At 63.2% G+C, this 56126-nt stretch carries 55 protein-coding genes and 1 pseudogene (1 of these 56 running past the window's edge); 41 read left to right on the forward strand and 15 right to left on the reverse strand.

The annotated features are described in order from the left end of the window. The 10 genes and pseudogenes from tdh to IB272_RS31445 form a co-directional block, all read left to right on the forward strand. A pseudogene (tdh, locus tag IB272_RS31400) lies at positions 1 to 290 on the forward strand (L-threonine 3-dehydrogenase); the annotation flags it as partial. Positions 291 to 418: 128 nt separating this feature from the next. Next, entirely contained in the window at positions 419 to 1414 is a 996-nt protein-coding gene (locus IB272_RS31405) for a LysR family transcriptional regulator (protein WP_192445734.1), read from the forward strand. A 63-nt stretch (positions 1415 to 1477) separates the two neighbouring features. Beyond that, positions 1478 to 2578 carry an extracellular solute-binding protein gene (locus IB272_RS31410; RefSeq protein WP_051659598.1) on the forward strand — a complete coding sequence of 367 codons (1101 nt, stop codon included), beginning with the start codon at positions 1478 to 1480 and terminating at the stop codon, positions 2576 to 2578. Positions 2579 to 2656: 78 nt separating this feature from the next. Further along, positions 2657 to 3637, forward strand: coding sequence for an ABC transporter permease (locus IB272_RS31415; RefSeq protein ID WP_051659597.1), 981 nt, complete (start codon positions 2657 to 2659; stop codon positions 3635 to 3637). A gap of 9 nt (positions 3638 to 3646) precedes the next feature. Continuing rightward, positions 3647 to 4438, forward strand: a complete 792-nt coding sequence (locus tag IB272_RS31420) for an ABC transporter permease (protein ID WP_060584577.1) — start codon at positions 3647 to 3649, stop codon at positions 4436 to 4438. A gap of 5 nt (positions 4439 to 4443) precedes the next feature. Continuing rightward, positions 4444 to 5514: an ABC transporter ATP-binding protein gene (locus tag IB272_RS31425; protein WP_090301919.1), complete on the forward strand. Its 1071-nt coding sequence runs from the start codon at positions 4444 to 4446 to the stop codon at positions 5512 to 5514. 13 nt (positions 5515 to 5527) lie between these two features. Next, positions 5528 to 6997 carry an NAD(P)/FAD-dependent oxidoreductase gene (locus IB272_RS31430; RefSeq protein WP_192445735.1) on the forward strand — a complete coding sequence of 490 codons (1470 nt, stop codon included), beginning with the start codon at positions 5528 to 5530 and terminating at the stop codon, positions 6995 to 6997. Between the two features lie 31 nt (positions 6998 to 7028). Next, entirely contained in the window at positions 7029 to 7529 is a 501-nt protein-coding gene (locus tag IB272_RS31435; RefSeq protein ID WP_060520885.1) for a hypothetical protein, read from the forward strand. Between the two features lies 1 nt (position 7530). Next, positions 7531 to 8109, forward strand: a complete 579-nt coding sequence (locus IB272_RS31440) for a peroxidase-related enzyme (protein ID WP_060609974.1) — start codon at positions 7531 to 7533, stop codon at positions 8107 to 8109. Further along, a complete protein-coding gene (locus IB272_RS31445) occupies positions 8110 to 9456 on the forward strand; it encodes an MATE family efflux transporter (protein WP_255381128.1) in 1347 nt (448 codons plus the stop codon). 18 nt (positions 9457 to 9474) lie between these two features. On the opposite strand, the gene IB272_RS31450 is transcribed toward IB272_RS31445, so the two are convergent. Beyond that, positions 9475 to 10713, reverse strand: a complete 1239-nt coding sequence (locus tag IB272_RS31450) for an FAD-dependent oxidoreductase (RefSeq protein ID WP_192445736.1) — start codon at positions 10711 to 10713, stop codon at positions 9475 to 9477. A 24-nt stretch (positions 10714 to 10737) separates the two neighbouring features. Further along, a complete protein-coding gene (locus IB272_RS31455; RefSeq protein WP_060584571.1) occupies positions 10738 to 11562 on the reverse strand; it encodes a M55 family metallopeptidase in 825 nt (274 codons plus the stop codon). 111 nt (positions 11563 to 11673) lie between these two features. Here IB272_RS31455 and IB272_RS31460 point away from each other — a divergent pair, with 111 nt between their 5' ends. The 9 genes from IB272_RS31460 to IB272_RS31500 all read left to right on the forward strand — a co-directional run bounded on the left by IB272_RS31460 (position 11674) and on the right by IB272_RS31500 (position 22563). Next, the gene (locus tag IB272_RS31460; protein WP_060584569.1) at positions 11674 to 13131 is read left to right on the forward strand and encodes a M81 family metallopeptidase; all 1458 of its coding nucleotides are present in this window, start codon (positions 11674 to 11676) and stop codon (positions 13129 to 13131) included. Positions 13132 to 13307: 176 nt separating this feature from the next. Next, a complete protein-coding gene (locus IB272_RS31465) occupies positions 13308 to 13940 on the forward strand; it encodes an XRE family transcriptional regulator (RefSeq protein WP_060584582.1) in 633 nt (210 codons plus the stop codon). A 123-nt stretch (positions 13941 to 14063) separates the two neighbouring features. Then, a complete protein-coding gene (locus IB272_RS31470) occupies positions 14064 to 15605 on the forward strand; it encodes an ABC transporter substrate-binding protein (RefSeq protein WP_034801826.1) in 1542 nt (513 codons plus the stop codon). A gap of 131 nt (positions 15606 to 15736) precedes the next feature. Beyond that, positions 15737 to 16750, forward strand: coding sequence for an ABC transporter permease (locus IB272_RS31475; protein WP_034801824.1), 1014 nt, complete (start codon positions 15737 to 15739; stop codon positions 16748 to 16750). 2 nt (positions 16751 to 16752) lie between these two features. Further along, entirely contained in the window at positions 16753 to 17661 is a 909-nt protein-coding gene (ddpC, locus tag IB272_RS31480) for a D,D-dipeptide ABC transporter permease (RefSeq protein ID WP_060520890.1), read from the forward strand. Beyond that, the gene (locus tag IB272_RS31485; RefSeq protein ID WP_082584699.1) at positions 17658 to 18683 is read left to right on the forward strand and encodes an ABC transporter ATP-binding protein; all 1026 of its coding nucleotides are present in this window, start codon (positions 17658 to 17660) and stop codon (positions 18681 to 18683) included. Before ddpC ends, IB272_RS31485 begins: the two co-directional genes overlap by 4 nt. Further along, positions 18680 to 19672 carry an oligopeptide/dipeptide ABC transporter ATP-binding protein gene (locus IB272_RS31490; RefSeq protein WP_060644737.1) on the forward strand — a complete coding sequence of 331 codons (993 nt, stop codon included), beginning with the start codon at positions 18680 to 18682 and terminating at the stop codon, positions 19670 to 19672. Before IB272_RS31485 ends, IB272_RS31490 begins: the two co-directional genes overlap by 4 nt. 389 nt (positions 19673 to 20061) lie before the next feature. After that, positions 20062 to 20886 (forward strand): creatininase family protein, encoded by an 825-nt coding sequence (locus tag IB272_RS31495; RefSeq protein WP_034801818.1) that lies wholly within the window; start codon positions 20062 to 20064, stop codon positions 20884 to 20886. Positions 20887 to 21000: 114 nt separating this feature from the next. Continuing rightward, positions 21001 to 22563 carry an ABC transporter substrate-binding protein gene (locus tag IB272_RS31500; protein ID WP_060520901.1) on the forward strand — a complete coding sequence of 521 codons (1563 nt, stop codon included), beginning with the start codon at positions 21001 to 21003 and terminating at the stop codon, positions 22561 to 22563. Between the two features lie 361 nt (positions 22564 to 22924). Here IB272_RS31500 and IB272_RS31505 read toward each other — a convergent pair whose 3' ends face one another. Both IB272_RS31505 and IB272_RS31510 read right to left on the reverse strand, forming a co-directional pair. Beyond that, a complete protein-coding gene (locus tag IB272_RS31505; RefSeq protein ID WP_060520891.1) occupies positions 22925 to 23536 on the reverse strand; it encodes an outer membrane protein in 612 nt (203 codons plus the stop codon). A gap of 97 nt (positions 23537 to 23633) precedes the next feature. Continuing rightward, a complete protein-coding gene (locus IB272_RS31510) occupies positions 23634 to 24680 on the reverse strand; it encodes an ATP-binding protein (protein WP_060520892.1) in 1047 nt (348 codons plus the stop codon). 506 nt (positions 24681 to 25186) lie between these two features. Between IB272_RS31510 and IB272_RS31515 the strand changes: the two genes are divergently transcribed. The 6 genes from IB272_RS31515 (at position 25187) to IB272_RS31540 (ending at position 32484) form a co-directional block, all read left to right on the forward strand. Then, positions 25187 to 26023, forward strand: a complete 837-nt coding sequence (locus IB272_RS31515) for a MurR/RpiR family transcriptional regulator (RefSeq protein ID WP_063891251.1) — start codon at positions 25187 to 25189, stop codon at positions 26021 to 26023. Positions 26024 to 26153: 130 nt separating this feature from the next. Next, on the forward strand, positions 26154 to 27275 hold the full coding sequence (locus tag IB272_RS31520) for an ABC transporter substrate-binding protein (protein WP_060529786.1): 1122 nt from the start codon (positions 26154 to 26156) through the stop codon (positions 27273 to 27275). Positions 27276 to 27337: 62 nt separating this feature from the next. Next, entirely contained in the window at positions 27338 to 29083 is a 1746-nt protein-coding gene (locus IB272_RS31525) for an iron ABC transporter permease (protein ID WP_192445737.1), read from the forward strand. Beyond that, complete coding sequence (locus IB272_RS31530; RefSeq protein WP_060520903.1) at positions 29080 to 30180, forward strand: ABC transporter ATP-binding protein; 1101 nt, start codon at positions 29080 to 29082, stop codon at positions 30178 to 30180. Before IB272_RS31525 ends, IB272_RS31530 begins: the two co-directional genes overlap by 4 nt. Then, a complete protein-coding gene (locus IB272_RS31535) occupies positions 30177 to 30782 on the forward strand; it encodes a histidine phosphatase family protein (RefSeq protein WP_034801808.1) in 606 nt (201 codons plus the stop codon). The genes IB272_RS31530 and IB272_RS31535 overlap by 4 nt, the downstream gene beginning before the upstream one ends. 22 nt (positions 30783 to 30804) lie before the next feature. Further along, positions 30805 to 32484, forward strand: a complete 1680-nt coding sequence (locus IB272_RS31540) for a Na/Pi cotransporter family protein (RefSeq protein ID WP_192445738.1) — start codon at positions 30805 to 30807, stop codon at positions 32482 to 32484. Between the two features lie 32 nt (positions 32485 to 32516). On the opposite strand, the gene pcaQ is transcribed toward IB272_RS31540, so the two are convergent. After that, complete coding sequence (pcaQ, locus tag IB272_RS31545) at positions 32517 to 33443, reverse strand: pca operon transcription factor PcaQ (protein ID WP_034801846.1); 927 nt, start codon at positions 33441 to 33443, stop codon at positions 32517 to 32519. A 93-nt stretch (positions 33444 to 33536) separates the two neighbouring features. Between pcaQ and pcaD the strand changes: the two genes are divergently transcribed. From pcaD to IB272_RS31570, 5 genes are all read left to right on the forward strand, one after another. Beyond that, positions 33537 to 34349, forward strand: a complete 813-nt coding sequence (gene pcaD / locus IB272_RS31550) for a 3-oxoadipate enol-lactonase (protein WP_192445739.1) — start codon at positions 33537 to 33539, stop codon at positions 34347 to 34349. After that, a complete protein-coding gene (gene pcaC, locus IB272_RS31555; RefSeq protein WP_060609944.1) occupies positions 34342 to 34746 on the forward strand; it encodes a 4-carboxymuconolactone decarboxylase in 405 nt (134 codons plus the stop codon). The genes pcaD and pcaC overlap by 8 nt, the downstream gene beginning before the upstream one ends. 12 nt (positions 34747 to 34758) lie before the next feature. After that, positions 34759 to 35508, forward strand: coding sequence for a protocatechuate 3,4-dioxygenase subunit beta (gene pcaH / locus IB272_RS31560; protein ID WP_060609941.1), 750 nt, complete (start codon positions 34759 to 34761; stop codon positions 35506 to 35508). Next, positions 35508 to 36122, forward strand: a complete 615-nt coding sequence (gene pcaG / locus IB272_RS31565) for a protocatechuate 3,4-dioxygenase subunit alpha (RefSeq protein WP_060584555.1) — start codon at positions 35508 to 35510, stop codon at positions 36120 to 36122. The genes pcaH and pcaG overlap by 1 nt, the downstream gene beginning before the upstream one ends. Before the next feature lie 105 nt (positions 36123 to 36227). Further along, entirely contained in the window at positions 36228 to 37283 is a 1056-nt protein-coding gene (locus tag IB272_RS31570; protein WP_192445740.1) for a 3-carboxy-cis,cis-muconate cycloisomerase, read from the forward strand. Between the two features lie 21 nt (positions 37284 to 37304). On the opposite strand, the gene IB272_RS31575 is transcribed toward IB272_RS31570, so the two are convergent. After that, positions 37305 to 38042, reverse strand: a complete 738-nt coding sequence (locus IB272_RS31575) for a FadR/GntR family transcriptional regulator (RefSeq protein ID WP_060529792.1) — start codon at positions 38040 to 38042, stop codon at positions 37305 to 37307. Between the two features lie 108 nt (positions 38043 to 38150). Continuing rightward, complete coding sequence (locus tag IB272_RS31580; RefSeq protein ID WP_060520899.1) at positions 38151 to 38939, reverse strand: NAD(P)-dependent oxidoreductase; 789 nt, start codon at positions 38937 to 38939, stop codon at positions 38151 to 38153. 298 nt (positions 38940 to 39237) lie between these two features. Between IB272_RS31580 and kdgD the strand changes: the two genes are divergently transcribed. The 6 genes from kdgD (at position 39238) to IB272_RS31610 (ending at position 45159) form a co-directional block, all read left to right on the forward strand. After that, complete coding sequence (gene kdgD / locus IB272_RS31585) at positions 39238 to 40149, forward strand: 5-dehydro-4-deoxyglucarate dehydratase (RefSeq protein ID WP_113554898.1); 912 nt, start codon at positions 39238 to 39240, stop codon at positions 40147 to 40149. A gap of 20 nt (positions 40150 to 40169) precedes the next feature. Further along, a complete protein-coding gene (locus IB272_RS31590; protein WP_192445741.1) occupies positions 40170 to 41312 on the forward strand; it encodes a mandelate racemase/muconate lactonizing enzyme family protein in 1143 nt (380 codons plus the stop codon). Continuing rightward, positions 41309 to 42181, forward strand: coding sequence for an amidohydrolase family protein (locus IB272_RS31595; RefSeq protein ID WP_234798783.1), 873 nt, complete (start codon positions 41309 to 41311; stop codon positions 42179 to 42181). The genes IB272_RS31590 and IB272_RS31595 overlap by 4 nt, the downstream gene beginning before the upstream one ends. Positions 42182 to 42299: 118 nt before the next feature. Further along, entirely contained in the window at positions 42300 to 43277 is a 978-nt protein-coding gene (locus IB272_RS31600) for a TRAP transporter substrate-binding protein (RefSeq protein WP_060520509.1), read from the forward strand. Positions 43278 to 43356: 79 nt separating this feature from the next. Beyond that, positions 43357 to 43878, forward strand: coding sequence for a TRAP transporter small permease (locus tag IB272_RS31605; protein WP_034800060.1), 522 nt, complete (start codon positions 43357 to 43359; stop codon positions 43876 to 43878). Further along, positions 43879 to 45159: a TRAP transporter large permease gene (locus IB272_RS31610; protein ID WP_034800061.1), complete on the forward strand. Its 1281-nt coding sequence runs from the start codon at positions 43879 to 43881 to the stop codon at positions 45157 to 45159. Positions 45160 to 45223: 64 nt separating this feature from the next. Here the strand turns inward: IB272_RS31610 and IB272_RS31615 are convergent, their stop codons facing one another. The 3 genes from IB272_RS31615 to IB272_RS31625 all read right to left on the reverse strand — a co-directional run bounded on the left by IB272_RS31615 (position 45224) and on the right by IB272_RS31625 (position 46934). Further along, the gene (locus IB272_RS31615; protein ID WP_034800062.1) at positions 45224 to 45556 is read right to left on the reverse strand and encodes a tetratricopeptide repeat protein; all 333 of its coding nucleotides are present in this window, start codon (positions 45554 to 45556) and stop codon (positions 45224 to 45226) included. Between the two features lie 25 nt (positions 45557 to 45581). Further along, positions 45582 to 46175 carry a flavin reductase family protein gene (locus IB272_RS31620; protein ID WP_063891223.1) on the reverse strand — a complete coding sequence of 198 codons (594 nt, stop codon included), beginning with the start codon at positions 46173 to 46175 and terminating at the stop codon, positions 45582 to 45584. Between the two features lie 150 nt (positions 46176 to 46325). After that, the gene (locus tag IB272_RS31625) at positions 46326 to 46934 is read right to left on the reverse strand and encodes a superoxide dismutase (protein WP_060520511.1); all 609 of its coding nucleotides are present in this window, start codon (positions 46932 to 46934) and stop codon (positions 46326 to 46328) included. Positions 46935 to 47098: 164 nt separating this feature from the next. Between IB272_RS31625 and IB272_RS31630 the strand changes: the two genes are divergently transcribed. Then, a complete protein-coding gene (locus IB272_RS31630) occupies positions 47099 to 47710 on the forward strand; it encodes a metalloregulator ArsR/SmtB family transcription factor (RefSeq protein WP_034800063.1) in 612 nt (203 codons plus the stop codon). A 61-nt stretch (positions 47711 to 47771) separates the two neighbouring features. Here IB272_RS31630 and IB272_RS31635 read toward each other — a convergent pair whose 3' ends face one another. The 5 genes from IB272_RS31635 to IB272_RS31655 all read right to left on the reverse strand — a co-directional run bounded on the left by IB272_RS31635 (position 47772) and on the right by IB272_RS31655 (position 50845). Further along, positions 47772 to 48539, reverse strand: coding sequence for a 3-hydroxyacyl-CoA dehydrogenase (locus IB272_RS31635; RefSeq protein ID WP_060644755.1), 768 nt, complete (start codon positions 48537 to 48539; stop codon positions 47772 to 47774). A gap of 104 nt (positions 48540 to 48643) precedes the next feature. After that, positions 48644 to 48964: a FliM/FliN family flagellar motor switch protein gene (locus IB272_RS31640; RefSeq protein ID WP_051659531.1), complete on the reverse strand. Its 321-nt coding sequence runs from the start codon at positions 48962 to 48964 to the stop codon at positions 48644 to 48646. Positions 48965 to 49119: 155 nt separating this feature from the next. Beyond that, positions 49120 to 49476, reverse strand: coding sequence for a hypothetical protein (locus tag IB272_RS31645; RefSeq protein WP_143034323.1), 357 nt, complete (start codon positions 49474 to 49476; stop codon positions 49120 to 49122). Positions 49477 to 49781: 305 nt separating this feature from the next. After that, positions 49782 to 50045: a hypothetical protein gene (locus tag IB272_RS31650; RefSeq protein WP_192445742.1), complete on the reverse strand. Its 264-nt coding sequence runs from the start codon at positions 50043 to 50045 to the stop codon at positions 49782 to 49784. Further along, positions 50042 to 50845, reverse strand: a complete 804-nt coding sequence (locus IB272_RS31655; RefSeq protein WP_113080690.1) for a DUF899 domain-containing protein — start codon at positions 50843 to 50845, stop codon at positions 50042 to 50044. The genes IB272_RS31650 and IB272_RS31655 overlap by 4 nt, the downstream gene beginning before the upstream one ends. Before the next feature lie 245 nt (positions 50846 to 51090). On the opposite strand from IB272_RS31655, the gene IB272_RS31660 reads away from it, so the two are divergent. From IB272_RS31660 to IB272_RS31675, 4 genes are all read left to right on the forward strand, one after another. Next, positions 51091 to 52935, forward strand: a complete 1845-nt coding sequence (locus IB272_RS31660; RefSeq protein ID WP_060520512.1) for a phospholipase D-like domain-containing protein — start codon at positions 51091 to 51093, stop codon at positions 52933 to 52935. Positions 52936 to 53230: 295 nt separating this feature from the next. Next, positions 53231 to 54403, forward strand: a complete 1173-nt coding sequence (locus IB272_RS31665) for an ABC transporter substrate-binding protein (protein WP_034800069.1) — start codon at positions 53231 to 53233, stop codon at positions 54401 to 54403. A gap of 175 nt (positions 54404 to 54578) precedes the next feature. Beyond that, a complete protein-coding gene (locus IB272_RS31670) occupies positions 54579 to 55445 on the forward strand; it encodes a branched-chain amino acid ABC transporter permease (RefSeq protein ID WP_034800070.1) in 867 nt (288 codons plus the stop codon). Positions 55446 to 55447: 2 nt separating this feature from the next. Beyond that, positions 55448 to 56126, forward strand: the 5' portion of a protein-coding gene (locus tag IB272_RS31675; protein ID WP_034800115.1) for a branched-chain amino acid ABC transporter permease. 320 nt of this gene lie beyond the right edge of the window; only the first 679 of its 999 coding nucleotides appear in the window; the start codon lies at positions 55448 to 55450; the stop codon falls past the right edge of the window.

Genomic DNA, 56126 nt, shown 5'->3' on the forward strand with positions numbered 1-56126 from the left:
CCTTCCGCGACATGATCGACAAGATGAACAATGGCGGCAAGATCGCCATCCTCGGCATCGCACCGGCCGGCTTCGAGATCGACTGGAACAAGGTGATCTTCAAGATGCTCAACCTCAAGGGCATCTATGGCCGCGAGATGTTCGAGACCTGGTACAAGATGATCGCCTTCGTGCAGGGCGGGCTCGACCTTGCCCCCGTCATCACCCACCGCATCAAGATCGACGAGTTCCGCGACGGCTTTCAGGCCATGCGCTCCGGCAATTCCGGAAAGGTCGTCATGGACTGGTAAGGCCGCAAGAGCGGGCCTGATCCGGCCCGGTCGAGCCCACCCGAGAAAAATTGTCTTTTGTCACTAGAACTAAGAATGCGTTTTATGCACTATTGATCGTCCACCATGCAGGGAGCGCATGATAGCCGATGGAAGTACGCGATCTCGAGGCCTTTCTCGCCGTTATGTCGACGGGCAGCATCACAGGTGCCGCCCGCCTGCTCGACCGCTCGCAGTCGCAGGTGACGCGCCTGATCCAGGACCTGGAGACGTCGCTCGGCTTTGCGCTGTTCGAGCGGAATGGCCCGAGGATCGCGCCGACCGACAAGGGCATTGCCTTCCATGAGGATGCCGAGCGTTTCGTCAGCGGCATCGGGCACCTGCGCAATCGCGCCAAGGCAATCGCCGGCAAGGAACCCGAGCCGATCGAGATCGCCGCAACGCCGGCCTTTGCCAGCGGCATCATCCCGATCGCACTTGCCGAACTGCCGGAGCATCTGCTGCCCCACACGATCAATCTGCGCAGCATGCCGGCCGAGGCCGCCGTGCAGTCGGTGTTTGCGCGGACGGCGGATTTCTGCGTGACGTCGCTGCCGGCCGATCAGCCCGGCCTGGACGTTCAGGGTTTTTTCGAAGGGCGCTGCGTCGCCGCGGTTGCGCCGCACGATCCGCTGGCTGCGAAAGACGTGATCTCGATCGCCGATCTGGCCGGGCGCACGCTGGTCACCATGTCCAATCCGTTTCGGCTGCGCCATAGCGTTGATGAAGTGCTCAATGCGGCCGGCGTGCGGCCCAATCGCATTATCGCGACCAACGCGGCCAATAACGCCGTGCAGGTCGCATCGCTCGGCCTTGGCGTGGCGATCATCGAGCCGGCGACGGCCTACGGTCTGCAATCGGCGCCCATCGTCATTCGGCCTCTCGATGTCGAGATCCCCTTCCTATGGGCGATCCTGTCAGCCGGCTCGCGCCCGCTCTCGGCCGGCGTTCGGGAACTCATTCAACGGATAGCGCGGATCGCTTCGGAGCGGATGCCGGATCTGACAGTGCATGATCCCAGGCAGATGGCGCGTATCGCCGAAAGGAGCTTTGCCGGCAGGAACGCCGGCAATGGTGCGCTGCCGGACAACCCGGCGGCGAAATAAAGGGGAGCAAAAAGCTCTGAACGCCCACACGAGAATTGAGCCTGCCAAAATGAGGAGAACGAGATGAACAATTTTGATGTCACCCGCCGATCGGCAATGAAGCTGTTGGCGGCCGGCGCCGGTGTGCTCGCAGCGCCTTCGATCATCCGCCCGGCCTTCGCACAGAGCAAGGTCGTCAACATCACGACCTATGACAAGTTCGTACCGCAGTCCTTCATCGATCAGTTCCAGAAGGATACCGGCATCGAGGTGCGAATCCGGCTGACCGACGACCAGGGAAAGCAGTACAACCTTTTGACCGCCGAAGGGGCTGCACCTTCCACCGACATTGTCACCGTGACCGGCCATCGCCTGTCGCAGTTCATGAAATCGAACCTGCTCTCGTCGCTCGACACCACGCGGCTGAAGAACTGGGGCAAGCTTGCAGCCGCCTACAAGGGCGCGCCGCAACTGACCGTCGACGGCAAGACCTTCGGCGTGCCGCTGCTTGCCGGCTTCGAGGGCCTGGTGCGCAACACCGAATACGCCAAGGCTTCCGACAGCTGGGCGATCATGTTCGATGACGAGAACAAGAACCTGACGTCCTATATCGTCAGCGACTTCCTCTCGATCGTCATGCGCTACCAGGGCAACGACGGCGACTACGTCACCTATGGTGACAAGCCCGAAGTCGCACAGGCCGCAACGAACCAGGCCCGCGATTTCCTCATCCAGCACAAGGACAAGGTGCGCAAGTACTACGATGCCGGCTCCGAGCTGCAGCAGATGTTGGTCAACGAGGACATCTACCTGGCGCAGGCCTGGTCCGGTCCGGCCGCCAAGCTCATCATGGACGGCCATCCGATCGAGATCTCGGTGCCGAAGGAAGGGACCTTCGGCTTCCTCTATTCGTTCAACATCGTCAACAACGCGCCGAACGCGGACGCGGCCTACACCTTCCTCGACGCCATCCTGTCGTCGCCGGAGATTGGTGCTGCGATGACCCGCCAGTCCGGCTTCTCGTCGGCCTTCGACGGCGTCGACAAGGTGCTGGACGAGAAGGAGCGTGCCGCGCTGTCGCTGCCGCCCGAGCAGGTCGAACGCATCCAGTTCTTCAGCTCCGTCAACCGCGACATGAAGAACGAGATGATCGACAAGGCAACGGCCGAGATCAAGTCGGCCTGACCTATCAAAATCCGGGCGATCGGCTGAGGCCGGTCGCCCGTCATAAAATGGACTCTTCCAGAGCCGGGAACAAAGACAATGCTGGATACGACAACACAACCGCCATCCGTCGGTTTGTCGACGGTGCCGCGCTATGCCGGATGGATCGGCAAGGCGGCACGTTCGGGGCTTTATCGCCATACGATCGGCCTGCTCGTCGAAAGCCGGCGCGTGCGTCTCGCCGTGCTGGCAGGCGTGCCGCTTTTCTGGATCGCTATGTTGCATATCGGGCCGATCCTGCAGATGGCCAATATCAGCCTTCTTGCCAACTATCCGCCGCAGCCGGACAAGAGCAGCGAATACACGCTGGCCAACTACGCGCTGTTCTTCTCCGATCGGCTCTATTTCCTGCCCTTTGTCCGCAGCCTGATCTTTGCCGCCGTGGTCACGATCTCGACACTGGTGATCGTCTATCCCGTGGCCTACTACGTCGCAAAGATTGTGCAGCCGAAGAACCGGATGCGGGCCCTGTTGCTGCTGCTCATCCCCTTCTGGGCCGGTGAGCTGATCCGCACCTTCTCGGTCATCATGCTGCTCGCCAACCGCGGGGCGCTGAACGTGCTCTTGCGGGAATTCGGCTTCATCGACCGGCCGATCCCGATGCTCTACACCTTCTTTTCGCTGAGCTTCGGCGTCATCTATCTGCTGGCGCTCTACATGCTCCTGCCGCTCTATTCGGCGATCGAGAAGATCCCGACGCCGCTGATCCAAGCGGCAGCCGATCTCGGCGCCGGACCCTTTCAGCGGTTCCGCCGGGTCATCCTGCCACTCTCCAAGGACGGCATCGTCTCTGGGTGCAGCCTCGTCTATCTGACCGCCGTCGGTGTCTTCGCAGCACCGCTGCTGCTTGGCGGCCCGAATTCAGTGATTTTCCCTGAAGTTATCGCGACGCTGTTTCACGGCTCAAACGACAAATGGCCGGAAGGTGCTGCCTTCTCGATGATCATGCTTGTCGTGTCCTTGACGACCGTCGGGCTCTTCATGCGGGTCGTCGGCGGTCGCTCCGTCCGGCTGATGTGAGGGCGAACGATGCGAACCTATTTCAACGACCTTCCGAAAACCGCGCTCGGTGCTTCCTACTGGATCTTTGCCGTCTATCTGGTCCTGCCGCTGGCGCTGATGACGGCGATGAGCTTCAAGGACGCGAACTTTATCGCCTTCCCGATCGGCAACTGGACGCTGTCCTGGTACGGCAAGGTGATCCAGGACAAGCAGTTCCTCGAAGCCTCGCTCTATTCGATCGGCATTGCGCTCGCGACCACCGTTTCGGCGACGATCATCGGCGTCTGGATCGCACTTCTCGTTTCGGCGGAAAACATCTGGGGCAAGGCAGTGATCTTCGCGCTCGCCTGTCTTCCGGCCGTGGTGCCGGGGCTGATCAACGCGATCTCGATGCGCATCTTCATCCGCGCCGTCGACATTCCGACCGGAACCTTCGCGATCATCCTTGCGCATACGGTTCATGCCGTGCCCTTCGTCGTCATCATGGTTCTGACCCGGCTGCGGTCGATGCCGGCCAATCTGGTGGATGCGGCGCGCGATCTCGGCGCCGATCCCTTCATCGCCTTCCTGCGCGTCACCATCCCCTATCTGATGCCGGCGCTCTTCGGCGGCATGATCTTCTGCGTGTTGACCAGCATCGACGACTTCGTCCGCACCTTCTTCCTCGGCGGCTACCAGCCGACCCTGCCCATGCTGATCTTCGCCAAGGTGCAAGGTGGTATGTCGCCGGAAATCAACGCCATGGCGACCATCGTGCTCGTCGTCACCACCGCCATCGGCCTTTATGCCGAGCATTTCACCCGCCGATCGAGGAGCTGACGCAAATGCAGCCTGTCGTCCATTTCAAGAACGTCAACAAGTCCTATGGGGCGCTGACCGCCGTCGATGATCTCGATCTTGCGATCGCGCCCGGCCAGTTCGTCACGCTGCTTGGCCCATCCGGCTGCGGCAAGTCGACGACGCTGCGCATGCTCGGTGGCTTCGACAGCCCGACGTCGGGGGAAATCTACCTCGAGGGCAAGCCGATCTCGCACCTGCCGCCGAACAAGCGCAACGTCAACATCGTCTTCCAGGACTACGCGCTCTTTCCGCATTTGACGGTCGGCCGCAACATCGCCTTCGGCCTGGAATTGAAGGGCATGGAGAGCGCCGCGATCCACAAACGGGTCAGCGATCTCCTCGCCCTCGTCTCCCTGCAGGACCACGCCGAACGCATGCCGGCACAGCTTTCCGGCGGACAGCGCCAGCGCGTGGCGCTGATGCGGGCGCTGGCTCCGGATCCGAACGTGCTGCTCCTCGACGAGCCGCTGTCGGCGCTCGACGCGAAGCTGCGCCAGCAGATGCAGATCGAGCTGAAGTCGATCCAAAAGAAGACCGGCAAGACCTTCATCTTCGTCACCCACGACCAGGAGGAAGCGCTCACCATGTCCGACGTCATCGTCGTGATGAACAAGGGCAGGATCGAGCAGATGGGAGGACCGGACGAGCTCTACGCCCGGCCACGCAGCCGCTTCGTTGCAAACTTTATCGGCCAGAGCAATTTCCTCGAAGGCACCGTTGCTTCGGTCTCCGGCGAGATCGCTGCCGTCGAGTGGCGCGGCAACATCGTGCATGCGGATGTGAACGGCACCTCGCCGATACCGGGAGACCATGCCACCGTAGCGCTGCGACCGGAGGCGGTTTTCTGCCTGTCGCGCAAGCCGGAAGACCGGCCGTCGCTCAAAGGGCGCATCGATCAGCGCGTCTTCAAGGGGGCTCACACGTCGCTGACCGTCAAGCTCGACAACGGTAGCACGCTCGAGGCGCAGATCGATCCGGTGGCGCTTTCGCATATCGAAGGGGACGACGTCTGGGTGGGGTGGCGCGACCGCGATGCCGTTCTGCTGGCGAAGTGAAGGGAGATCGGGGATGACCGACAATCAAAAGCAGCAACGGCTGGCCGCGCTCAATGCGCGGGTAAGGCAGGACCTGAGCTACCTCAACTATCCGCCGGCCAACTGGTCGAAGCCGGTGACGACTGCGGCGGGCGATGACGTCAGCGATGTGGTCGTGATCGGCGGCGGCATGTGCGGGCTCGTTGCCTGGCATGCCTTGACGCGTGCCGGTATTGCCAATCTGCGCATCGTCGACCGCGCGCCGAAGGGTTTCGAGGGCCCTTGGGTCACCTATGCGCGCATGGAGACGCTGCGCTCGCCGAAGATCCTTCTCGGCCCGGCACTGGGCGTTGCGTCACTCAGCTTCCGCGCCTGGTTCACGGCGCTTCATGGTGAAGCGGAATGGGAGGAGCTGTTTCGCATCCCGCGGCCGATGTGGATGGATTACCTGCGCTGGTATCGCGATGTCATGGACATTCCGGTCGAAAACGACACCCACGTCACCCGCGTCGTGCCGCGCCCCGATGGACTGCTGGAACTTGAAATCGCCGGCGGCGCAAAACCTGCGATCATCACCCGCAAGCTGGTGATGGCGACGGGCCGCGATGGGCTCGGCGAGCCGACCATTCCGGACTTCGTCAAGAACATTGAGCGGCACAAGTCCTGGGCGCACTCGGCCGACGAGATCGACTTCGATCGCCTGAAGGGCAAGCGGGTCGTCGTCATCGGTGTCGGTGCTTCGGCGGTCGACAATGCTGCCGAGGCGTTGGAGCAAGGGGCAGGGGAGGTGCGGCTTCTCGCCCGCCGCAAGGAAATGCCGACGGTCAACAAACTGATGGGTATCGGCTCTTATGGTGTGACCGCAGGCTTTGCCGAGATCTCGCCGGAATGGCGTTGGCGGCTGATGGATTATGCGGCCAAGCAGCAGACGCCGGCGCCGCACAATTCGACGCTGCGCGTCAGCCGGCACCCGAACGCTCACTTCCACTTCGACTGCGGCATCCGGTCGATGAGGGAAGAGGGCGGCGAGGTCGTTATCACCACCACCGGCGGGCGCATCTTCCGCACCGACTTCGTCATCCTCGGCACTGGGTTCTCGATCGATCCGCTGAGCCGCAGCGAGCTTGCCCCCTATCAGGACCAGATCGCCTGCTGGGATGACCGCTACGCGCCGCCACCGGGCGAAGAGAACCCCGGGCTCGGGCGCTTCCCCTGGCTGAACGGAGACTTCTCCTTCACCGAGAAGGAGCCGGGAACAGCCCCCTGGCTGAAGGACATCCACTGCTTCAACTACGGCGCCTCCGTCAGCGTCGGCAAGGTCAGCGGCGACATTCCGGCCATCAGCGAGGGTGCGCTCTGGTTGGCGCGCGGGGTCGCGGCCTCGCTCTTCATTCGGGACGTCGACTACCATTGGGAAGCGCTAATCGCCTACGAAAAGCCGGAGCTCGACGGGACCGAATGGTTGGATGCCGACGCGCCGACGCCGGCGCAGAAGACGGCCTGACCCTCCCGCGTTTCAGATGACAGGAAAACCAATGACCTCTCCATCGACAACTGACGTAATTGACACGGTGCTCGGGCTCGATCGCTTTCCCGACCTGCAGGCGCTGCGCGAACAGCGGGCGAAGCTGAAGCAGTTGAGCCAGACGAGCTATCAGGCTGCCCTTCGCCCTGCCGATCCGCGCAACTTCTCCTATGCGCTCCGAGCAGCCCTTGCTGCGCGCATGGCGGCACTCTGGAAGTCGCAGGAGCTCTCCGCGCATTTCCGGGCGCTGCTCGAACGCGAGGACGAGGGCTCCGCGTTGGCGTCGATTGCCGATCCTGGCAACGGCATCGAAGACCCCCGCCTTCAGGCGATCCTCGCCCATGTCGATCTCGTCACGCTTTCGCCGAAGGAGGCGACGCGCACCAACATCGAAAAGCTCGCCGCCGCAGGTCTCGACGACCGGGACATCGTCACGCTCGCCGGCCTGATCGCCTTCGTGAACTATCAGGTGCTGGTTACGGCCGGCCTCAAGATGCTGAGGGACAACTGAGATGTCGCAAGCCGTGCACGAATTCACCGTCGAAGCGCTCGACTGGAAGCCCTATGTCAAGCCGGTCGATGTCGAGACCGCCACACCCGAACAGCTCGACGCGCTGAAGATCACGCCGTCCAACAGGAAGATTTCGGACTATGTGCTGGTTCTCGCCAACGAGCCGGAAACCCTGAAGGAGCGCACGCCGCTCTTCAACGACATCATGTATAGCGAGGGCGGGCTGTCGCGCGGTGGCCGGGAGATCGGCGCGCTTGCCGCATCCTTCGTCAACCGCTGCATCTATTGCGCCTCGGTTCATGCGGCGCGCTACATCCAGCTCGAAAAGCGGCCGGAGGTGGTCGACGAGATCTATGGCAGCGGCCTTGACGCGAACCTGCCGGAATTCGAGCAGGCGCTGTTCAATTTCGGCGTCGACCTGACGGCGCATCCCGACAATGTCGGCGCCTACCAGTTCTACCACCTGCGCGAGATCGGCCTCGACGACCTGCAGATCCTCGACCTTATCCACGCGGTTGCAATCTTCGGCTGGGCCAATCGGCTGATGCATACGCTCGGCGAACCACACCGGCTGGATTGAGTGAAACACGCTTCCGATCACGCTGCGGTCACGGTCCGTCCCTTCGACATCGCGCATCGCGACGTGCTTCGCATCGCGTTGCCGATGATGATCGCCTATCTGTCGAGCCCGCTTGTCGGGCTCGTCGCAACCGGCGTCATCGGCCAGTTGCGCGACGAGACCCTGATCGGCGGCGTGGCGCTTTCGACCGTCATCTTCGACGTCATCTTCGTCACCTTCAACTTCCTGCGCGGGGCGACCACGGGCTTTACGGCCCAGGCGCTCGGCGCCGGTGACCGGCGTGAAGAGCAGCGCATGCTCGCAAGCGGCCTCATCATCGCGATCGTGGCGGGGCTGGCACTGCTTTTGCTTCAAAAGCCGATCGGCGCGCTTGGCCTTGCCGCCATGGGCGCGGAAGGCAAGGTCGCCGAAGCGGCCGCCACCTATTTCGCCTGGCGGGTCTGGTCGGCGCCCTTCGTCCTCTTCAATTTCGTGGTTTTCGGCTGGATCATCGGGCGTGGCGATGCGCTCTGGGGCATGATCCTGCAAACCTTGCTCAATGCGCTGAACGCCGGCTTGAGCGTGCACTGGGTCCTCGGTCTCGGCTGGGGTGTGGCGGGCGTTGCTGCCGCCTCTCTCGTTGCCGAGGCCGTCACGGCACTGGCGGGGCTCTACCTCATCTGGGCAAAGACCGACCGGAGCGCGTGGAACCTGCCGGATCTGACGGCGTTCCGTCGCGCCTTTTCGGTCAATGGCGACATGATGATCCGCTCCTTCGCGCTTCTGATCGGGCTTTCCTTCTTCACCCGCCAAAGCGGCATGCTCGGCATCGAAGTCCTTGCGGCCAATACGATCCTGCTGCGCTTCTATTTCTTCGGCGTCGCCTTTCTCGACGGGGTGGCAACGGCGGCGGAGCAACTGGCCGGACGAGCCGTCGGCGCGCGCTACCGGCCGGCGTTCGACCGTGCTGTTGGTTTGACCACGGTATGGGGCTTCGTCTTTGCCGGGCTCGTCGCGTTCTGTCTCTTTGTGGCCGGCGACTGGGTGATCGGCATCACCGCCCCGTCGGAAAGCGTGTCAGCACTCGCACACGCGTACCTGCCCTATGTCGCCGCCCTTCCGATCTTCGGTATCGTCGCCTTCCAGATGGATGGCGTCTATATCGGCGCCACCTGGTCGCGGCAGATGCGAAATCTGATGGTCGCCTCGCTGGTGATCTACTTTGCCGCCTGGGCGATCCTGCAGCCGGTCTTCGGCAATGACGGACTGTGGATCGCGCTGATCCTGTTCCAAAGCGCCCGCAGCGTCGCCTTCCGGCTCATGCTGCCGCGGCTGGCCGACCGCACATTTTCGACCGTGCGCCAATGACCGGGCCCTGACGTTCGGCTATGCCCAGTCTCGGCTCGACGGCAACAGGGGCAGGGCCAGCGGATTGTTGCGATTCCCGGCAACCTGCTCGGCCAGGAGAAGTGCTGTCGTCGGCCCCAGGGTGAAGCCCTGGTGCCCATGGCCGAAATGGAACCACAGGCCCTTGTGACGACTGGGCCCGACGACGGGAAGCATGTCGGGCATGCAGGGACGGGTACCCGACCATGGCGCTGCTTCGATGGGGTCGCGGAGTGCAAAGAGCGTTCGTGCGGCGTTGACGGCGTGTCGTATCTGTCGGGATGCCGGGGCGGTGCCGAGCGGCGCCAGGTGCGCGCCGGTCAAAACCCGCCACCCCGCGTTCATCGGGGCGATCAAGGCGGAGCTGTCGATGTCCAGCATCGAAATGCGTGGGCCTTCCTTGCCGCCAAAGTGCCAGTGGTAGCCGCGCTTGAACACCATGGGGACACGATAGCCAAACCGCGCCAAAAGCATCGGCGACCACGGCCCCAGGGCGACGACCGCGTTTTCAGCCGTGAGATTGCCACGCTCCGACAGGACCCGCCAGCCCGCGCCGGTCTGCTGCAGGGACATGGCATCGCCCTGGGCGACCTTGCCGCCGCGGGCGACGAAGAGCGCGGCGTAGCGCGAGACCAGGTCGCCCGGATCACGGCAGGTCCAGGGTGAGGTCCAATGGACTGCGCCCGCCAGCCGGCTTTTGAGCGCAGGCTCGCTTGCCGCAAGCTCGTCGGAGGTAAGCACGTCCGACGGCACACCGTATTCCCGTTTCAGACGCTCGGCGGTCGCGACAGCCGCATCGAGCTTTCCTGGCGAACGGTAGACCGCGCGCCAGCCCTCGCGAACGATCAGGTCGCCGGCATTGGCGGGTTCGATGAAGCGCGCATGATCGCCGCTCGCCCGCAGCGCCAGCTTCGAGTAGGCCGCGACGGCTCTCGCATAAGTCGCCGGCGCCGATTGCGTGAAATAGCGCCAGAGCGGTCCGGCCAGCCGCGGCATGTCGCCGAGCCGCCAGTCCGTATCGTTGCCGCGCTTCAATCCGACCCTGACGATCTCGGCAAGCGAGCGAGGAAAAGCATAGGGTTCGACGGCCTCGGTCTGGATGATGCCGGCATTGCCGTAGCTGGTTTCCCGGCCCGGTGCCTTGCGGTCGATAAGCACCACCTGGTGCCCGGTTTCCTGCAAAGCTAGCGCTGTGGAGACGCCGACCATGCCGGCGCCGAGGACGATAGAGGTGGTCATGGATTGGTTCCGCGGAAATGCTCGTCAGAAGGTGAGGCGGGAATTGTAGCCGACCACGAATTGGATGAAACGCGAGACGTCGACCATGTCGTCGCCCGGGTAGCGGATCGTGTACCCGTCGGTGCGTTCGACGCCCTTGAGATAGGAAAGATATTCGGCCGGAAGGCGGTTGCGGAAGACGATCTCAAGGACGGGGTTCTCCAACTTGAACGGCTTTGCCGAACCGGCCCTCGACAATGCCTTCTTGACGCCCTCGCGGATGCGGCGATGGGCGACGGCGGGCGTCAATGTGATCGCCGATTGCGTGCTGTAGACTTGCTTGACCGGCACCGTCACGATGTCGCCGATCCGCTCCTTGATTTCGTCGAGGGCAACGTTGTCACCGGATGCGAGCAGCACCGGTACGCCAAAATGTCCGGCGATGGCGGCGTTGATGCCGGCCTCCGGCATGACGGTGCCGTTGATCCGCACTTCGGCAAAGGCGGTGCCGCCGATCGTGTGCGACAGCACGCCGCCCTTGTGGCTTGCGCCGGCATGGTAGCCGAGAAGCATCGCGCCGACGAAGGAACCGAGTTCGACGCCCTGCATCATCATCAGCGGCCGCGGCCAGCTGCGCACGACCTGTACGTAGTCGGGCAGGCGGTCGATCAGGATGCTCTCGCCATTTCCATGGGAATCGCTGAGGATGACCTCCTCGACGCCTTCCTCGTACGCAGCTTCGCAGGCGTGAACCACGGTGTCCGTCATCCAGCGCCGGGCGTTCTCGTACTCGAAACCTTCGGGCATCAACTGGTCGCGGCTCACGACCCCGACGATCCCTTCGATGTCAGCGGAAATATAGATGCGCATTCCTGCCTCCCCGGTCAGCCGCGCAAGGGCGCGGATAATGCATTTGACTTTCCGACGATAAACATAGTTTTATGATTAGAAAATATCTTTCTTGATAGGCGAGAGGCGAAAATGAAACTTTTCATCGCGGGGCTGGATACGGAGACCAACACCTTTTCGCCCATGCAGACCGGCATCGAGGCCTTCCGAGAGAACCTGATCGCCTATGGCGATGCCACCGGCAAGCCGCTCAACTGCTGCTCTTCGCAAATGTTCGTCTGGCGCAATGCCGCGCAAGAAAAAGGCTGGGATGTGGTGGAGAGCTTGTGCGCCGTGGCCGAGCCCGGCGGCAGGACGACGCGAGCGGTCTATGAGAGTTTCCGCGCCACCATTCTCGACGATCTCAAGGCCGCGATGCCCGTTGACGCCGTGATGCTTGCTCTGCACGGAGCCTGTGTGGCCGACGGCTACGACGATGTCGAAGGCGATCTGCTTGCGCATGTCCGGCAGGTGGTCGGGCCGGATGTGCCGGTCGCAGCCGAACTCGACCTGCACTGCCATATCACCGAACGCATGCTGGCCAATGCGACCATGATCGCCACCTACAAGGAATATCCGCACACCGACATCGAAGAGGTTGCGGAACAACTGTTCCGGTTGATGGAGCGCACACTTGCGGGCGATGTGAAGCCGGCCATGGGCATGCATGATTGCCGCATGATCAACACCTTCCACCCGCATCGCGCGCCCTTGCGTGGCATCGTTGACCGCATGAAGGCGATGGAAGGGCAGGACGGTGTGCTCTCGGTCTCCTTCGGTCACGGCTTCCCCTGGGGCGATGTCGAGGATGTCGGTGCCAAGATGCTTGTTGTGACCGACAACGATCCGGAAAAAGCCGTGCGTGTCGCCCGGTCCTTCGCTCGCGAGATATTCGAGGCGCGTGAACAGATGCGGGGAGACTATCTCGGGATCGACGCGGCGCTGGACCGGGCCGTTGCCGCGACAAGCGGTCCGATCGTGCTTGCCGATGTTTCGGACAATGCCGGCGGAGGCGCGCCTGGAGACTCGACCTTCATCCTGCGTCGTATCATCGAGCGCGGCATCGAAGACGTGGCCTCCTGCCTCTATTGGGATCCGATTGCGGTTCGCATGTGCCGCGAGGCGGGGGAAGGGGCCACTTTGGCACTGAGGATCGGCGGAAAGGTCGGGCCTGCATCCGGCGACCCGCTCGACCTGACGGTGACGGTCAGGCGCGTCGCGTCCGGCATCACCCAGCGCTTCGGGCCGACGCCGCTTGCCATCGGCGATGCCGTGTGGGTTTCTGCCGGCAGCATCGACATCGTGCTCAACACCGTTCGCACCCAGACCTTCCATCCGGAATGCATGACGGCATTGGGGCTTGACCCGGCGCAGAAGAAAATCGTCGTGGTGAAATCCAGCAACCACTTCCGTGCCGGCTTCGAACCGATCGCGCGTGACATTCTTTACGTCAGTGCGCCAGGCGCCTTGCAGCCGACTTTCGAGGATCTGGCTTTCACCAAGCTGAAGCGCCCCTATTGGCCAAGGGTCGCCAACCCGTTTGCGGATTAGGCGGGCTTCGAAACGCTGCAAGTGGTTGTGGGGCAGGGATTGCCGTCAACACGATGTTGCTTTCGGCCACGTATTATAGGAAATGGTTTTCCTATCATGCCAATCGGATTCTGTGTTGCGGGCGGGCGAGAACCGGCGAGCACTTCGATGGCGGCAGGCAAATGGAGACGCCAACGATGACCGACGCGAAATCCAGCCTCGGCGAGATCCTCAAGGATATTCGCAACCGCAACCGCTGGACCTTGGCCGAAGTCAGCTCCATGACCGGGCTTGCGGTCTCGACCCTTTCCAAGGTCGAGAACAACCAGATGCAGCTCACCTACGACCGCTTGATCCAGCTTGCCCAGGGCCTGAAGGTCGACATCGTCGAGCTTTTCGGGACCATGACGGGCGCGGAAGACGTCCCCAACATGATGGGGCGGCGCACCTATACCAAATCCGGCGACGGGCGGGAGATCGTCACGCAGAACTACGACTATCTCTATGTTTGCACGGAGATTTCCAAGAAATCGATGGTCCCGATCCTGGCGATGGCGCGGGCGCGCACGCTCGAGGAGTTCGGACCGCTGATCCGCCACAAGGGCGAGGAATTCTTCTACGTCCTCGACGGTGAATTGGAACTTCACACCGAGATCTACGCGCCCCTTCGGCTGAAGAAGGGTGATTCCTGCTACTTCGACGCCATGATGGGACACGCCTATTTGAGCGTCAGCGAGGAGCCGGCGCAGATATTATGCGTTTGCTCGACCCCGGAAACCGAATTGGTCTCCACGCTGGCAAACGCGCAGACGATCAAGCTCAAAAACTGATCGAAACTAAAAAACAAATACGATAAGAAAAAATATTGCACTTAGGAAAATCGTTTCCTAGTCTAGGACTGCGGTGGGTGCCGGGAGGGCATCGCACGCCGCGGTTCTGGGGAGGACGACGAGATGAACGGTTCCAAGTGGAAATCGATCGGCATTGCATTGCTTCTGGCATCGACGCCGCTTTCCGGCGCGATTGCTGCGCAGGACGTGCTGGTGCTGGCGCGCGCGGAAGATCCGCCGACAGCCGATCCAGGCATTGAGATCAGCAACAGCGGCTACACGCTCACTTATGCCGCCTATGAAAGGCTCGTCGCCTACAAGGGCGCCTCGACGGAAGTCGGGCCGGAACTCGCCGAAAGCTGGACTGCCGACGATGCCGGTCTCGTCTGGACCTTCAAGATTGCGGCCGGCCACAAGTTTGATGACGGCTCGCCGGTCGATGCCGCGGCCGTCAAGTTCAGCTTCGACCGGCTGATGAAGCTGAAGGCTGGCCCCTCCGACGCGTTCCCGGTCTTGAAGGAGGTCGAGGTCGTCGACCCGCAAACCGTAAAGTTTCACCTGACCGCGCCGTTTGCGCCGTTCATTTCAACGCTTGCCGTCTCCGGCGCTGCGATCATCAATCCCAAGGTCATGGAGCATGAGAAGGACGGCGACATGGCGAAGGCCTGGCTCGCCGAGCATACGGCCGGCAGCGGTCCCTATCGCATCGCTTCCTGGGAGCGCAACCAGAGCATCGTGCTCGACAGCAACGAACATTATGCAGGCGCCAAGCCGGCGCTGAAACAGGTCGTGCTCCGCATCGTCGGCGACGTGTCGGCGCGTCGCCTTCAACTGACCAACGGCGATGCCGACATCATCGAACAGATCCCGCTCGATCAGGCCGAAGCGCTGCAGAAGGATGCCTCCGTCGTCGTCGAGAGCAATCCGAGCATGTATGTGAACTACATCTACATGAACAATCGCCAGCCGCCGCTCGACGACGCCAAGGTGCGTCAGGCGATCTCCTATGCGGTCGACTACCAGGGCATCATCGACGGCATCATGCTCGGTCAGGCCAAGCAGATGCGCGGCGCCGTGCCGAGCGGCATGTGGGGCCATGATCCGCAGGGTTTCCAGTACAGCTACGACATCGAGAAGGCCAAGGCGTTGCTTGCCGAATCCGGCAAGGGCGACATCCATTTGACCTATACCTTCTCTCAGGCCGATCCTGCCTGGGAACCGGTCGGTCTGGCGCTGCAAGCCTCTCTCGCAGAAATCGGCGTCAAGCTCGATCTGCAGGCGGTCGCCGACACGACGAAGCGCGAGTTGGTCGCCAACGGCAAGTTCGACATGGCGCCCGGCGCCTGGACGCCTGATTTCGCCGACCCCTACATGTTCATGAACTACTGGTTCGACGCCGGTAAGATGGGCGGTCCGGGCAACCGTTCCTTCTACAACAACAGCAAGGTGACGGGTCTCGTCCAAGAGGCAGCTTCGATCGTCGACGAAGCAAAGCGCAAGGCTCTCTACATCGAGGCGCAGAAGCTTTCGACTGACGACGCGCCGTATCTCTACATCATGGAGAAGAACGACATCTTCGCCCGCCGCGCCGCGGTGAAGGGCTATGTCTACAATCCGATGCTGATCCAGGTCTACAACTTCGGAACGATGTCGAAGACGGAGTGAGGAGGAACGGTCAAGCTTCGCTTGGCCGACCGCATTCCACGGAACGCCTGCCGCCGGCCCCTGGCCGTGGCGGCAGGGTTCTTCGTTTCCCAAGCTAGGCCGGGGTTCCCCTGCCGGAAGGGCTGACGTCCATGGCAATCACCCGCATCATTCTTCCGCGTCTGATCCTCTTGCTTTTCGTCGTGCTGGGGGTCGCGGTCATCACCTTCACGATCTCGCATCTCATTCCCGGTGATCCGGCGCGCATGATCGCGGGCGACAGGGCAAGCGCCGAGACGCTTGAAAATGTCAGGCGCAATCTCGGTCTCGACCGGCCGGTCGTCGAACAATTCACCATCTATATCGGCAATCTGCTTCAGGGCGATCTCGGCACGTCGCTCAGGACCAATCGCCCCGTCGCGGCCGATATCCGCACCTTCCTGCCGGCGACGCTGGAGCTCGGCGTGGTCGCGCTTTTCATCGCGATCTGTCTCGGCGTGCCGCTTGGTGTGCTCTCGGCCGTCTACAAGGATGGTCCAATTGATCAGGTGGCACGAACGGTCTCGGTCTGCGGCATCTCGATGCCAGTCTTCTGGTTCGGCCTAATCCTGATCTACGTCTTCTATGCGAAATTCCAGATCCTGCCCGGCAGCGGGCGCCTGGCCATGGGTATTGCGACACCCGAGCGCATCACAGGCTTCCTGCTGATCGACTCGCTGCTGCAGGGCCGTTTCGACGCATTCCGCAGCGCCCTTTACCACATCATCCTGCCGGGCTTCGTGCTCGCCTTTGCCAATATGGGCGTGATCACGCGCCAGATCCGCGCCTCGATGCTCGACGTGCTGCAGGAAGATTACATCCGGACAGCACGCGCCAGTGGCCTGCGCAAGGGCATGATCATCTTCAACTATGCGCTCAGAAACGCGCTCATCCCGTCGATCACGCTGCTCGGGCTGGCGCTCGGCGATCTGCTCTATGGCGCGGTGCTGACGGAGACGATCTTCGCCTGGCCGGGCATGGGCACCTATGTTGTGACCTCGATCCAGACCCTCGATTTCCCCGCCATCATGGGTTTCACCATCGTCGCATCCATCGGCTACGTGCTGATCAACCTCCTGGTCGATCTCGCCTACATGCTCGCCGACCCGCAGATCAGGGAGGTCTGATCATGTCCGCCGTCATGCCGACAGAGCCTGCCGCGTCGAATGCAGCAATGCGCAGGACCAAGTCCTTTTCCGAGCGGCTGCGCTATTTCTGGTACCTCAGCCGCCGCAGCCCGCTGACGTTGGTCGGCGTCGCGATCATCCTGCTTGTCCTCGTGATGATCGTCGCCGCACCCGTGATCGCGCCCTACAATCCGGACAAGGTGTCGCTGACGGCGCGCCTGTTGCCACCGAGTGCGGCGCACTGGTTCGGCACCGACGAGGTCGGCCGCGACCTGTTCTCGCGCGTGATCTTTGGGGCAAGGGCTTCCTGCGGCGCCGCCTTCATGATCGTCCTGATCTCGATGTCGGTCGGGGTGCTGATCGGCTGCTTCTCGGGCGTCGTCGGCGGTCGGGTCGATACCGCCATCATGCGGCTGATGGATGTCGTGCTGGCCCTGCCGGCGCTGGTGCTCGCCATGGCGCTGGCCGCGGCTCTTGGCCCAAGCCTGTTCAATTCGATGCTGGCGGTCGCGATCGTACGCATCCCCGCCTATGTGCGCCTCGCCCGCGGCCAGACGCTGTCGTTGCGCGAGCAGGTCTTCGTCAAGGCGTCGCGCACCTTTGGCGCCTCGCCGTTCTACATCCTGCGCTGGCATATCCTGCCAAACGCCATGTCGCCGATCATCGTCCAGGCGACCCTCGATCTCGGCGGCGTCGTGCTGATTGCAGCCGCCCTCAGCTTCATCGGCCTCGGCGCGCAGCCGCCGACCGCCGAATGGGGCGCGCTCGTCAGCAGCGGCCGCAGCTACATGCTCGACCAATGGTGGTACGCGACCTTCCCGGGCCTGGCGATCCTGATCACGGCCATGGGGTGCAATCTCGTCGGCGACGGCATACGCGATATGCTCGACCCGCGCTTGAGGGGCAGATGATGACGATGGGAACGGCAGAACCACGCGGCCAGGCGCTGGCCATCAACAATCTCTCGCTGGAGTTTCCAACCTTCAGCGGCGCCGTCAAAGCGCTCGACGATGTCACGATCAGCGTCGGCAAGGCCGAGATTGTCGGTATTGTCGGCGAATCCGGCTGCGGCAAGTCGGTGACGACGATGGCGGCAACGGGGCTCCTGCCCAAGGGACGCTACCGCATCACCGGTGGCACCGTCAGGCTCTTTGGCCACAGCACGCTTTCCATGGACGACAATCAGTTGCAGGACCTGCGCGGCAAGGTGGTCTCGACCATCTTCCAGGAACCGATGAACGCGCTGAACCCGACGATCCGTATCGGCAAGCAGCTGACCGACGTCATCATGCGCCACGAGGAAATAGGTCTCGCCGAGGCAAGGCGCGTGGCGCGGGACATTCTTGCCGACATGCTGATCGGCGAACCAGAGCGGGTCATGAACCTCTATCCGTTCGAACTCTCCGGCGGCATGCGGCAGCGGGTGCTGATCGCCATGGCGTTTTCCTGCAACCCCGGCCTGATCATCGCCGACGAACCGACGACTGCACTCGATGTTACCGTGCAGGCGGTGATCCTGCGGTTGATCCAGAACCGGGCGCGCCGGACAGGCACGTCAGTCATCTTCATCTCGCACAATGTCGCCGTCGTCTCGCAGCTCTGCGATCGGCTCTACGTGATGTATGCCGGGCGGATCGTCGAGCACGGCGCGACGCGGACGGTCCTTGAAACGCCGCAGCATCCCTATACCCAGGCGCTGTTGCGCTGCCTGCCGGAGCGGGTCGCGCCGAAGCAGGAACTCGAAGCGATCCCTGGTGCTGTGCCGAACCTTCTCCACCCACCGGCGGGTTGCTACTTCCAGCCGCGATGCAAGGAAGCAGTCGAACAATGTCGAACCCAGTCTCCGCAACTGGTGGGGGCCAGCGGCCAGCAGGTCGCCTGCTGGCGTCGCGGTGCGGCGACCGAACTCGTAGAGCAGGGAGGCAGGCAATGACCGAAGGCGTTGGTACGATAGCGCGGCCGGTGCTCGAGGTTTCCGACCTTCATGTCCGCTTCCCGGCCTCCCGCAACTGGTTGGGGCGGCCCACGTCTTATGTGCATGCGGTCAATGGCGTGACCCTTGAGGTCGGCGCCGGCAAGAGCCTCGGCATCGTCGGCGAGTCAGGCTGCGGCAAGAGCACGCTCGCCCAGGCGATCATCGGGCTTGCGCCTTTTGAACAGGGCAGGGTGGCGATCGACGGCGAGGATTTTCAGAAGGCTCAGGGCAAACAAAAGCGCGCCTTGCGGCAGAAGATGCAGATCGTCTTTCAGGATCCGCAATCCTCGCTCGACCGGCGCCTGCCGGTTTGGCGGCTGATCAGCGAGCCGCTGCACATTCGCGGTGGGCACAGCAGGGCCGAACTGCATGAGAAGGCCGAGGAACTGGCCGTCGCCGTCGGGCTCCGTCCGGAACACCTCGATCGCCTGCCGCACGAGTTTTCAGGCGGCCAGCGCCAGCGCATCGCCATTGCCCGCGCGATCAGCACGGACCCGGAGCTGCTGGTGCTGGACGAGCCGACATCGGCGCTCGACGTCTCGGTGCAGGCGCAGATCATCAATCTGCTCTTGAAGCTGCAGCGGGAGCGCGGGCTCACCTATCTCCTGATTTCGCACGACGTCGCGCTGGTGCGCCATTTCTGCGACGACGTCGCGGTGATGTATCTCGGCCAGATCGTCGAATCCGGCCCGGCCGACGAAGTGTTGCGCAATCCCCGCCATCCCTACACGCAGACGCTTCTGGCGGCGGCGCCGAGCTTCGAAAGCCCGCTGCCGGATATTGCGCAGGTGCGTGCGGGCGAGCTTCCCAACAACCGCCATCTGCCGGACGGCTGCTTCTACAAGCAGAGGTGCGACCGGATCGGCGGCGGCTGCGAGGCGGGCCAGGTGCTGCGGCGCCTGAGCGAGAGCGCCCGCCATGTCAGGTGTCACCTGGCGCAGACGTGAAAGCGCAGACGACACGCCAGATCCGCGCCCGCCGGCCCAACCGCCGGAACGGCGCGGTGCGGCCTGTGCCATTTGATGCGCAATTCCGATAGTTTGAGAAATATAATTTTCTTATAGGAAAAATAATTTGATTGATATTTCCGACTGTGCAAATTTGTAGCCGCCGCCATCGGGCGGCGCTTGCCAATCGGGACCGCCTTTTCGCGATCCCGCCGCTTGCCGGAGATGAGATTGACTGACCCAACGCTGCTCGACGCCTTTCGTCAGCCTGCGGCAATCGGATGGGCGCGCGGTGACCCTGCGGGTCGATGCCCGCGGACGCCAGACGGCGCGTGTCGCCGGCGAGGCGGCGAACAGAATTTGCTTTGATGACATGAAAGAGGCCTGACATGACCAAGGAAGTTGAATGGGCGCGCATGACCGCGCCGAGCCTGCGCGAAATTGCGGGCAAACCGGGGGCGCTTGCAATCCTGCCGATCGGCTCGCTGGAGCAGCACGGCCCGCACCTGCCCGTCATCACCGACACCGCGAGCGCATCGGCAGCCGCGATCCGCGCTGCCCGGCTGGTGGCCGATGACATTCCGGTCGCCGTCCTTCCGGGTTTGTGGACTGGCATGAGCGAACATCACCTGCCCTTCGGCGGCACGATCACGCTCGATTACGATACGCTGAGCCGCGTCCTCCGCTGCATCGTCCGATCGCTGAAGACGCTCGGCTTCCAGCGCCTGTTCATTGTCAATGGTCACGGCGGCAACATGGATCCGCTGGCGGTCGCCGTGCGCGAACTGGCGGTCGAGTTCGCCATGCCGATCGTCGCGACGACGCCGTGGATGCTCGCGACGGAGGAGGCATCAAAGATCTTCGAAGTCGACACCGGCGCCCACCATGCCTGCGAAGGTGAGGCCTCTGTCATGCTGGCGATCGTGCCGGACGCGGTAAAGACCGAGATGTTCGGTCAGGCTTTCGGTAACCAGCAGCACCCGGTCGACGTCCCGGCGGACGTGTCGCGCTTCTATTCCTTCTCCGAGCGCGCGCCGGTTACCGGTACCTGGGGCGATCCGCGCAGCGCAACGGCTGCAAAGGGCGAGCGTTTCCTCGATCTTCAGGCGAGCGAACTGGTGAAGCTGATCCGCAACGACGTGCTCTGGACCACGCCGGATCCGGTCTGGACCCCCGGCCGCGGGCTCGGCACCACGGCCGGCAGGGCCGAATGATCCTTCCGGCGCCATCCGCCGGCACTCGCATTCCATTCCTTTAGGGAGGACAGACCAATGAACGTGAAATTCGCGCGGACGCGCAACACCCTTGTAACGCTCTTCGCTGCCACCATGCTTTCAGGCGCCGCGCTGACGCCGGCCATGGCAAAGACGCTCGTCTATTGCTCGGAAGGCGCGCCGGAGGGCTTCGACGCGGCACTGTACTCGGCTAACAGCACCTGGGACGCGTCGGCCGAGACGGTCTATGACCGCCTCACAGAATTCGAGCCCGGCACCACCAATGTCGTCCCGGGCCTTGCCGAAAGCTGGACCATTTCCGCCGACAATCTCGAATACACGTTGAAACTGCGCGCGGGCGTGAAGTTCCAGACGACGGACGATTTCACGCCGACGCGTGATTTCAATGCAGACGACGTGCTCTTCACCTTCAACCGCCAGATGGACAAGGACGATCCGTGGCATAGCTATTTCGCCGGCGCGAACTGGGAAATGTTCAACGCGATGGAGATGCCGGCGGCGATCAAGGAGATCGTCAAGGTCGATGACAGGACCGTCAAGTTCGTACTGAACCAGCCGGATGCGTCACTGCCGTCGAAGCTCGCGCTGAACTTCGGCTCGATCGTGTCGAAGGAATATGCCGACAAGCTGGCGGCAGACGGGCGGCGCGAGGACCTCGATCGCAAGCCGGTCGGCACCGGACCGTTCCGCTTTGTCGATTACCAGCAGGACGCGGCGATCCGTTTTGCCGCCAATGCCGACTATTGGGATGGCGCGCCGAAGATCGACAATCTCATCTTCGCGATCACCACCGACCCGACCACCCGCATGCAGAAGCTTCAGGCGGGCGAATGCCACATCGCTCCGTATCCGGCACCGGCCGATATCGCCAAGCTAAAGGCAAATCCGGACCTCAACGTCATGGAGCAACCGGGCCTCAACGTTTCCTATCTGGCGATGAACACCCTGGTGGCGCCATTCGACAAGCTGGAGGTGCGCCGCGCCATCAACATGGCGATCGACCGCAAGGCGATCGTCGAGTCCGTCTATCAGGGCATGGGCCAGATGGCCAAGAGCGTCCTGCCGCCGACGATGTGGGGCTATAACGGCGGGATCGAGGGCTATGGCTACGATCCCGAAGCGGCCAAGAAGGTTCTCGACGAGGCCGGCGTCAAGGATCTGAAGATGAAGATCTGGGCAATGCCCGTCAGCCGCCCCTATATGCCGAATGCCCGCCGCGCCGCGGAACTGATGCAGGCGGATCTTGCCAAGGTCGGCATCGGTGTCGAGATCGTCTCCTACGAATGGGGCGAATACCTCAAGAAGTCGCGGGACAAAGCGCGCGACGGCGCCATCATCCTCGGCGGCACGAGCGACAATGGCGACCCCGACAACCTGCTCAGCTACTTCTTCAGCTGCTCAGGCGTCGGTGGCAGCAACAATGCCAACTGGTGCTACAAGCCGCTGGATGAGATCTTCCAGAAGGCCCGCGCCAGCTCGGACCAGGGCGAGCGGACGAAGCTCTACGAAGAGGCCCAGGCGATCATCAGCGATCAGGCGCCCTGGGTTCCGATCGCACATTCCACCGTCGTGCTGCCGATGTCGAAAAAGGTGAAGAACTACGTGATGGAGCCTCTGGGCTCGCATCGCTTCGACAAGGTCGACATCGAGGAGTAACTCACCCGATCCGGGCTGGGCGCGAGCTCGATTTTCTCGCGTGACTTAGGCGGGCGTTCGTCCCGTCCCGCCCGAGGCGCTGGAGATTTCACTCTCCAGTGGTCCCCGGGGGCGGGTGAACGACCGCGACAATGCCCGGCTGGCGGCGGCCAACGGCAGGGCGTTGATCGGCCTGTTCCAGTGACTACATCTTGCAACTCCCCAGTGTGGAGCGCAGCGGATAAAGAGCCGTGCGCCCTGTACGGAACCGCGGAATACCCGAAGCGAGGAAGTCTGCGCCTGCCGAGGCGCCGCCGGTTGGTGAAGTGTTGCTGCTCGCCCGACCGGTGCTAGGGGGACAGTAGAACCGGGCGTGTCGAGATCAGAAGCGGAAGTTCAGGCCCGTCTTGATCGCGTGATTGACCAGATTGTTCGAGCCCTTCACGCCACCGATCGTGGAGTCCACGCCGTTGAAGCGGGTCTGGGTATATTCGACCTTGCCGGAGATGTTTTCGGTAAATCCCATCTCTGCGCCCGCACCATAGGTCCAGCCCGTGTGCCAGCGATCGCGTGAGGTTACGGTGCCCTTGCCCTCGAAGCGGGCGGTGGTGACGCCCACCGTGCCGTAAAGCAACACGTTGTCGAGTGCGTAGCCCGCCTTGGCCCTGGCCGTACCGCTCCAGGTCTGCTGCAAGGCGCCGCCTTTGCCAACCTGGTACTGTAAGCCGCCGGCGCGCGCCGCCTCGATCTCACCACCGACCACGAAATCGCCGAACTGTTGATTGTAGCCGACCTGGACGCCGCCGTTGATCTTGTTCTTGCTGCCCTTCTGGTTCGAGGAGCCGGTGCCGATGTGGCCGCCCGCATAGGCCCCCGTCCAACGATCCACATTGGCAAAGTCGACGCCCGAATTGTTGAAATCAGCGGCCTGTGCGGTCGAAGCGGCTGCGGCAACGTTGAGAGCAAGCGCGGCCGTCTTGAAGTTGAGTGTCATCGATCGTTTCCTTTATTGTCGCGGACCGGTCCGGCCCGTTCAATGCGATCGGTTTGCCTCATCTGCTTGCAGGTTCCACGCAGAGTTCATCCGGTTTTCATGGAGAGAGTACGCTTTGCGAGCCTCTGCTCCCGCAGTCTGTCGGCAAGGCGATTTCGAAGGTCATGCCGCCGAACTCGTTTCGCTTCGCGCTGGCCGAACCTCCATGGGCCTCGGCGATCGCGCGAACCACCGACAGGCCGAGACCGCTGCCGCCGCTCGCCCGGGATCGGGAGTCATCCGCGCGCCAGAACCGATCAAAAGCGTGCTCGATGTCGACGTCGGACATACCAGGGCCGGAATCCTGGCATTGGAAGATTGCCTCCGAACCTCTCATCTTCGCCACGATGGAGAGCCGGCTTCCGGACGCATAGCGGGTGGCATTGTGCATGATCGCAAGCAAGGCCTGTCGCACTTTGCCGCGATCAAGCATCATCGGCGCCCGACTGAGGTTGAGCGATACCGGCATCCCGGCCTTCTCGAACTCGCCGAGCATCGCGGCTACGGCGGTCTCGACCTCTTCGCCCATGTCGCCTGGCTCCAACCGGAGCTCCAGCCGCCCTACATTCGAGAGCGCCAGGATGCGGAGGTCCTCGACGATGCCGGTCAGGTGATCGATCTGACCGATCAAGCCATCGTAAAGCTCAGTGGTTGGCTTGAAGACGCCGTCGCGCATTCCCTGCAGGCGGCCCCGCAGCACCGTCAGCGGCGTTCGCAGCTCATGGGCAATGGCGTTGTTCTGGTACTGCAACTCCTTCTCTGCGTTCTCCAGCAGTTCAGCCATCCGGTTGAAATGGTCGATCACATCGTCGACCTCCCCCAGTCGTCTTGATCGAACGGGCACGCGGGTGGAGAAATTTCCCATCGCGATCGCCTTTGCGGCATCGCGGATGAGCACCAGTGCGTTCACGATCCGGTGGCTGAGGCGACCGCCGATGATCGCAGCGATGATGAGGCTGACGGTGAGCACTGCGGCCATAACCAGGAGCTCGACCAGGGTGACCGGCTCGAGGACCGCGTCGGGGTGCGTCAGATAGAGGACGTACATGTAAATGAACGATCCCGACGTCAGCACCCCAATGGTGGCCGTCACCGCCAGAAACATGTGTTTCGTCAGAAGCCAGCTGAAGCCTCCGATCGCCCATTCCCGTTTCCTGGGACGGCTGCCCGGGGTTGGGCCGAAGGTAAGGTCTGTCGTTTGGGGATCGCTCATGGTGGTTCTCGGAGTTTCTCTGCAATCAGCGGTGCAACCGGCAGGCACAGGATTCGTTGAGGCCGTGTGTGGGTTGCGTGGAGAGAGCGCCGAAATCGGAGGAGCAATCGTTCGAGGGACTTAGCTCGTCCGGCGCAATCACGGCCGGCGGCATCGGTTTGCGGTGCTTTGCAAAGAATCTGTTGGGCAAACGCACAGGTTGCAGGTTGTCCTGCATGGAGCACGCGCAGGTAGGTTTGTTGGGGCGTCTAGCCGGTAACCTGCAGGGCCGGGACCCCATCTACAGACAGGAGGCATCACCCATTGCAGACCCTTGCAAAGATTCTTGCATTGCCATTATTGACGGCACGGAAAATTGCAGGAACGATGGATCCTGCAAATGAACTTGCGGGGACGTCATGACGATACTCGATCGCATTAAGACGCATTCCAGGCGGCTTACCGATGCGGATCAGAAGCTGATCACCACCATGCTGGAAAACCGGGCGGAGGCCGCGTTCCTGTCGGGCCCGCAGCTTTCCCAGCGCGCCTCCGTTCATGAGGCCACCGCCACCCGGCTGGCGCAGAAGCTCGGCTACAAGGGCTTTCCGGACCTTCGCGCGCAGCTGCAGCGCGAGGTGCTGGACGATCAGGACGCGGCCAACCGCATGCGCCGCTCGGTCTCGAAGGTCGAGCATGGCGACTACCTGACCGATCTGATTGCGGCCGAGATCAGCGCGCTCGAAACGCTCGCCCGGTCCGTCGAGCAGACGGATATCGACAGGGCCGCGGACATGATTTTTTCCGCACGTCGCGTCTTCATCTTCGGGCAGGGGCATGCGCAATCCGTGGCCGGCTTCCTGCAGCGTCGCCTCGATCGCTTCGGCATGACCACGATCCAGCTGACGGGGCGCGGCCGGGACATCGCCGAGCGCTTGGTCAGCATGGAGGCAGGCGACCTCATCGTGGCGCTTGCCTTTCGCAAACAGCCGCAAAGCTACGCCCCGCTGATGCGGCATGCGACACGGGTCGGTGCGCCCTCGATCCTCGTTTCCGATCTGGTCGGGCCGCTGATGGAGCCCGCTGCCGATCTGATGCTTGCAGCGCCGAGGGGACGCTCGGGCAGCGAATTTCAGACGCCGACGATCCCGTTTGCGATCGTCAACGCCATCGTGCTGACGATCGCCGGCCGCCACCAGGGGCAGGTGATCGGCAGGCTGGAGAAGCTGTCGGAGTTGTTCAACGACTTCGACTAGAGCGCCTGCGTTCACAAGAACGCACAAGGGACGTTCTAATACTTTGATTCTAGAGCATCTTTCCGCCCGCAAGTGATCCCACTTGAAGGCAGAATGCTCTAGCGGGGAACTATAAAGGGAGGAGAACGAAATGCTGAAAAAACTGACCAGTGCCGCACTTGCCGCATGCTTTGCACTGCCATCCTTGACGATGGCGTCCGATCTCGACGGGCTGACGCCGCAGCAACTGCTGCCGCTCGCACAGAAGGAGGGAAGCGTTACAGTCTTCTCGTTGTCGAGCCGCATAGCCAAGATCGAGAAGGCCTTCGAAGAGACCTATCCGGGCATCGACCTCATCGGCCTCGACATGAGTTCGACCAAGCAGATCGCGCGTGTCGAAGCGGAACAACAGGCCGGCGTGCATGCTGTCGACGTGCTCTATATTGCAGACACACCTGTCGTGTTCACCAAGCTTCTGGAGGGGAAGCGGATCGTGAACTATGTGCCGCCGCGGGTCGCGAACGAACTGGAGGATCGCTACAAGGCGCCGCTCCTGACCCAGCGCCTCTCGACGAAGGTGCTGATGTACAACGAGAAGGCGTTTCCTGATGGTTCGCCCGTCAGTAATCTCTGGCAGCTCACCCAGCCGGAATGGCAGGGAAGGGTGCTGATGGTCGATCCGAGCCAGCGTGGCGAACTGCTCGATCTCCTGACCGAGATCGCGCTGCATCCGGACGAAATGGCCGCCGCCTACAAGGCGCATTTCGGCAAGGATATCGAAGTTGAAGGTGATCTTCAGGGCGCCGGTGAGCAGTTCATCAAGGACCTCTTCGCCAACGACCTGATCCTGGTTCCCAACAGCGACGTGCTCAACAAGTCAGTGGGTGACGTCAACGCCAAGAGCCCGCCGGTCGGTTTCGGCACCTATTCCGACCGTCGTGACAACGAGAAGGAGGGCTGGGCGCTGCAGATCGCCAACAATGTCGAGCCGGCCAACGGCATCCTGTTTCCGGCGGTACTGACGGTCGCCGACAAGGCGCCGCATCCGGCGGCCGCTCGGTTGCTGATCGACTTCATGTTCGGCGACGATACGCCGACCGGCGGGGCGGGCTTCGAGCCCTTCAACGTTCCCGGCGACTACGCGACCCGCAAGACCATCGCCCACCATCCGGACTCGGTGAAGCTCGATGACTTAAAGGCCTGGACGATCGACCCGGCAAAGACGGCCGCCGCGCGCGGGCGCATTGCCGACCTGATCATCACGCTCCAGTAACGGAAACCGTCTGTCGGCACGCTTTTCCAAAAACGCGTGCCGACAGACGCCGAGGCTCTGACATGACATCCCTATCAATATCCGCACCATCGGGCAGCCGGCTGCTCCGATCGGGCTTCCTCTTGCCGGCAATTCTCGTCGCCATCGTCGCGATCCTGGTCGTCGCTCCGCTCTTGCGCATCCTCTTCACGACGCTGACGCCTGAGGGCATCGCGGCCTGGAAGGCCGTGCTCGCCAGCCCGCTCTCGGCCAACCTCTGGTGGCGGCCGCTCCTCAATACCATGATCCTCGGCTTCAGCGTCGGCGCCGGCTGCCTGCTCATCGGCGGCTTCCTTGCCTGGCTTGTGGTGCTGACGGACGTGCCGGGCCGGCGCTTCCTCGGCCTGATGGCGTCGCTGCCCTACATGATCCCGAGCTTTGCCGCAGCCCTTGCCTGGGGCACGCTGTTTCGCAACTCGCGTCTCGGCGGTTCGGCCGGCTTCTTCGAGACCAGCGGCCTTGCCATTCCCGACTGGCTCGCCTGGGGGCTCATCCCGACGGCGATCGTGCTGATCGCGCACTATTATTCGCTCGCCTATACGATCATCGCCGCGGCCTTGAGTTCGGTCGGCGCCGATCTCGTCGAGGCAGGCCAGATGGCCGGCGCCAAGCGCCCGCGCATCTTCTTCGGCATCATCCTGCCGGTGGTCACGCCGGCGCTGATTGCCGCGGCATCGCTGACCTTCGCCGGTGCCGTCGCCAATTTCGCGGCACCCGCTTTGCTCGGCCTGCCGGTGCGGATGCAGACGCTTTCTACCCGTCTCTTCGGCATGATCGAGACCGGGCAGAACGAACGCGGCTTCGTGCTTGCGCTGCTGCTCATTGCAGTGTCGGCACTGTTCCTGTGGCTCTCCGATCGTATCGTCTCCGGTCGCAAGGCCTTCATCACGGTGACCGGCAAAGGCGGGCGGACCAAACGCTTCCCGCTTGGCGCCTGGCGCTGGCCACTCTTTGCCATCGCCGTCATCATCGGGTTTCTGACCACGGTGCTGCCGGTCCTCGTGCTGGCCGCGTCGAGCCTGGCACCGCAGAGCGGCGCGCTGTTTTCCAACTGGACGCTGCACTTCTGGATCGGCGAAGGTGGCGGCGAGATGGCGCAGGGGCAGGCGGGTATCTTCCGCAATCCGGTGCTGATCGACGTGATCTGGAACACGATCCGTCTCGGGCTGGTCGTCGCCTTCACCACGATGCTGCTCGGTCTTGGGCTGGCCTATACCATCGTCCAGCGCCGCGGCAGCCTGCTCGCGACGCTGCTGAGCCAGCTCGCCTTCCTGCCGCTTCTGGTGCCGAGCATCGCCTTTGCCGCGGCCTATATCGCGCTCTTCGGCGCGCCGATCGGGCCGCTGCCTTCGCTCTACGGCACCTTCGCCCTGCTGGTCATCGCGGCATCGGCGCACAATCTGCCCTTTGCCGTGCAGTCGGGGCGGTCGGTGCTCGGCCAGATCTCCGCCGACATCGAGGAAAGCGCCCGGCTGACGGGTGCGGGACTGATCCGTCGCCTGTTCGCGATCATCTTTCCCCTCGCGATCCGGGGCCTCTTTGCCGGCGCGATCCTCGTCTTCGTCAAGATGGTGCGGGATCTCTCGCTGGTCGTGCTGCTGTTCACCGCCACCTCGCCGGTCTTGAGCATGGTCGCCTATCGCTATGCTGCGGAAGGCTTCCTGCAGTTCGCCAATGCCATCACCCTCGTCATCCTCGTCGTCTGCCTGGCTGCCTCCTTCGTGGCCCACAGCCTGCAGAACCGTGTCCAGAAATGGAAAGCACCATGAATGCTTTAGCAACCGGCACTGCGGACGCCATCAAGATCCGCAGCCTCGTCAAACGCTTTGGCGCCTTTACCGCCGTCAAGGACGTCAACATCTCGGTACCGGCGGGGTCCTTTCTCGTGCTCGTCGGCCCCTCGGGTTGCGGCAAGTCGACCCTTCTGCGCATGCTGGCCGGGCTTGAAAGCCCGAGCGAAGGCGAAATCGCCTTCGTCGGGCAGACCGTATCGAGCGGCGCGGGCGGCGTCATTGCCGACGCCGGCAAGCGCAACGCCGGGCTCGTGTTCCAGAGCTATGCGCTCTGGCCGCACATGACGGTCGCCGGCAACATCGCCTGGCCGCTGAAAGTCGCCAGATGGCCGCGCGACAAGCGCGAGCAGCGTGTGCGGGAAGTGCTTTCGCTTCTCGGCATCGACACGCTTGCCGAACGGTATCCGGCCGAGATCTCCGGCGGCCAGCAGCAGCGCGTGGCGATCGCCCGCACGATCGCGCCACAGCCGAGCATTCTTTTGTTCGACGAGCCGCTGTCGAACCTCGATGCCAAGCTGCGCATCGAGATGCGCAGCGAGCTGATGCGCATCCACCGGGCGACGGGGGCGACATCGGTCTACGTCACGCACGACCAGGTCGAGGCGATGACCATGGCGACCCATGTCGCCGTGCTCAACAACGGCCGCGTCGAACAGTTTGGCAAGCCGATCGATCTCCTGCGCAATCCGCAGACCACCTTCGTTGCGACCTTCCTCGGCACGCCGCCGGCAAACCTGATACCGGTGCACCGCGCCGGCGACGGCCTCGTCTTCGGCGATATGGTGCTCGCGCCGGCTTCCGTGGCGGCCGGCCGCGACGATGCGCAACTGCTCTACCGTGCCGAAGACGTCAGCGTCGGCGCGGTCGCCGGAGCACCGTCGCTTATGGCCCGCTTTGCCGAAGCAGCACCGATCGCGGGCCGAACCATGGTGACCGCCATGGTCGGCGGCCTGCGCGTTACGGCCATGGCCGACAGCTACTTCACCGCCACACCGGGGGAGCCGATCCCCCTTTCCTTCATTCGCACCCCCGATGCGGTTTTCGCCGCCACCGGAGAAAGGATCCAACAATGAGGCTCATCCTCATGCGCCACGGCGAAACCCAGTGGAACGCCGAACAACGCCTCCAGGGACAGGACAACTCGCTCCTGTCCGAGCGCGGGGTCGCGCAGGTGAGGCGGTTCCGCCCCTACGCCAAGGCGTTGAAGCCGGTTCGCATTATCGCCTCCGATCTCGGCCGCACCCGGCAGACGGTCGCCCTCATCGGTCACCCGGACGCGCCGACCGACGAGCGCTTCCGCGAATTGGACATGGGCGAATGGACGGGACGGCGCAAGCCGGATCTGATCGCCGAGCGGCCGGAAGAATATGCCGCATGGCGCGCCGGTACGTTCACGCCGGCCAACGGCGAAACCTGGGGCGCCTTTCGCGGCCGCGTGGCCGAAGGCGTGCATGACTGGATGTCGCGCACCGAAGGGGACCTGCTCGTGGTTGCCCATGGTGGCGTGGTGCGCGCCGCCTGCCACGAATTCCTCGATCTTCCCCCGTCGCGCGTCGTCCCCGTCACGCCGGGGACGGCGACCATCCTGCATTTCCCGCGGCGCGGCAGCATGACCGCGCAGCTGGAGGGCTACAACATCGGATCTGTCGCACCCGACGACTTCGTCGCCGACTGATACTTGCGGCGAGGGGCATGAGATGAACTCCGGCACATTCGTTATCCTGGAACTTCTGGGTGGCGTGGCGCTGCTTCTGTGGGGCGTTCGCATGGTGCGCACTGGCGTCATGCGCGGCTGGGGCGACCGGCTGCAGCGCTTTGTCGAAGAACGCCTGTCGAACCGGCTTACCGCCTTCGGTGGCGGGGTCCTTGCGACCGCCGTGCTCGGCAGCGCCACGGCCATGGCGCTGATCGTTGCCGGGCTTGCAGGCGCCGGTGCGATTTCGGCCCAGACCGGGCTCGCCGTCCTGCTCGGGGCGGATATCGGCTCCGCGCTCGTCTCCGGCCTCTTTGCCTCCGGCTCGTCGCTTGCCGGCGTGCTCGCTCCGCTGTTTCTCCTGACCGGATACATCGCATTCAGCGTGTCCGGCGAATTCCGACCGCGTAACGCCGGCCGCATCCTGATGGGCCTCGGGCTGATGCTGATGGCCTTGAAGGTGATCGTGTCGGCGACCGCGCCACTGCGCGAAGCCACCCTTTTCCACGATGTCCTGCAGGCGGTCGCGACGGAGCCCGTGCTTGGCTTCCTCGTCGGTGCAATGCTTGCATGGCTGTTCCACTCGACGCTTGCCGTCATCCTGCTCGTCGCCTCGCTCCTGATGAACGGCAGCCTCGAAGTCGCCGGCGCCGTCCCGCTTATCCTCGGAATCAATTTCGGCGGCGGACTTCCGGCGGTCAGCGCCACGCTCGACCAGCCGCCATCTGCCCGCAAGCTTCCGGTCGCCAATCTCTTCTGCCGCGGGCTTCTGGCCGTGTCGCTGCTGCCCTTCGCGCGGCAGATCGTCGATATTGCCGGCCGTCTACCCACCGATCCGTTGCATGTCGCGGTCGGTCTTCACGTCACCTTCAACCTGGTCGTTGCGGCCGTGTTCCTGCCGCTGTCGTCGTTCGTCGTGAACCTTGTGGAACGGCTTGTCCCGCCAGCGCCGGTCGTTGGCGATCCCTTGACGTCTCCGCGCTATCTCGACAGCATGTCGCTGGAGACGCCGGCAATCGCGCTCAGCAATGCAACGACCGAAACGATCCGCATGAGCGAATTGCTGGAGCGCATGTTCCGGATGGCGCTGACGTCGTTACAGGCCGGCAGGCTCGAAAATCTGAAGGAACTGCTGCCCGTGGATGCACGGCTCGGCAATTACATGGCGTCGGTGCACGCCTATCTCGGCCAATTGACACAGGACGGGTTGCCGGCCGGAGAGACGAGCAGAGCCCATGAGATCATGTTGTTTGCGAGCAATCTCGAACATGCGGGCGACGTCATCAAGCTAAGCCTTGCCGATCGCATCAGGGCGAAAATCAAGCAGAACATTCAGTTCACCGTCAGCCAGCGTGCGGCGATCGAGGCGCTCTCGGAGGTGATCGTGGCCTCGTTGCGATTGTTGCCTGCGGCCCTCTCCTCCCGCGACGTCGCGGCCGCATCGCGGCTCGCGGCCCAAAAGGACCGCTTCCGTGAACTCGAAGATGAAATCGTGCGCCGGCATCTCGGCGGCGAGCATGTGGAGACGGCGGCCGGTGCGAGAGACAATGCCCTCTTCATCGTGCGCGACCTCCACCGGATCAATTCCGATATCGCAGCCGCCGGTTATCCGCTGGTGCAGGCCGCAGGCCTGTTGAGCAGCAGCCGAATTCTCAACGTCGGAGCGGTTGCCGGTGCGAGATGATCGCAAAGGCGGTGTCGATCGGCCAGGCGCTGCTAGAGCTTGGCTGAGACCGCTGTCGCCGCCTCTCGGATAGTCTGCATCAGCAGAGAAAGGGCGAGCGGCGGCACCGCGTCGGCGCGCATGGTCAGGCCAACAGGACCTTTCGTTTCGCTTGTGTCGATCGGCAGGATTGCGATCGTGCCATCGTCGACATCGGCGGCGACGACGCCGGCGGAGATGATCCAGATCGCATCGCTCGCCCGCACGAAGGCCCGGCCGAAGGCGTCGGACACGGTCTCGATCTGGTTCGGCAGACTGGCAATGCCATTTGTGATCAGGAAGCGCTCGACGAAGGGGCGGATGATCGAGGCGCGTGTCGGCATCAGGACCGGGAAGTCGGCGAGCCGCGCAAAGGTGGAATGGGCGCCGGCAAGCAGCGGATGTCCGGCCCTGACGGCAAAGACCACCTGTTCCGAATAGAGATGCTCGAAGGAAAAGCCGGTCATCTTTTCCGGTGCCGCAAGCCGCCCGACGACCAGATCGAGATCGCCGACGCGCAGCTGTTCGAGGAGGACTGCATTCTCGCCGGTGACGATCTTGATGCGGGCGCCGGTCTCCTCCTTGAGAAACAGCGTCATGGCGTGCGGCATGATGCGTGTCGAGACGGTCGGCAGCGCTCCGATGCGGACCGGAACGCCGTCGCCGGACCGTTCCTGCGAGACCGAATCGAGCCCTTGCCGAAGCGCCGTCAGCGCCGCACCGGCGTGGCGCAGGAACACCTCGCCATAGCGTGTTATCTTGATGCCGCGCCCGTCGCGCTCGAAGACCGCGACGCCAAGCACCTCTTCGAGTTCGCGGATCGTCTTGGTCACGGCCGGCTGGCTGACATGCAGCAGCTCGGCCGCCTTCATCACGCTCTTCTGCCGGGAGACCTCGACAAATGTCTGTAGATGGCGAAACTTGACCCGGGCGTCGATCATGGAATTCATAACCCTCAAGTTAATGAAATGCCATGAAATATCATTTTACCTAACCAGATTAAATATCCAATTTGGTGGCGGAGGAGAGAGCCCGTGCAGTTTGCCCGTATCAACGACATTACGATCCACTATCAGGTGATCGGCGCCACCGGCGACCGGCCGGTGCTGGTTTTCGCCAATTCGCTCGGCACGGATTTTCGCATCTGGCGCGATGTCATCGTCCGTCTTGCCGGCGATTTTGCCATCGTCCTCTACGACAAACGCGGCCATGGCCTCTCGGATATCGGGCCCACACCCTATGCGATCGAGGACCATGCGAACGACCTTGCCGGCCTGCTCGACATGCTCTCGGTCAAGCAGGCGATCATCTGCGGCCTCTCGGTCGGCGGCCTGATTGCGCAGTCGCTCTACCAGCGACGGCCCGATCTGGTTCGGGCGCTCGTCCTTTGCGACACGGCGCACAAGATCGGCACCGCCGAGACCTGGGCCGCACGCATCGCAGCGGTCGAGGAACACGGCATCGAGGCGATTGCCGATAGCGTGCTCGAGCGCTGGTTCACGCCGGCGTTTCGCCGCCCGGAAAACATCGCCTATGCCGGCTATCGCAACATGCTCGTCCGCCAGCCTGTAACCGGATACGTCGCCACCTGCGCCGCCATCCGCGACGCCGACTATACCGAGGCGGCAGCCCGCATCGCCGTGCCGACGCTTTGCGTCGTCGGCGATCAGGACGGCTCGACCCGGCCGGATGTCGTGCTTGCGACCGCCCGCCTCATTCCCGGCGCACACTACGAAGTCATCCGCGACGCCGGTCACATTCCCTGCGTCGAAAACCCGGAAGCCTTGACCGCGGTGCTTCGCGCCTTCTTCGAAATTGCAATGCATGGAGACAGGACCCATGAGTGACGCTTCTGCGCCCTCCGATCGCTATCGCCAGGGCATGGCCACGCGCCGTGCGGTGCTCGGCGACAATCACGTGGATCGGACGCAGTCGGTTTCTACCGAATTCGACCGCCCCTTCCAGGAGCTGATCACCGAAGCGGCGTGGGGCCATGTCTGGTCGCGGCCGACCTGGACGACGCGTGAGCGCTCGATCGTGACGATCGCGTTGCTCGCAGCCCTCGGCCAGGACGACGAGGTTGCTATGCATGTGCGGGCGACCGCCAACACCGGTGCGACCCGCGAGGATATCTGCGAGGCGCTGCTGCACGTGGCGATCTATGCCGGCGTGCCAGCGGCCAACCACGCGATCAAGATCGCCAAGCAGGTCTTTGCCGAGATCGATGCCGGCACGGCGGCCTGACGGGAGGAAGCGATGTCCGACAGAACCAATGGAAAGCCGGAGACGGGCGCCTTTTTCCCACGCGACCGTGGATGGCATGCGCCGGCGCTGACGCCGGGCTACAAGACCTCGGTGCTGCGCTCGCCTCAAAAGGCGCTGCTTTCGTTCGACGGCACGATTTCGGAAATTACCGGCCCGGTCTTCGGGCATTCGGTCGTCGGCGAACTCGACAACGACCTCATCCACAATTTCGCCAAGCCCGGTGAGAGCGCCATTGGCGAACGCATCATCGTGCATGGCCGCGTGCTCGACGAGCGCGGTCGCGCCGTGCCTGGGGCGCTGCTCGAATTCTGGCAGGCCAATGCCGGCGGCCGCTACCGCCACAAGAAGGAAAGCTATCTCGCGCCGCTCGATCCGAACTTCGGCGGCTGCGGCCGCACGATCACCGACGCGGAAGGGGGCTACGCTTTCCGGACGATCAAGCCCGGTCCCTATCCCTGGCCGAACGGCGTCAACGACTGGCGTCCGGCGCATATCCATTTCTCGGTCTTCGGCCATGGTTTCGCGCAGCGGCTGATTACCCAGATGTATTTCGAGGGCGACCCGATGATCTGGAAGTGTCCGATCGTCAACACCATCCCGGACCGCCAGGCGGTAGAACAATTGATCGCCCCGCTCGACTGGGCAAACACCATTCCCTTCGACGCACGGGCCTACAAGTTCGATATCGTGCTGCGGGGACGCCGCTCGACACTGTTCGAGAACCGGCTGGAGGGCAACTGATGGTTCAGCAACTCGGCTACCTCAAGGAGACGCCCTCGCAAACGGCCGGTCCCTACGTGCATATCGGCCTCACCCCGAACTTCTGCGGCATCACCGGCGTCTACGAGGCTGACCTCGGATCGCGGATGGTGAACGCTGAGACGCGTGGCGAGCGCATTACTATCACCGGACGGGTGATCGACGGCGCCGGCGCGCCGTTGAAAGACGCGCTCGTCGAGATCTGGCAGGCGGATGCCGCCGGGCTCTACAATTCGCCGACCGAGATACGCGGTGCTGCGGACGCAAACTTCACCGGCTGGGGGCGCTGCGCAACGGGCGCCGAAGACGGGGTCTTTTCCTTCGAGACCATCAAGCCGGGGCAGGTTCCCTACAGCCACGACCGGAAAATGGCGCCGCACATCACCTTCTGGATCGTCGCGCGGGGCATCAACATAGGCCTTCACACCCGAATGTATTTCCCGGACGAGGCGGCAGCCAACGCTGCCGATCCGCTGCTTGCGCGCATCGAACATCGCCATCGCGTCGCGACGCTTGTCGCGACCGGAACGGCGCCTAATTATGTCTTCGACATTCACCTGCAGGGTGAGAAGGAAACGGTCTTCCTCGACATCTGAACAGGAATGTCACGCCTGGACATGGAGTGCCGCATGGGCGGCATTCAGGGCAGCAGGTGGCATTTCGTTCGGCGAGCCGCATCCGCGACCAGAAACGGGGAAATCATGACCTATTCCGCCTTCGACCACCCTTATCTTTCCGGGTTGCTGGGGGATGAGGCGGTTGCCGCCGAGTTCTCGGCTTCCGCCGATATCCATGCGATGCTCGCCTTCGAGGCGGCGCTTGCGCGGGCCGAGGCCGTGCACGGCATCATTCCGGCCAAGGCTGCCGACCGGATCACCGAGGCGTGCCGCGCCTTTTCGCCCGACGTCAGCGCGCTGAGGCGGGCCGTGACGGCCGACGGGGTGGTGGTTCCGGAACTCGTGCGACAGTTGCGATTGATCGTCGGCGGCGAGGCGGCAGACTATGTGCATTACGGCGCCACCAGCCAGGATGTCATCGACACCAGCCTGATGCTCAGGATGAAGGCGGTGGCCGAGCTTTTCGCCGTCCGGCTCGGCAACATCGTCACGGTGCTCGAGGAGTGCGACAACGAATGGGGCGAGCGCGGACTGATGGGGCGCACCCGTATGCAGGCGGCGATCCCGATCACCGTGTCGGACCGGCTGCGCAGCTGGATCGAGCCGCTGCTCGATCACAAGGACCGGCTGGAAGCGATGGATCGCGATCTCTTCGCCGTCCAGTTCGGCGGCGCCGCCGGGACGCTGGAGAAGCTCGGTGACCGGGCGGACGACGTGCGCGCGACGCTTGCCGAAGAACTCGATCTCGCCGACTTTCCGCAATGGCACAGCCAGCGCTCGGAGGTGGCGGACTTTGCCAATGCCCTGTCGCTGGTCACGGGCAGCCTCGGCAAGTTCGGCCAGGACATCGCCTTGATGGCGCAGCAGGGCGACGAGATCGAGCTTGCGGGTGGCGGCGGATCCTCGGCAATGCCGCACAAGCAGAACCCGGTGGCAGCCGAAGTTCTGGTGGCGCTCGCGCGGTTCAACGCGACCCAGCTTTCCGGCATGCACCATGCGCTGATCCACGAACAGGAGCGTTCCGGCGCCGCCTGGACGCTGGAATGGCTGATCATGCCGCAGATGGCTGGTGCGACGGCGGCAGCGCTTCGTCTGGCTGGCGAACTCGTGGGCAACATACGCCGGCTTGGCCGCGCCTGAGCGGGCTGGTGACGCGATCCCTCAGCGGGCCGCGCGCAACATCGAGCGGTAGCGCACCTGGCTGTTCTTGAGGTGCTGGCGCATGGCGCTGCGCGCCTGCTCCTCGTCTCCATCCTGGATGGCGATGAGGATCGCCTCGTGCTCGGCGATCAATCGCGACAGCTCCGCAGACGCCAGCACGGTTTCCTCGCCGCTCTCCGAAACCGCTCGGCGGGGAATGAGCGCCGTGCCGAGCATCTGCAGGAACTCGCTGAAGCGCGGGTTGTTGGTCGCCTGGGCGATCGCCAGATGGAAGTTGAAGTCGGCCTCCGCCGTCGGCCGCCCCTGCGCGGCGCTCTCGCAGAAACTGTCGAACGCTTCGGCGATCTTTTCTTCCTGGGCCGGCGAACGGCGAAGGGCGGCAAGCGCTGCGGCATCGCCTTCGACGGCGGTCCTCAGTTCCAGCATTTCGATCAGCGAAGAGACGCGCGCAAGATCGATGCCGTGGAACGGCAGCGGGGTCGAAGGCGCAGGCTCCAGCACGAAGACACCGATACCGTGCCGCGCCTCGACAAGCCCGCCGGAGCGCAGCGCCGCGATCGCTTCGCGCACGACCGTGCGGCTCACGCCGAATTCCTGCGTCAGCTGCGCTTCCGAAGGCAGGCGGTCGCCAGGCTTGTAATGCCCGGCGCCGATCTGGCCGCTGAGGGCGTCCGTTACCTTGGCCACCAGCGTCTTGCCTTGAGAGGCGGGGGGGTCGGAGGCGGTGACGTTGCTCATGGGAATGGCCGTTTCTGCGACTTGGGTGCTTTGTGTCTGGATACGCCATTGCCGATCAAGGGCGCAATCCATGGCTGGCTGCAATGCGCGGGAACCAAGGGTGATGTCTCAATAAATCGGATCATCGACGAAGGCGCCGCCCTGATAGCGCACGAGAGAGTCGCCCGGCTGCGGCGTGGGGGTGTTTTCAGCGACTTTCTGACGGAAAACTTCGGCATTGTCCTTCGGGCGCCAGCCGAGCCAGGAAACATGCGAATTGTCCCACCAGCCGGCGTCGTTGGCCGAGGCGCCCCAGATGACCGGGCAACCGAGAACCGGCACACGGAAGACGGCCTCCGTCAAGGATACGAAGTCGTCATGGGAAAACCAGGTGGAGAGCATGCGATAGTTGACGGGCTCGGGCAGGCAGGAGCCGATGCGGACCAGGGCGGTCTCCTGGCCGAACTTCTCGAAATACATGCGCGCCAGCGCTTCGCCGAAGCACTTCGATACGCCGTAGAGCCCGTCGGGTCGGTAGGGCGCGTTCGGGCCGAGCCGTTCGCCTTGCGGATAGTAGCCGATCGTGTGGTTGGTGCTGGCAAAGAGGATGCGCGGCTTGTTGTTGGCGCGCGCCGCCTCATAGAGATTGTAGAGGCCGAGAATATTGCCGTCGAGGATTTCCGAGAACGGACGTTCGACCGAAATGCCGCCCAGATGCACGATCGCATCGCATCCGACGACAAGCTCGTTGACGGCGCCCCGGTCGGCCAGGTCGCACTGAACGCATTCCTCGTTTTCACCCGGCGGATCGAGCGGCGCTCGATCTGCTAGACGGATCGTCCTTGCCAATGGCGCCAGCCTTTCGCGCATGACGCGGCCCAATTGCCCCGCCGCGCCGGTGATCAGAAGTCGTTCCATCGCCTGTCCCCCCAAGCCGGTGCAGGCGCTCACCGCGATCGATGCGCCCACATATCATATGATATCCGCTAACATATAATACATCTCTATTGCAATGCTTTCGCGAGGAGGCGATTTTGTTAAGGAGCGATCTCTTGGCGGCGTTTGGCGCCGAATTTCGGCCTTATGGCGTCACGTCGCTTTCGAAGTACAAAGGCGACCCACAAATCTTATATGATGACTTGTATTACGACATATTGACATGTGTGTGATGACTTGCTTAGTAGGCGCGTCGAGTTTTAGGGAGGACCCGCACGAAATGAACCCTGAGCAGATCAAGGCCGCGCTTGGATCGGGCCTGCTTTCGTTCCCGGTGACGCATTTCGATGCGGAGGGTCGGTTTGCGCCGGACAGCTATCGGGCGCATGTCGAGTGGCTGGCCGGCTACAAGGCGCCGGTTCTGTTTGCGGCCGGTGGCACCGGCGAGTTCTTTTCGCTGAAGCCGGACGAGATCCCCGGCATCGTCAGGGCGGCCAAGGACGTTTCCGGCGACACGGCGATCGTATCGGGCTGCGGCTATGGCACGGAGATGGCGGTCGACATCGCTCGTTCGGTCGAGCGCGTCGGTGCCGACGGCATCCTGCTTCTGCCGCACTATCTGATCGATGCGCCGCAGGAAGGGCTTTATGCCCATGTGAAGAAGATCTGCCAGTCGGTCGGCATCGGCGTCATGGTCTATAATCGCGACAACGCGGTGCTGCAGGCCGATACGCTTGCCCGGCTGTGCGACGAATGCCCGAACCTGATCGGCTTCAAGGATGGCACCGGCGACATCGGGCTGGTGCGCCAGGTCACCGCCAAGATGGGCGACCGGCTGATGTATCTCGGCGGCATGCCGACGGCGGAACTGTTTGCCGAGGCCTATCTCGGTGCCGGCTTCACCACCTATTCCTCGGCCGTCTTCAATTTCGTGCCGGGCCTTGCCAATGAGTTCTATGCCGCCCTTCGCGCCGGCGAGCGCGCCACCTGCGAGCGCATCCTCAACGACTTCTTCTATCCGTTCATGGCCATCCGCAACCGCGCCAAGGGCTATGCGGTGTCGGCGATCAAGGCCGGCGTGCGGCTGCAGGGTTTTGATGCCGGTCCGGTGCGTGCGCCGCTGAAAGACTTGACCGAGGAGGAAGTCGCCATGCTCGACGCGCTCATCGGTGCGAACAAGCGTCAGAAATGAGCGTTTTGCGAGGATAGCCCATGAAGATCGTCGCCGTCCGCACCCACCTTCTCGAACATCGGCTGGCCGTGCCGTTCGAAAGCGCCTCCATGCGTTTTGACCGTCGCGCCCATGTGCTGGTCGAGATCGAGTGCGACGACGGCACGATCGGCTGGGGCGAGTGCCTCGGCCCGGCGCGGCCGAATGCGGCGGTGGTTGCGGCGTACACGCCCTGGCTGATCGGCCAGGACCCGCGCCAGACGGAAAAGCTCTGGGCGATCCTCTACAACGCGCTGCGCGATCAGGGGCAGCGCGGGCTTGCGGTCACCGCCCTTTCCGGCATCGATATCGCGCTCTGGGATATCAAGGGCAAACACTATCGCGCCTCCGTTTCCATGCTGCTTGGCGGGCGCTGGCGCGAGAGCGTGCGCGCCTATGCGACCGGCAGCTTCAAGCGCGATGGCGTCGACCGGGTCTCCGACAATGCGCTGGAGATGGCCGAGCGCCGGGCGCAAGGCTTCCATGCCTGCAAGATCAAGATCGGCTTCGGCATCGAGGAAGACCTGCGTGTCATTCGTGCCGTGCGCGAGGCGATCGGCAACGAGATGCGGCTGATGATTGACGCCAACCATGGCTACACCGTCACCGAGGCGATCCGGCTTGGCAAGGCGGCGGCCGACTACGACATCGACTGGTTCGAGGAGCCGGTCGTGCCGGAACAGCTTTCCGCCTATCGCGCGGTCAGGGCCGGCCAACCAATCCCGGTTGCCGGCGGCGAGACCTGGCATGGCCGCTATGGCATGTGGCCGGCGATCGAAAGCCGTGCCGTCGACATCCTGCAGCCGGATCTCTGTGGCTGCGGCGGCTTTTCCGAGATGGCGAAGATCACGAGCCTTGCGACGCTGCACGGCGTTCGCATCGTGCCGCATGTCTGGGGCACGGGCGTGCATATCGCTGCCGCGCTGCAGTTCATGGCGGCGATGACGCCGGATCCGGTGCGGGTCAACCCGATCGAACCGATCCTGGAGTTCGACCGGACGGAAAACCCGTTCCGGCAGGCGGTGCTGAAGGCGCCGATCGAGGCGGTCGACGGTGTCGTTGCCATCCCCGATGCACCCGGCCTTGGCATCGAGATCGATCGTGACGCGCTCGCCAGGTTCAAGATGCCCGAGAGCGCGCAATGATCGAGCGAACCCTCACCGGCCGCCCGCCTGAACCGCGCTTGCCGACGGGCACGGTCGACGCGCAGATGCACATGTATCTGCCGGGTTATCCATCGCTTCCCGGCGGCCCGCCTTTGCCGGTTGAGCCGTTGCCGGATGCTGCCGCCTACCGCCAGGTCATGGACTGGCTCGGCATCGACCGGGTGATCATCACCCAGGGCAACGCCCATCAGAAGGATAACGCCAATCTGCTCGCCTGCCTGGCCGAGATGGGCGATGTCGCGCGCGGCGTCACCGTCATCGACGAAACCACGTCCGACGCGGACATCGGCGCGCTCAGCGACGCGGGCGTTGTCGGTGCCCGTATCATGGATCTGCCTGGAGGGGCGGTGGGGCTCGATGCGTTGGAAGCGGTCGATGCGCGGGCACATGCGGCAGATTGGATGATAGCCGTGCAGTTCGACGGCAACCGGCTGCTCGACCATCTGCCGCGGCTGGCGCGCATCCGGTCACGCTGGGTGCTCGATCACCACGGCAAGTTCTTTGCCGGCGTCGATCCGGATGGACCGGAGATCGCGGCTCTCTTGAAGCTGATCGATCGCGACAATGTCTGGTTCAAGTTCGCCGGCGTCTACGAGAGTTCGCGCGACGGGTGGCCCTATGAGGATGTCGCAGCCGTCTCCAGGAAGATCGCCGCGCATGCGCCAGAGCGCATCGTCTGGGGCTCGAACTGGCCGCACAACATGATCCGCAAGACAGAAGACTATCCCGACGATGCACGGCTGGCAGACCTCGTGCTCGGCTGGCTTCCGGACGAACGGGCCAGACATCTGGCTCTCGTCGAGAACCCGGAACGCCTGTTCAAGCTGCCGGCCTTCGCCGCGGTGTAGTTGCCGCGGGTGCTGGGAGGCGCCCGTGGAACCCACAACATGGAGATTTCGCATGCCGGCCCGGATGGGCAGCAACCCGGTCTTGGGAGAGGCCGAAGCACGACTAGAGGAGGAAAACATGAAGAAAATTGCAAGCATGCTTTGCGTCGCCATGGGGCTGGCGTTTGCCGGCACAGCGGCGCAGGCGCAGGAAATCACCCTGCGTTCGGCCGACATCCATCCGGATGGCTACCCGACCGTCGATGCGGTCAAATACATGGGGCAATTGCTCTCCGAGCGCACCAACGGTCGCATCAAGATCGAGGTCATGAACAACGGCGTTCTCGGCGGCGAGAAGGACACGATCGAACAGACCCGCTTCGGCGTCATCGACATGAACCGCGTCAACGCAGCACCCTTCAACAACCTCGTCAAGGAGACGATGGTCCTCGGCATGCCTTTCCTGTTCCGCTCGACGGAACACATGCACAACACCGTCGACGGCCCGATCGGCGACGAAATCCTCGCAGCCTTCGAACCGCATGGCTTGATCGGTCTTGCCTTCTACGATAGCGGGGCGCGCTCCTTCTACACGACCAAGAAGCCGATCGAGAAACTGGCTGACCTGAAAGGCCTGAAGATCCGCGTGCAGCAATCCGATCTCTGGATCGCGATGATGCAGGCCTTCGGCGCCAACCCGACGCCGATGCCGATGGGCGAGGTCTACTCCTCGCTCGAGACGGGCGTCGTCGATGGTGCCGAGAACAACTGGCCGTCCTACGAATCTGCCCGCCATTTCGAGGTGGCCAAGAACTATTCGCTGACGGAGCATTCCCTCAATCCGGAGATCCTCGTCATTTCCAAGACGAGCTGGGACAAGCTCTCGCCTGAGGATCAGACGCTGCTTCGCCAAGCGGCCAAGGACAGCGTCGGCAAGATGCGCGAGCTTTGGAGCGCGCGCGAAAAGGCTTCCGAGGAGAAGGTCCGCGCTGCCGGTGCGAACGTGATCAAGGTCAACAAGGAGGAGTTCGCAGCCGCGATGGGGCCGGTCTACGACCAGTTCGTCAGCGACCCGAAGCTGAAGGACCTTCTCGAAAGGGTAAAGGCGGTCAAGTGACAGCGGTGAGGCCGGCTCCGGGATCGGGGCCGGCCTTTTCAACTGTTTACCGGATCGCCTTTGCGGAGGAGGAAGAAACATGCGTCGTTTCATGCGGACGATACGTCCGCTTCTTGGCGCGCTGAGCCGCGCTTCGCTCTACATCGCCGGCATTGGCATGGTCGCCATGACCCTGATCGTCGGCTGGCAGGTCTTTGCCCGCTACGTGCTCAACGACTCTCCGAGTTGGTCGGAGCCCTTGGCTCTTCATCTCATGGCCTGGTTCATCATGCTCGGCGCCGCCGTCGGCGTACGCGAAAGCGTGCATCTCGGCCTTGATGTCGTCCGACACGTGATGAAGCCGTCGGTGCAGCTTGCCATGGATCTGGCGAGCCTCGGGCTGATCGTCGTATTCGGGTTAGCGATGGCCTATTACGGCCTGCTCCTTTCGGCCGGCACCTGGACGGCGACCATTCCGGTTCTCGGATGGCCCGGCGGCGTCGACTTTTTCCCGCTCGTCGTCGGTGGCGCCATGATCGCCCTTTTTGCCGCGGAGCGCTTTATCGACCAGTTTCTCGGCGTCGAACTCGCAGCCGATGTCGTCGTGCAGGAGATGGCCTGAATGGCTTACACTATCCTCTTTGGGGTCTTCACCCTCCTGATGCTCATCGGCACGCCGATCGCCTTCTGCCTCGGCATCGCTTCGTTCGCGACCGTGCTCTATCTCGGCCTGCCGCCGGTGGTGGTGTTTCAGCAGCTGAATTCGGGCATGAACGTCTTTGCCATGATGGCGATCCCGTTCTTCATCTTTGCCGGTGACCTGATGGTGCGCGGCGGCATCGCCAACCGGCTGATCCAGTTTGCGGCCGGCCTCGTCGGCCACCTGCGCGGCGGCCTCGGCCAGGTCAATATCGTCGCCTCGACGCTCTTCGGAGGCATCTCCGGCTCGGCGGTGGCTGACGCCTCGGCGGTCGGCGGTCTGATGATCCCGCAGATGGCCAAGCGCGGCTACGACCGCGACTATGCCGTCAACGTCACCGTCAATGCGGCGATTATCGCGCTGATGGTTCCGCCGTCGCACAACATGATCCTCTATTCGATCGCCGCCGGCGGTAATGTTTCGGTTGCCGATCTCTTTACCGCCGGCATCATCCCGGGGCTCTTGCTCGCGCTTGCGCTGATGGTGACGGCCTATGTCGTTGCCAGGCGCCGGGGCTATCCGTCCGAACCGTTTCCGGGCTTTGCCAAGGTCTTCTACTATCTGCTCGCCTCGTTCCCCGGCATCGTGCTGATCGGCATCATCTTCGGCGGCGTGCGCTCCGGCGTCTTCACCGCCACGGAAAGCTCGTGCATTGCCGTGCTCTATGCCTTCCTCGTCGCCATGCTTGTTTATCGCGAGCTGGATTGGACGGGCTTCGTCGAGGCGGTGATGGGGGCGGTGCGCACGACGGCCATGGTGCTGCTCGTCATCGGCATGGCGGCGTCCTTCGGCTGGCTGATGGCGTTCCTTCAGGTGCAGGCATTGATGATCAGTGCGATCGGCGCGATCTCGGAAAACCCGATCATCGTGCTGCTCGTCATCAACATCATCCTTTTGATCCTCGGCACCTTCATGGACATGGCGCCGATGGTGATCATCTGCACGCCAGTGCTGTTGCCCGTGGTCAAGGCCTTCGGCATCGATCCGGTGCATTTCGGTGTGGTGATGATCCTCAATGCCGGCATCGGCCTCAACACGCCGCCGGTCGGAACCGTACTCTTCGTCGGCTGCGCCGTCGGCGGGATATCCATCCGCGAGGCGATGCGCACGATCTGGCCGTTCTTCGGCGCCAGCATCGCAGTGCTGATGGCGGTCACCTACATACCGGCGCTGTCGCTGTGGCTGCCTTCGGTCTTCAAGTGAACTGATCGTTCGCGATATCTCCGGGCTCGGTATATCCGCCGGGCCCGGCCTTTTTCAGGGCTGGCTACTCGTTCCCGTTGGCGGCGAGACACTGCCGCTCCAGGCGTTTCAGGAAGACGCCGATTTCCTTTGCTGCCTGCAGATCGCCCTTCCGCTCGGCGACCGTACGGCCTTCGCGCCAGACCTGAATTGCCTCCTGGTGGCGGCCCAGCTTGAGGAGGATTGCGCCACGCAGTTTCCATGCTGCCGAATAGTCCGGGTCAAAGGCGATCGCCCGCTCCACATGGGCCAAGGCGGTATCGAAGTCCGCCTCCTGGAGGCAGATGCTGCCGAGCGTGAACCGCAAAAGGGCGTCGTCCTTTCCGTCCTGTAAGAGCTTTTCGAGCACTTGCCGCATGGCTTCCTCCTCCGCGATCGCCGGTTCAGGCCGCAGGCTTGCTTGGGGTAAGGGGCGCATGCCCATTGCTCGCCAGCGTCAGCGATCTCGTCCTGTCGAGAGACTGATACCGGCGGCGGCCCCAGATCAAGGGGTCGGCATGAGCAGACGTCTGGGTTGCGACAATTGTTCCCACGAACAGCATATGGTCGCCCACCTCGATCGAAGCGCTGAGCAGGCAGTCGAGCGTGCCAGCCGCGCCGAGCAGCCTTGGCCGTCCGCTCGGCCACTCAGCCCATATGCCGACGAGATAGCGCTTCGACGCTTCGATCTTGCCGGCAAAGGCATCTGCGATCAGCTCCTGGCCCTCAGCGAGCATGGCGAGCGAAAACCCTCGCTCGGCGGCGATCAGCGCGGCAAGCGGACTGTCCGCCTTGATCGAAATGACGATCGACGGCGGGTTGGCAGAGAGCGAGAAGGTCGCCGTCACCGTCCGGCCGAGACTGTCGGGGCCATTGCCGGCGCTCGCCACGCAGACGGTGGCGGCGAGATGCGACAGGGTGTCGGCGAACTCCGGTTTCGACACCGCCAGGTCGGCATGGGCGTCGATGGCGAGGGAGGGCGGAGGTGTCTGGCGCATGGGGCTCGTTCCGAGATGAAATAGCCCGTGGCGGCGGGGAGACGCCACGGGATTTGCAGAAGCCTGAGCTCAGGCGGGGGCGAGCGGCTGCTGCAACTCTTCGACCGATCGGCTCGCGAACTCTTTCCAGCCCGCACCGCCTTCAGTCGGTCAGGCGGACTTGAGTTCCGCTTCGGCAAACTCATAGTTGGCAAGCTTGTCGAGGAAGTTCGACGCGTAGTCCGGGCGACGATTGCGGTAGTCGATGTAATAGGCGTGCTCCCAGACATCGAGGCCGAGCAGCGCCTTGCCTTCATTGGTGGCAACCGGGTTGGAGCCATTGGCGGTCTTCGTCACCTTCAGCTTGCCGTCCTGGCCGAGCACCAGCCAGGCCCAGCCCGAACCGAACTGGCCGGTGGCGGCTGCCTTGAAGGCATCCTTGAAGGCAGCGACGCTGCCGAAATCTTCGGTGATCTTCTTATCGAGCACGCCGGGGATCTGACCGCCCTTCGGCGAAAGGTTGTTCCAGAACAGGATGTGGTTCCAGTGCTGGCCGGCATTGTTGAAGACCGGGGCGAGTTCCGCCTTGCCGTGGCTGAGGCGAATGATCTCTTCCAGCGACAGGCCTGCAAGCGAGGCGTCCTTCTCGACGAAGCCGTTGAGCGCCGTGACATAGGCCTGGTGATGCTTGCCGTGGTGAAACTCGATCGTCTCGGCGCTCATGCCGTTTTCGGCAAGTGCTGCGGCGGCGTAGGGAAGGGCGGGAAGTTCGAAGGCCATGGTCAAATCCTTTGCGGGCGGGGCACTCTCGGATCACTTGTCTGCGAACGGAGGAGAGTGTATTTAGCAAGACAATTCTTTGTAAATCTGCGCGCGGGAATATGTCAAGCGATCCCTTGTTAAATCCAGAGCAAAGCGCCGGCCGCACCCCGGGCGAGCGCATCATGCTTGCACTCAAGCTACACGGACCGCAGACCGCGACAGCGCTCGGCAAACGTCTGGCGATCACCGGCGAGGCCGTGCGCCAGCAGTTGGTGCGTCTCGCCGAGGAGGGGCTGGCCACGTCGTGGTCCGAGGCAAAAGGCGTCGGTCGTCCGTCGCAGTTCTGGGGGCTGACGGCTGCCGGCCACGCGGAGTTTCCCGATACGCATGCAGAGCTGACCGTCCAGTTGTTGCGCACCATCCGGCAGACGCTTGGCGAGGACGCGATCGACCGGCTGATCGCCGCGCGTGAGGACGAGACGCGCCAGAACTATCGTGCGGCGATGGTGGAGAAAGAGAGCCTGCGCGAACGGGTGGACGTGCTCGTTCGATTGCGGTCACAGGAAGGCTATATGGCCGCCTGCGAGGATCCGGGCGACGGCACGCTGCTGTTCGTCGAGAACCATTGTCCGATCTGTGCCGCCGCGACCAACTGCCAGGGCTTCTGCAGGGCAGAATTGAGCGTGTTTCGGGCGGTGCTCGGCCCCGGTGTCGAGGTCGAGCGCGCCGAGCACATTCTGGCCGGCGCGCGACGTTGTGCCTATGTGGTCAAGTCGGCCGACCGGGCCGCCTGATCGTGCCAAAGGAACGCTCTGGCACGCGCCCGGTCGTCGGGCGCCACCAGCTCCGATCGTGTCAGCGCGCGCCCATGCGCAGGGCGCCGTCGAGGCGGATGACTTCGCCGTTCAGCATGCGGTTTTCGCAGATGTGCTGCACGAGTGCCGCGAATTCGTCCGGTTTGCCAAGGCGCTGCGGGAAGGGCACGCTCTTGCCGAGCGAATCCTGCACTTCCTGCGGCATGCCGGCCATCATCGGTGTTTCGAAGATGCCCGGCGCAATGGCGACGACGCGAATGCCGTGGCGCGCGAGTTCGCGCGCAATCGGCAGGGTCATCGAGACGACGCCGCCCTTGGAAGCGGCATAGGCCGCCTGGCCGATCTGGCCATCGAAGGCGGCGACCGATGCGGTATTGACGATCACCCCGCGCTCACCATCCTCGCCGGGCTCTTCCCGCTGGATCGCCTCTGAGGCGAGCCGCAGCATGTTGAAGGTGCCGATGAGGTTGATCTCGACCGCGCGCGAAAAGCTTTCAAGCCGGTGCGGACCGTCGCGCCCGAGCACCTTTTCCCCCGGCGCGATGCCGGCGCAGTTCACCAGGCCGTGCAGATGTCCGAAGCGATCGAGGGCCGCTGCCACTGCGGCGGCGCCATCGGCCTCGCTGGTGACATCCGTCTTCTGGAAGAGCGCGTTGCCGCCAAGCTCCTCGGCCATCTGCTGGCCGGCTGCGGCGTTGACGTCGGCGAGAACCACGCGGGCACCCTCGCCATGCAGCTGCCGCGCGACGGCCGCACCCAGACCCGAACCGCCACCGGTAACGATAAAGACTTTTCCATCGATCAGCATATGAGGCTCCTCCCGTACCGGATCGTGTCGTTGAACTATCGACATAGCCTTGCTGGCTGTGGAAGCCAAGTTCCGCTGACGACGGCGGCCTTACGCCTTGGAGCCTATTGGGCGCCGATCGGGGAGATTTCGATGATCTTGATGCCGATCGCGTTGGTGGCTTCGTCGAAGACGATTTCGCCGCGGCCGATCACCATGCCGTTGACCTTGAGTTCCACCGGTTCGCCGAAGTTGCGATCGAGATGGATCGTGTCGTCCTGATGGAGTTTCGAGATCTGCGACACCGTCAGCTTGGCGCGCCCGATCACCGCTTCGATCGCGAGAGGAATTCCCTGGACTGCGCGCTCGCTCATGACAGAACGGCCTTCGAACGCAGGGCTTTCGTCGAGCTCGACCAGCTCATCCTGTAGCTTCTTGTTAATCATTCTGCACCATCCAAAGCACTGATTCACGACTCTTTAACAAAGAGTTGCGCCAGTTCGCCCTGGGTAGCAACCGTGGCTAAATGGGGGTTCCCCGTGCCTTGCAAGCGAGCGTTAACAAAGCGTTAACATCCACAATTCGGAGGCGGTGAAAGCTGTCAAAGCGTCACCGCAGCCCAGTTTCCGTCCCGTTTTTGGAATCCGATCATGCGGCGGCCATTCGGCAACTTGTCGCCGAGTCGCACGACATAGACGTAACCCTCGTAGACCATCAGCCCGCGATCGCCGTCACTGAACAGGATTTGGAAATTCGGCGACTGCATCATCGCGGCGTCGACTTCAGCGCCGGTCACAGCCGGGGCAATCGCTGCGATCTCCGACGAAGGCTCTTTCGCTCCACTCAAATAGTAGAGCGATGCCGCAGCGGCTGTAACGAAAAGCAGCAGGGCGCCCGCCAAAGGCAACGGGCGGCTCTTGAAACGTGTCGGGTTCGGTTGAGAGGCGGCAACACTCAAGGTCAACTTCCTGATTCGCTGTATTTTCCGAACGGATCCGGCCACAGGTGGAAAGCGACTGATTTCTCCTGCCGATACAAGGGCCGGAGATCTTGCCAAATCTACCTAGTGGAACCGTTCCGTACTTCAAGCTGAGAAGTCACTTGCTTCTCCGACTCGACAGCATGCCCACTCGCCGATTTCAGGGACATATGCCCATCGGCGTTTCCACATCTTTTGCGTGCCGTGCGACAATAGCATGTCGCCGGATGATTTTTCAGCTCCCGACGCCCGCAACTGACAGGCGCGGGGGCGAGGCCGATCCCTCAGCGCTTTCTGATGTCGATCAGTTTCAGCCAGGGCTGAAGGTGAAAGGCGCCCATCAGCAGATACATGGCGGTCATCCCGCCGATCACAGTTTGTCCGGCGCCGCTACACAGCATCGGATCGGCCCCGGCGGTTCCCATCTTGGAAAGAACCGCCATCAGGGCGAAGGTGGGGGCGGCGGCAAGCGCCAACCCCGCAGCTACCAAACGGGCGAGGGAGGGCGCCCGCCCGTCGCGCTCACCGGAGCGGGCGCCGATGCTCATGGCTTCGCGCTCGTGTCGGAGGCGCGCATCGCGGCCTCGCCGGCATCCGATACTTCGACCCATCTTTTGTCGGGGGCAGCGCCTTCGACGTAGCTGTCGTTCCAGTTCCACCACTTGTAGGTCGGGGTCTGCGGATATCCGGCCGGCGAATCCTCCCACACTTCCTGTCGGCCGAGCGGGGTGATGTCGAGATAGTTCCAGGTGCTGCCCATCTGTTCGTCGCCGCGGCTGTTGACGAGGTAGGTGCGAAACAGCTCTTCGCCGTCGCGGAAGAAGACATTGTGGCCGTGCCACTCGCCCACGCCGAAATCAGCATCGAAGCTGTCGGTGATGGTGTACCAGGGCATGGTCCAGCCCATCCGTGCCTTCAGCCTGGCAATATCCGCCTGCGGGGCGCGCGAGGCAAAGACCAGGGTCGTGTCACGGGCGTTAAGGTGCGACAGATGCGCAACCTGATCGGCGACCATCGAGCAGCCCCGGCAGCCGTGATCGGGCCAGCCATGCACGCCCGGTTCGTAGAAGGCGCGGTAGACGATCAACTGGCGCCGGCCGGCAAAGAGGTCAAGCAGGCCCGCCTTGCCGTCGGGGCCCTCGAACACGTAGTTCTTGGTCACGGCCGTCCAGGGCATCCGCCGACGCTCGGCGGCCAACGCATCGCGGGCGCGGGTGTGCGCCTTTTCCTTTACCAGCATTTCCTGCCGGGCCGCTTCCCATGCCTGTGCCGAAACCACCGGCGGCTTCTGCATCGTCGACTGGGCGTCCGCGCGTCCGTTCTCGCGTTTCTCGATCGTCTGGGTCATGGTGCTGTGTCTCCTCGTTTCAGCAAAGCTTCTCAACGCAAGGCCGATGCCTTGCAGTCCTGAGCAGCTTGACACCGCAAGAGGATCGGCGGGAGTAACAAGTGTGGCGGTGTTTTCGAGCCGGAGCCGCTACCACTGCGCAGCGGCGCGGGAGTTCGCCGATCAAGCTCCTTTGTAGTTGTCGCTGTTGTAATTCCTCGAAGTTGAGCGAGTATGCTTGTCGCAACCACGCGCGGGAGGACGGCATGCATTTCGTTTCGGATGCGGTTGGCGGGTACAAGGTCTTCGCCGTGTCGGGGGTCAATACGGTTTCGTTCGCGATAGACTATCGCAACGCCGACACCGCGGGGCTTCTCGGTTTTGCGGTCGAGCGGCATGATCCAACGGAAGGCGAGCGGTACTACATGTACGGCTTCAAGGTCTTCGAAACGGTGATCTCCCATCCCAATGAGGATACCGTCGTTCTGACCTACGACCATCCCGTTCAGAGTTTCGTCTGGGATGACTTCACGGCCAAGCCCGGTCGGCGTTACGACTATTACTTCCATCCGCTGACAGGTATGGCGAAGAACATCGACCGGTCAGCACCTGCCATCAGAATCGGTATCAAAACCGAACCGCTCTTCAGTGAGGAGACGCACGACGTTTTCTTCAACCGCGGTGTCGCGAGCAGCCAGGCCTACCGACGCCGTTTCGGAAACAAGCCGCCGGACAAGCTGGAAACGCCGGAAAAGACGCTCGAGGCGCTGCAGTGGCTGAGCCGGGACCTTGACGAAGCACTGCTGCGTTTCATCGACGAGGCGGAAGCGGGGGACACGCTGCTCGGCTGCTTCTATGAATTCAGATATCGCCCCGTCGTGGAAAGGCTGAAGGCCGCCTTCGAGCGCGGCGTCGCCGTGAGGCTCGTGCTCGACGCGAAGGAAAATGCCTATACCGACAAGAAGGGCAAGTTCCACGAGAGCTTTCCGCGCGAGGAGAACAAGGAAATCGTCCGCACCGTAGGGCTTCCGAAGGCGGCGATCGCGCGGTGGCGGGAGAACAATCCCGCCGACATACAGCACAACAAGTTCATGGTGCTGCTCCCCAAGGATCCGGGCCGAAAGCCGCAGGTTTGGACAGGCTCGACGAACCTGTCGATGGGCGGCGTGCATGGCCAGACCAATGTCGGGCATTGGGTCCGCGACGCCGATCTCGCCAAGGCATTTGAAACATACTGGACACTGCTTGCCGGCGACCCTGGTGCGGCAAAGACCGACAATCCTGCCGCGAGCAGGTCAAAGCGAAAAGCCTTTCGCAAGGCGGTCTCTGACCTTGCCGAGGTGCCGCATGCGCCCGCGGATGTTTCAAGCGGCGTGACCTCGATCTTCAGTCCGCGTGCCGGAAGCGCCGTTCTGGATATGTATGTGAGGGCGCTGGACGAGGCGCGGTCCTATGGCGGCGTGACGCTCGCCTTCGGGATCAACGATCGCTTCAAGCAGGCGTTTCTCGACAATAGTGCCCAGTCCGGCGTGCATCCGGTGCTCTTCCTCCTCCTGGAAAAGCGCGACCAGCCTAAGGCCAAGGCGAAGAAGCCGTTCATTCCGCTGACGGCGCGACAGAACGTCTATCAGGCCTGGGGATCCTATCTGCGCGATCCGGTCTATCAGTGGGCGCGGGAAACCAATGCGCGGGCGCTCGGGCTCAACAATCACGTCGCCTATGTGCATTCCAAGTTTCTGCTCGCCGATCCCCTTGGCGCGGATCCAATGGTCGTCACCGGTTCGGCGAACTTCTCGGACGCGTCGACCAACGACAACGACGAGAACATGCTGCTCATCCGTGGCGATCGGCGCGCGGCCGACATCTACTTCACGGAGTTCAATCGGCTGTTCAACCACTATTATTTCCGCTCTGTCCGGGAGGCGACAGCAAAGAAGAAGTCCGACCGGGACAAGGCGGCGCGCGTGGGGACATCCGAGGGAGCCGCGGCCAGTCTGTTCCTCGATGAAACTGGCGAGTGGCTGAAGAAGTACAAGCCCGGCAAGCTGCGAGCCAAACGCGTTCAGGTCTTCATCGACATGGCGCAGCCGGAAAATCTGCCGCCGATCTAGGTCTGCGGCGGCGATACGCCCCGAACCTGCGATTGCGCCGCCACCGTGTCGTTTGCTGCTCCCCTGTGGGCTGGCGCGGGCACCGGAAGGTGCGTGTCATGGGCTGGGGATTTCGGTGCACTCGGCTGGCCGAGGCGCGCTGCCTGTGTCAAAACATAACCCCTAAATTATGATTGGCACCCCATATTTCATTTTTACATCACCGTTTGGCATGGCAAGCTGACAACCATCAAATCGACAGTCGTTTGCGACGAGGATGCGGGCTCGGGAGTGGCCGGCATCTCAGGGAGGAAATATGAAGCGGATGATTCTGGCTGCGGTTGCGGCTTTGGCAATGAGCAGTGCTGCCTATGCCGACACGATCAAGATCGGTGTCGTCGGACCGTTCTCCGGCCCCTTCGCGCTGCAGGGCAAGAACTTCAAGGCTGGCATCGACGCCTATATGGCGCTGAACGGCAGCAAGGTCGGCGACGACGATATCGAGATCATCTACCGCGACGTGCCGCAGGCCGATCCCGCCCAGTCAAAGGCGCTGGCCCAGGAACTGGTGGTCAAGGAAGGCGTGCAGTACCTCGCCGGCTTCTACTTCACCCCGGATGCCATGGCGGTCACGCCGCTGCTCACCCAGGCGAATGTGCCGCTCGTCATCATGAACGCGGCGACCTCGGCGATCGTCACCAAAAGCCCGCTCGTCGTGCGCACCTCGTTCACCACCTGGCAGACCTCGACGCCGATCGCCAAGGTTGCCAAGGACGCGGGTGTTTCCAAGGTGATCTCCGTCGTCAGCGACTACGGCCCGGGCGTGGACGCCGAGAACGCCTTCAAGACGGGCTTCGAAGCGGCCGGCGGCCAGGTGGTCGAAGCGATCCGCATGCCGCTTGCGACCAACGACTTTTCCCCAATCATGCAGCGCATCAAGGATTCGGGCGCGGAAGGCGTCTTCGCCTTCCTGCCGTCCGGCCCGACGACGCTCGGCTTCGTCAAGGCCTTCAAGGAAAACGGCCTGAAGGACGGCGGCATCAAGTTCTTTGCGCCCGGCGACCTCACGCAGGAATCCGATTTGCCTGCTCTCGGTGAGGCGGCGCTCGGCATTCAGACGACCTTCCACTACGCCGTCTCGCACGACTCGCCGGAGAACAAGGCCTTTGTCGAAGCGGCGAGCAAGGCGATCGGCAACCCGGCCGAACTCTCGTTCCCCTCGGTCGGAGCCTATGACGGCATGCATGTGATTTACAAGATGATCGAGGCGACCGGCGGCGAGCAGGATGCGGCCAAGGCCGTGGAAGCCGTGAAAGGCCTCTCTTGGGTCAGCCCGCGTGGTCCGGTGACGATCGATCCGGAATCGCGTCACATCACCCAGAACATCTATCTGCGCGAGGTCGCCAAGGCCGATGACGGCACCTATTACAACAAGGAAATCCAGACCTTCGAGAAGCAGGGCGACCCCGGTCTCGCTGCGCTGAAGTAGTCGACTTGGGCGGGTGCTGAGCGCCCACCGACACTGATGATGCGTTGACCGGTTGCTTTTGAGCGACCGGCGCGCCTGCGGCGCCGCGAATGCTGGCGCCTGACTGCCGCTCCGCGCATAGTGCGCACCGAATCCGGCGCAGCCAAATTTGGAAGAAAGGGCAACGGATAGCCCCATGCAAACCGTCCTCAGCATTGCGATCGACGCCCTTGCCTATGGCATGGTGCTCTTCGTCATCTCCATCGGCCTTTCGGTCACCATGGGCCTGATGCGCGTGGTCAACCTGGCGCATGGCGCCTTTGCCATGATCGGCGGTTACATCGCCTCCTATGCAGCGCGCGATTTGGGTCTTGCCTACGGCTTTGCCGTGCTGCTCGCGGTCTTCGGCACCATCATCATCGCCGTGCCGATCGAGCGGCTGCTCTATAGGCGGATCTACGGCGCACCGGAACTGACCCAGGTGCTGATGACCATTGGTATCACATTCTGCATCATCGGCATCGCCAACTATGTCTTCGGCCCGACGCTGAAGACGGTGCCGCTGCCTGGCGAATTGCAGGGATCCGTCGATCTCGGCTTCCGGGCAATCGCCACCCATCGCATCTTTGCGATCGTCTGCGGCCTCGTGGTTGCAGCCGGTCTCTGGTACGCGATCGAAAAGACGGCCTTCGGCGTCAAGCTGCGGGCCTCGGTTGACAACGCGGCAATGGCGGCCGCCCTCGGTGTGCGCACGGAAATCGTCTATGCGGTGAGCTTTGCGGTTGCCGTCGGACTTGCCGCCTTCGGCGGCGTGGTGGGGGCGGAACTTCTTCCGGTCGAACCCTATTACGCGTTGCGTTACATGGTGACGTTCCTGGTCGTAGTCTCCGTCGGCGGCGCCGGGTCTATCCCGGGCGCGCTCGTTGCCTGCCTGCTGCTCGGCGCGATCGATACGACCGGCCGTTATCTCATGCCGGAATTCGGTGAATTCTTCTTCTATCTGGCCGTGATCGCGATCATCTGCGTGTTCCCGCGCGGGCTCGCCGGGAGGGCCAAGGGATGACCATGACGACGACGAACGACTTGATCGCGACCGCTCCGGTGCGCCGACGGTTTGGCGGTGGGGACCTCATAGGTCTGGCCGTTATCCTGCTGGTCGCGGTGGTCGGCTACTTCCTCTTTCCCAACAATCTGGCTCTTCTGACCCGGATCATCGCAGCCGCTCTGTTGGTGCTGTCGCTCGATCTCGTCACCGGCTATTGCGGTGTCGCGACGCTCGGGCACGCGGCCCTCTTCGGCGCCGGCGCCTATGCTGCGGGCATCGCCTCGGCGCATTACGGCATCAACGATCCGCTGGCGATGCTGGCCTTCGGCATTGTTGCCGGGGCGGTGGCGGGACTTATCTGCGGGGTCGTCATCCTGCGTGCGCACGGGCTGCCGCAACTGGTGCTGTCGATCGCGCTCATCCATCTCTTCCACGAGTTCGCCAACAAGGCCTCCTCCTGGACCGGTGGCAGCGACGGGCTCTCCGGCATTGCGCCGACGGCACTTCTCGGACTCTACGAGTTCGATCTCTGGGGCCGCACGGCCTATGTCTTCGGCGTGGCGCTGCTTGCCATCGTCTTCGTCGTGCTGCGACTGATCGTGCGCTCGCCCTTCGGCATGTTGTGCCGCGGCATCAAGGAAGACCCTGTCCGCATCCGCTCGATGGGGGCGTCGCCGAAGTTCGCGCTCACGAAAATGT

The sequence above is a fragment of the Ensifer sp. ENS08 genome (assembly GCF_014852195.1).
Taxonomy (GTDB): Bacteria; Pseudomonadota; Alphaproteobacteria; order Rhizobiales; family Rhizobiaceae; genus Ensifer; species Ensifer adhaerens.

Coding starts and splice junctions, on each gene's coding strand:
- IB272_RS31405 (WP_192445734.1), top strand. CDS start 419: ATGGAAGTACGCGATCTCGAGGCCTTTCTCGCCGTTATGTCGACGGGC.
- IB272_RS31410 (WP_051659598.1), top strand. CDS start 1,478: ATGAACAATTTTGATGTCACCCGCCGATCGGCAATGAAGCTGTTGGCG.
- IB272_RS31415 (WP_051659597.1), top strand. CDS start 2,657: ATGCTGGATACGACAACACAACCGCCATCCGTCGGTTTGTCGACGGTG.
- IB272_RS31420 (WP_060584577.1), top strand. CDS start 3,647: ATGCGAACCTATTTCAACGACCTTCCGAAAACCGCGCTCGGTGCTTCC.
- IB272_RS31425 (WP_090301919.1), top strand. CDS start 4,444: ATGCAGCCTGTCGTCCATTTCAAGAACGTCAACAAGTCCTATGGGGCG.
- IB272_RS31430 (WP_192445735.1), top strand. CDS start 5,528: ATGACCGACAATCAAAAGCAGCAACGGCTGGCCGCGCTCAATGCGCGG.
- IB272_RS31435 (WP_060520885.1), top strand. CDS start 7,029: ATGACCTCTCCATCGACAACTGACGTAATTGACACGGTGCTCGGGCTC.
- IB272_RS31440 (WP_060609974.1), top strand. CDS start 7,531: ATGTCGCAAGCCGTGCACGAATTCACCGTCGAAGCGCTCGACTGGAAG.
- IB272_RS31450 (WP_192445736.1), bottom strand. CDS start 10,713: ATGACCACCTCTATCGTCCTCGGCGCCGGCATGGTCGGCGTCTCCACA.
- IB272_RS31455 (WP_060584571.1), bottom strand. CDS start 11,562: ATGCGCATCTATATTTCCGCTGACATCGAAGGGATCGTCGGGGTCGTG.
- IB272_RS31460 (WP_060584569.1), top strand. CDS start 11,674: ATGAAACTTTTCATCGCGGGGCTGGATACGGAGACCAACACCTTTTCG.
- IB272_RS31465 (WP_060584582.1), top strand. CDS start 13,308: ATGACCGACGCGAAATCCAGCCTCGGCGAGATCCTCAAGGATATTCGC.
- IB272_RS31470 (WP_034801826.1), top strand. CDS start 14,064: ATGAACGGTTCCAAGTGGAAATCGATCGGCATTGCATTGCTTCTGGCA.
- IB272_RS31475 (WP_034801824.1), top strand. CDS start 15,737: ATGGCAATCACCCGCATCATTCTTCCGCGTCTGATCCTCTTGCTTTTC.
- ddpC (WP_060520890.1), top strand. CDS start 16,753: ATGTCCGCCGTCATGCCGACAGAGCCTGCCGCGTCGAATGCAGCAATG.
- IB272_RS31485 (WP_082584699.1), top strand. CDS start 17,658: ATGATGACGATGGGAACGGCAGAACCACGCGGCCAGGCGCTGGCCATC.
- IB272_RS31490 (WP_060644737.1), top strand. CDS start 18,680: ATGACCGAAGGCGTTGGTACGATAGCGCGGCCGGTGCTCGAGGTTTCC.
- IB272_RS31495 (WP_034801818.1), top strand. CDS start 20,062: ATGACCAAGGAAGTTGAATGGGCGCGCATGACCGCGCCGAGCCTGCGC.
- IB272_RS31500 (WP_060520901.1), top strand. CDS start 21,001: ATGCTTTCAGGCGCCGCGCTGACGCCGGCCATGGCAAAGACGCTCGTC.
- IB272_RS31505 (WP_060520891.1), bottom strand. CDS start 23,536: ATGACACTCAACTTCAAGACGGCCGCGCTTGCTCTCAACGTTGCCGCA.
- IB272_RS31510 (WP_060520892.1), bottom strand. CDS start 24,680: ATGTTTCTGGCGGTGACGGCCACCATTGGGGTGCTGACGTCGGGATCG.
- IB272_RS31515 (WP_063891251.1), top strand. CDS start 25,187: ATGACGATACTCGATCGCATTAAGACGCATTCCAGGCGGCTTACCGAT.
- IB272_RS31520 (WP_060529786.1), top strand. CDS start 26,154: ATGCTGAAAAAACTGACCAGTGCCGCACTTGCCGCATGCTTTGCACTG.
- IB272_RS31525 (WP_192445737.1), top strand. CDS start 27,338: ATGACATCCCTATCAATATCCGCACCATCGGGCAGCCGGCTGCTCCGA.
- IB272_RS31530 (WP_060520903.1), top strand. CDS start 29,080: ATGAATGCTTTAGCAACCGGCACTGCGGACGCCATCAAGATCCGCAGC.
- IB272_RS31535 (WP_034801808.1), top strand. CDS start 30,177: ATGAGGCTCATCCTCATGCGCCACGGCGAAACCCAGTGGAACGCCGAA.
- IB272_RS31540 (WP_192445738.1), top strand. CDS start 30,805: ATGAACTCCGGCACATTCGTTATCCTGGAACTTCTGGGTGGCGTGGCG.
- pcaQ (WP_034801846.1), bottom strand. CDS start 33,443: ATGATCGACGCCCGGGTCAAGTTTCGCCATCTACAGACATTTGTCGAG.
- pcaC (WP_060609944.1), top strand. CDS start 34,342: ATGAGTGACGCTTCTGCGCCCTCCGATCGCTATCGCCAGGGCATGGCC.
- pcaH (WP_060609941.1), top strand. CDS start 34,759: ATGTCCGACAGAACCAATGGAAAGCCGGAGACGGGCGCCTTTTTCCCA.
- pcaG (WP_060584555.1), top strand. CDS start 35,508: ATGGTTCAGCAACTCGGCTACCTCAAGGAGACGCCCTCGCAAACGGCC.
- IB272_RS31570 (WP_192445740.1), top strand. CDS start 36,228: ATGACCTATTCCGCCTTCGACCACCCTTATCTTTCCGGGTTGCTGGGG.
- IB272_RS31575 (WP_060529792.1), bottom strand. CDS start 38,042: ATGAGCAACGTCACCGCCTCCGACCCCCCCGCCTCTCAAGGCAAGACG.
- IB272_RS31580 (WP_060520899.1), bottom strand. CDS start 38,939: ATGGAACGACTTCTGATCACCGGCGCGGCGGGGCAATTGGGCCGCGTC.
- kdgD (WP_113554898.1), top strand. CDS start 39,238: ATGAACCCTGAGCAGATCAAGGCCGCGCTTGGATCGGGCCTGCTTTCG.
- IB272_RS31590 (WP_192445741.1), top strand. CDS start 40,170: ATGAAGATCGTCGCCGTCCGCACCCACCTTCTCGAACATCGGCTGGCC.
- IB272_RS31595 (WP_234798783.1), top strand. CDS start 41,309: ATGATCGAGCGAACCCTCACCGGCCGCCCGCCTGAACCGCGCTTGCCG.
- IB272_RS31600 (WP_060520509.1), top strand. CDS start 42,300: ATGAAGAAAATTGCAAGCATGCTTTGCGTCGCCATGGGGCTGGCGTTT.
- IB272_RS31605 (WP_034800060.1), top strand. CDS start 43,357: ATGCGTCGTTTCATGCGGACGATACGTCCGCTTCTTGGCGCGCTGAGC.
- IB272_RS31610 (WP_034800061.1), top strand. CDS start 43,879: ATGGCTTACACTATCCTCTTTGGGGTCTTCACCCTCCTGATGCTCATC.
- IB272_RS31615 (WP_034800062.1), bottom strand. CDS start 45,556: ATGCGGCAAGTGCTCGAAAAGCTCTTACAGGACGGAAAGGACGACGCC.
- IB272_RS31620 (WP_063891223.1), bottom strand. CDS start 46,175: ATGCGCCAGACACCTCCGCCCTCCCTCGCCATCGACGCCCATGCCGAC.
- IB272_RS31625 (WP_060520511.1), bottom strand. CDS start 46,934: ATGGCCTTCGAACTTCCCGCCCTTCCCTACGCCGCCGCAGCACTTGCC.
- IB272_RS31630 (WP_034800063.1), top strand. CDS start 47,099: ATGCTTGCACTCAAGCTACACGGACCGCAGACCGCGACAGCGCTCGGC.
- IB272_RS31635 (WP_060644755.1), bottom strand. CDS start 48,539: ATGCTGATCGATGGAAAAGTCTTTATCGTTACCGGTGGCGGTTCGGGT.
- IB272_RS31640 (WP_051659531.1), bottom strand. CDS start 48,964: ATGATTAACAAGAAGCTACAGGATGAGCTGGTCGAGCTCGACGAAAGC.
- IB272_RS31650 (WP_192445742.1), bottom strand. CDS start 50,045: ATGAGCATCGGCGCCCGCTCCGGTGAGCGCGACGGGCGGGCGCCCTCC.
- IB272_RS31655 (WP_113080690.1), bottom strand. CDS start 50,845: ATGACCCAGACGATCGAGAAACGCGAGAACGGACGCGCGGACGCCCAG.
- IB272_RS31660 (WP_060520512.1), top strand. CDS start 51,091: ATGCATTTCGTTTCGGATGCGGTTGGCGGGTACAAGGTCTTCGCCGTG.
- IB272_RS31665 (WP_034800069.1), top strand. CDS start 53,231: ATGAAGCGGATGATTCTGGCTGCGGTTGCGGCTTTGGCAATGAGCAGT.
- IB272_RS31670 (WP_034800070.1), top strand. CDS start 54,579: ATGCAAACCGTCCTCAGCATTGCGATCGACGCCCTTGCCTATGGCATG.